This window comes from Streptomyces flavofungini (genome assembly GCF_014650815.1).
Classification (GTDB): domain Bacteria; phylum Actinomycetota; class Actinomycetes; order Streptomycetales; family Streptomycetaceae; genus Streptomyces; species Streptomyces flavofungini.
On sequence record NZ_BMVR01000007.1, the window covers coordinates 1 to 57,671 of the forward strand.

The following is a 57,671-nucleotide window of genomic DNA, read 5'->3' on the forward strand; positions in this document are numbered from 1 at the left end:
GGGCGGGTTATGGGGATGTGGTGCCGTGGTGGTTCCGGTTGGTGAATGAGCCGTTGGTGGATGAGTTGGTGGGGTTGTGCCGGTGGTGGGAGCCGGAGTTGGTGGTGTGGGAGCCGGGGACGTTCGCGGGTGGGGTGGCTGCGCGGGTGTGTGGGGCCGCGCATGGGCGGTTGACGTGGGGGGTGGATTTCTTCGGGCGGGTGCGGGAGCAGTTCGTGCGTCTGCTGAGTGAGGCGGGGGAGTCGGTGGGTGGGGCGGGGGATCCGCTGGGTGCGTGGCTGACGGTGATGGCGGGGCGGTACGGGGTCGCCTTCGACGAGGAGTTGACGACCGGTCAGTTCACGGTGGACCAGCTGCCCGAGGCGTTCCGCCTGGAGACCGGCATCGCCTGTCTGCCGATGCGGTACGGCGTCTACAACGGGGTGTCGGTGGTGCCGAGGTGGTTGTGGGAGGCGCCGGTGCGGCCTCGGGTGGGGTTCACGCTGGGGTTGAGTGCGGTGGAGCGTCTTGCCGGGTACTCGGTGTCGGTGGTGGAGATCCTCAAGGCCCTGGCCGGGCTCGAGGTGGAGGTGGTGGCCGCGCTGCCGGGTGCCGCCGGTATCCGTGAGCAGCTGGGTGCGGTGGGGGATCGGGTGCGGGTGGAGGAGTTCGTGCCGCTGGCGGCGCTTGCTCCTACGTGTGCGGTGATGGTTCATCACGGCGGGTTCGGGACCATCGGGACGACCTCGCTGCACGCCGTCCCCCAACTCGCCATCGCCGAGGAGATCGACGCCCCGATCCTGGCCAGGGGCCTGGCCGCGTACGGAGCCGGGGTGGACCTGCCCGTGGCGGAGGCGACGGGCGAACGCGTCGCGCACGAAGTCGGGCGGCTGCTCACGGAATCCTCCTTCGCCGATGGGGCACGGCGGCTGCGGGCCGACATGCGGGCCATGCCGAGCGCCGCCGACGTCGTCCCCGAACTCGTCCGGATCGCCGAACGGCACCGGGGCCGCTGAGCGCCGGACGCACGGGACGAGATCGGGGCCACGCGTGCGGACCGGCGGACGGGCGGCTGGAACGGGCGGAACGGGCGGAACGACGGGAGTGAGTGGGGGGTCCCTGGGCTCAGGGACCCCCCACCGCCGGCTCAGTCGGCCCGGCTGGCGGCCGCGGTGGACTGCCGCTGCGGCCCTCTCGCTCTCATCGCCTCGTCAGCGGGTCAGCAGTTCACGCTGCCCGTGCTGCCGAGCAGCTCGTCGTCGAGGGTCGACGTCTCCAGCTCCTGAAGCTCCAGAACGTTCATGCGGTGTCACCTCCTCCCAAACGCTCGCTGCGGGACCGGCGGCGGTCGGCCGCCGAAGTCGGTGGTGCGACGCGGTCGGCGGTCTCCGTGGACCGCCGCTGCGGTTCTCGCGCTCTCGTCGTGCCGTGACAGCGGGTCAGCAACCCACGCTGCCGGTGCTGCCGAGCAGCTCGTCGTCGAGGGTCGACGTCTCCAGCTCCTGAAGCTCCAGAACGTTCATGCGGTGTCACCTCCAACCGACTGTTCGCAGGGAAACCGGCGGCGGTCGGCCGCCGGGAGTCCGTGGTCCGCCGCCGGTGGCGGGTGCCCGGCGCGGTGCAGGAACGGCAGCGGGGGCGGCCCACCGTCCGTGACGTACGACAAGGCCGTGAGGACGCCCGCGGTGCCCGTCGCCAGGTCCATGGACAGGCGCAGGCCGCTGTGGCCGGGGAACGCGACATGGCCGTGGTGGGCGAGGGCGTGCCAGTGGAGGCTGCCCAAGTGCTCGGCCACCGGGTCGACGGCGGCCTGCTCGCCCTCGGGACCGGCGATGGCCTGCCCGCCCTCGGGACCGGCGGCGACCGGCAGGTGCCCGCGCAGCGTGTGCGCCGCCGCGAGGAGCCCGGCCCGCCCGTTGAAGAGCTGGCTCTCGACCGTGAGCGGCGAGCGCGCGGCGAGCGCCAGCGCGGGCAGCGCCTCGGTGACGCGCGCGTCGTCCGCGTGGTCGGCCAGCAGGTCGGCGACGAGGCCGATGCCGACCGAACCGGTCTCCAGGTACGGCAGGGAGCGGAAGCCGCCGTCGACGTGCAGGACGCCTTCCTTCCGCGCGACGCACAGGTCCAGGTCCCGGTGCACGGCGCGCACCGCGTGCCGCACGTACGCGTCCTCGCCCGTGGCCTCGTACATCCGCAGCAGGAACAGGCCGACCCCGGACCAGCCGTGCAGCAGCCCGCCGTGGGTGCCGGGCTCGCCGCGGGCGCGGTCGATGCCGTGCGGACGGCCGTCGTCCAGCGCACCGACGGCACGCGCGGCCAGCTCCCGGGCCTCCTTGAGCCAGGCGTGCCCCGGGTCGCCCCCGGCGAGGTGCAGCAGGTTCAGGCCGACGCCCGCGAGGCCGCCGTACAGGCTGACGTCGGTCATCTCCTCGACGCCGGGACGGACGCGGTCGATCAGCTCGTGGGCGGCGGCGTGGTGGCCGAGGTGGTCCAGGACGTGCGCGACGCCGTGCGCGCCGTCGTGGAAGCCGGGTCGGACGTGGTCGGCGCGGGCCGCGCGCAGGAGCCAGTCCTCGTACACGGGTTCGCGTTCGCCGCCCGCCACGGACAGGGCCCACAGGACGCCCGCGGCGCCGTGCGCGAAGCCGCCGGGGGCCTCGTTGAACTGGCGCGGGTCGCCGGGGAAGAGCCGGTCGTCGCGGTCGGGTGTCGCCGAGGTGTGGAGGGCGCGGGCCATGGAGGCGCGTACGGCTGCCCAGTCGACGGGGGCGGTGTCGAGGGGGACGTCGGGGAGGGCTGCGACCGGGGGCGGGACGGTGGAGCGCTTCGGCGGTCCTGGGGGGTCCGCCTGGCCGCCGGGGTGCTCAGCCTGCTGCGGCCGCTCACCGGCCTGCTGTGGCCGTGCCTCGGGCGCCTCCGCCAGTGCCGCCGCGACCGTCGTCGTGAAGTCCTCCGGCAGACCGAACCGCCGTGCCGCCACGGCCGCGAGCCGCGCCCCGTTCTCCGGGCAGATGCCGAGCGACGTCACGAGCGGCAGGAACAGCCACAGCCGCAGTACCGCCAGGGCGTGTTCGTCGACCGCGGGGCCGGTCTTGCGACGGGCGGCGAAGCCGGGGTAGCCGAGGGTGGGACGGGTGTCCTCGGAGGCCGGGAAGGCCATCTCGAAGTCGACGAGCCGCACCTTCGGCGCCGCGACGTCGGACGCCGCGGCCTCGTCCGGCGGCCCTTCCGTGCCCGGCGCCGCCGGCCGGCCGGTCGCCACTTCCGCGCCGGGACCGAACGCGTCCTCAGCCACCAGCACATTCCCAGGATGCAGATCCCCGAACACGATCCCCTCGGCGTGCACACGCCGGACGAGCGCCGCCACCTCGGCGTGCAGGGCCTCCGCCCGCCCGGCGTAGTCACGCAGGCCTTCGGGCGTGCACGCGCTCCAGTTGACGAGCGGGTGGTGCCGCACCATCCAGCGCTGCAGCGGGATGCCGTCCAGATGCTCCATCGCGAGCATGGAGTGGCCCCCGAAGTCGAAGAGCTCGTACGCCCTCGGCACGCCGGGGACGTCGGCGAGCCGGTCCAGGACGTGCTTCTCGTGGGCCAGGCGCGCGGTGGCGTCGAGGCCCGCGCCGTCGCGGCCGGTGTGCGGCCGGGCCTCCTTGAGGACCACGGGGCTGCCGTCGTCGCGGCGTACGGCGGCGTACACGCCACCGGCGTTGGAGAAGTGCAGGGCCTCCTTGACCCGGTAGCCGAAGTCGCCGCTCGGGGCGGTACGCCGCTCGATGTGCGGCCGGAGAACGTCGGGGACCGGCACGCCCTCGGGCAGCGTGAACGCGGGCCGCCTGCGGTCGGGCACGAGGCGTCCGTCGGCATCGGTGAGGGCGAGCACGAGTGCGCCGTCGTCCGTCCAGCACCAGCGTTCACGGAAGGCGCCGTACCGGAAGTGCACGGGGCCCTCGCCCCAGCGGCAGTCGGTGAGGATGTACGGCCCATCGCTGCCCGCGAGGCGTTCGTCCAACTCGCGTGCGCAGTGGGCGAACTCCGCCTCGTCGCGCGGGTAGACCGCGATGAACTTGCCGCCGGCCGGGCGCGGCGCGTACTTGGAGTTCATGGCGTTCAGCAGGGACCGGCTGCGCAGGTGCTTGAAGGGCACGCGGGCCCGCAGGCAGTGCTCGGCGACGATCTCCAGGACGCGCTCGGCGTTGTCGTACGTCGCGGAGACGTGGATCTTCCAGCCCTGGTCCGCGGCGCCCGGCAGCTCGGGCTGGTACATGTCCCAGACGCGGGCGGCCCGGTGCCGCCAGCCGTCGGGCAGCGGGGCGAACCGCGGTGGCACCAAGTGCTCCGCGGCGGCGGACCGCGCCGGGGTCTCGAAGAACACCGGGTCCACCAGGGTGTAGATCGACCAGTCCACGGACACGAGGCACCTCCAGCGGAATTCCTGGAACGGGTCGGCCGTGCGTTTGACGGCCGTCGCAGTGATCGCCTCGTGGAGGTTTCGATCAGTAGGGGGAGTTCGGAGAAACGGGTGCGGGGGAGGGGCTGGGGAGTGTTCTTAGCGGTTACTGGGCGAAGGGGGTCAATGCGGTGTCCTGGCCCCGCCGGAGATATTCCGTGAGCGTCCGCCGCGCGGCCGCCTTCGGTTCACTGCCCGTGTCGAACCAGGCGTCCTGGCCGGGCTTCTTCTCCCATTCCCCGCGGATGAACAGGGCTTCGTATTCATGGCGCAACATGGACCACATCGCCACGTCGTGATATTCGCCCTTGAAGAACTTGCGTTCCCTGAGGACTCCTTCGAGGACGAAGAACCGGGTGCGCATCACCATCTGCAGCATCGGCCCGTTGAACAGGCCCACCCAGAACTGGAGCCGGTGCGCGCCCAGGTCCTCGAAAAGGTGCTCCACGACGAGGCCGAAGCCCTCGGCGCCATAGCCCCGCGACCACAGGTCGCTGCTTCCGATGGCGCCGCTGATCTCGAACGTCGTGTCCCGTTCGCCGCCGACGCGATGGAACTTCACCATGCCCACGCGCTCGCCGTCCAGGGACCGCAGCGTGCAGAAGCGTGCGCCCGACGCGGCGTCGGCCCGCAGCACGTCCACCGTGACCCGCTCGGACACATCGCCGGTCAGGGCGGCGACGTCCCCGTCGGGGCTGAGCCATTTCGCGAATTGGCCGTAGTCCGCGGCGGTCGCATATCCGAGCTCGACGCGGCGTCCGACGCGAATGGCCCCGCTGGTCTTCGGCGTCTCGATGGTCATGAACTCCTGCTTTCCCGGTGAGTGCGGCCATGGTTGCCCCGGGCGGGACGAGCGTCAACCATTCCCGCTGATTCCGCTTCAATCACCGCCGGTACCAGCGCAGTTCATGTGCGGTAGTTCTGTATTCCGTCTCGCCGGCGGGACACACCGGTGCCACACTGCTGTCGATTCTCCGCCCGGAAGCGACGAGGGGGACGCACGTGCTCGCACATTCCCGCGACCTGTATCTGGACCTCATGAAGAAGGTCGTCACCAACACCATCTACCAGGACAACGCGCACGGCTGGGTGCGGAACAAGGATTTCGACGCCGGCCTTCCGAGCATCCAATACAGCGACGAACTCCGCGCCGGCGGCCGGGACATCCCACGCGTCGCGCACACGATGATCGGCGGCAAACGCCTCGACAATCTGCACGCGTGCGTCGAGCAGGTCCTCTCCGACGACATTCCCGGAGACCTCATCGAGACGGGGGTCTGGCGGGGCGGCGCCACGATCTTCATGCGCGCGGTGCTCAAGGCGTACGACATCAAGGACCGCACGGTGTGGGTCGCCGACTCCTTCGAGGGCATCCCCAAGGGCGACCCCGTGCGGTACCCGGGCGACGACCTCGCGCCGCTGTACCGCTTCAACGACGTCTTCGGCGTGTCCCGGACGATCGTGGAGGGCAACTTCCGCCGCTACGGACTCCTCGACGACCAGGTGCGGTTCCTGCCCGGCTACTTCCGTGACACCCTGCCCACCGCCCCCGTGGAGAGCCTGGCCGTGCTGCGCATGGACGGCGACCTGTTCGAGTCGACCATGGACGCGCTGGTGCACCTCTACCCCAAGCTGTCCGTCGGCGGCTATGTGATCGTCGACGACTACCGTGCGCTGCCCCCGTGCCGGGTCGCCGTTTACCAGTACCGAAAGGAGCACGGCATCACCGAGCCCATCGAGGAGATCGACGGGGTCGGCGTCTTCTGGCGGCGTACGCGGTGACGAGGGCTCGTCGGTGTACGCGCTGACATACGCACTGACAACGGGCGGTCGGGGTCAGGTCGCGTAGGCCCCCGCCGCGTACCGCTGCCGGCACAGGCCGCGCTGGATCTTGCCGCTGGTGGTGCGCGGCAGGGTCCCGCTGCGGACCACCACCGCGTCGTGGACCGCGAGCCCGTGCTGGCGGCTCACCGTCTGCCGGATGCGCTCGGTGAGGGCCTCGCGGTCGGGCGCGGGCAGGGCCGTCATCGCCGCGTCGGCCTCCATCAGGACGATGAGCCGCTCCGTCGGGTCGCCCTCGACGCCGATCGCCGTCGCCGCGACCGGCGCCACCGACTCGACGGTGGCCTCGATGTCCTCCGGGTAGTGGTTGCGGCCCCGGACGATGATGACATCGTCCATGCGGCCGACCACATAAAGGCCGCCGTCGTGCCGGAAGCCCCAGTCGCCGGTCCGCAGCCACCCGTCGGCGTACACCTGTGCCGTGCGCTCCGGCGCCCGCCAGTAGCCGTCGGTGCGGTTGGGGCCGCCCACCCAGATCTCGCCGACCCGGCCCGCGGTCTCCGCGCCCGTCACCGGGTCCGCGATCCGCAGCCGCACCCCGGGAACCGGCGTGCCGTTGCTCACCAGGTGCACCGAGTCCGGGCCGCCCGGCACCGGCCGCACCTCGCCCGCGGTGAGCGCGGCACGGTCGAAGTGGCCGCCGACCGCGCCGGAGCCGTTGGGCGTCATCGTCACGGACAGCGTCGCCTCCGCGAGGCCGTAGCACGGCACCGGCGACCGGTGGTCGAGGCCCGCGTCGGCGAAGGCCGCCACGAACGCCGCCACCGACCGCGCGTGCACGGGCTCCCCGCCGATGGCCAGCGCACGCAGGTGGCTGAGGTCGAGGGCCGCCACCTCCTCGGCGGTGACGCGCCGGACGCAGTGGGTGAGGCCGAAGTTGGGCGTGACCGTCCAGTCGGCGCGGTAGTCCGACAGGGCGCGCAGCCAGCGGTAGGGGCGGTGCAGGAACCCCATCGGGCTCAGGTGCACCATGTGCATTCCGGCGCTGAGGGGACTCGCGATCGCGCAGACGAGCCCCATGTCGTGGAAGAGCGGCACCCAGGACACGGCCGTCGTCGCGGGCATGAAGCGCGAACGCATCTGGTACGCCGCCACCGACAGGTTCGCGTGCGTGACCCGCACCCCCGCGGGCGCCCCGGTGGAGCCCGACGTGTACTGCAAGTACGCCACGTCGTCCGGCGCCGCGGGCGGGCGCCGCCACTTCGCCGCCCGGTGCGGCGGCACCTCGTCGACGTGCAGCACGGGCCCGTGCCGCCACCCCGTGCTGCTCAGCGCGTTGCGCACCGCCGGGCGCACCCGCGACGTCGTCAGGACGCAGCCCGGGGTGCTGTCCCGCAGCACCGAACGCAGCCGCGTCTGACTGCGGAACAGCTCCGGCGCGTACAGCGGCACCGCGATGACACCCGCGTACAGACAGCCGAGGAAGGCGACCACATAGTGCTCGTCGTGCGGGCACAGGATCGCCACGCGGGCCCCGGGCGGACACGCCGACTGGAGCTCGGCCGCGACGGCCCGGGCCCGCTCGTCCAGTTCCCGGTACGTCAGCGTGACGACCGTGTCCGCGCGCCGGGCCTCGCCCCGCACCCGGCGGTCGCCGAGCACGGTCACGGCGGGCGCGTCGCCGCGCTCGGCCGCGAGGCGGCGCACCGTGTCGGCCAGGTACTCCAGGGCGACCGGCTCGGGCCCGAGCGCCGACAGCGTGAAGCCGGTGGCCGGCCTGGGCGCGGTACGCGGTGCGTCGATGCTCATGGGCGCTCTCCCAGGGTGTCGCCGATGCGGGCGGCGGACGCTTCGAGCTCGCTGACCGGCAGCAGCATCTGCGTCGCGGCGAGTTCGCGGTACAGCGCGTCCTCGCTCAGCAGCTCCTCGTGGGTGCCGACGGCGCGGATGCGGCCGCCGTCCATCACGACGATCCGGTCGGCCGTGCTGACGGTGGACAGGCGGTGCGCGACCACCACGACCGTGGTCTGCGCCGTGATGCCGGTGATGACCTCCCGCAGGGCGTTCTCGTTGCGGGCGTCGAGCTGCGAGGTCACCTCGTCGAGCAGCAGCAGCCGTGGCCGGCGCAGCAGCGCGCGGGCCACGGCGACCCGCTGCCGCTCACCGCCGGACAGCTTGGTGCCGCGGTGGCCGACCTCGGTGTCGAGGCCGTGCGGGAGCCGGTCGACGAGCTCGCCGAGGCGGGCCTGGTCGACGACGCGGCGCAGCTCCTCCTCGGTGGCGTACGGCATGCCGATGCACAGGTTGTCGCGAATGGTCCCGGCGAGGACGGGGGCGTCCTGCTCGACGTAGCCGATGGCGGCGCGCAGTTCGCCCAGGTCCAGTTCGTGGATGTCCCGGCCGTCCATGCGCACGGTGCCGCTCTGTGGCTCGTAGAACCGCTCGATCAAGGAGAACACCGTGGACTTGCCCGCGCCGGAGGGGCCCACGAAGGCGGTCATCCCGGCGGCGGGGATGTCGAAGCTGATGCCGTGGTGCACCACGGGCCCGTCGCCGGGATAGCGGAAGACGACGTCCTGGAACGTCAGCGACGCGGGCGCCGCCGCCCGGTCCGACAGCACCGGGGCCGGGCGCACCGGGCTCTCCGGCTCGGTGCGCAGCCGCAGCAGCTCGCTGACGCGGGACATCGCGGCGGCCACCACGTTGAACCGGATCATCGCGGTGACCAGCGCGCCCAGCGGCGGCACGAGGTAGAAGAGGTAGAGCAGGAACGCGATCAGACTGCCCAGGCTCATCGCGCCGGACGCCACCCGGGCGCCGCCGACACCGAGGACGGCGAGGAACGCCACCTGGATCGTCACGGTGATGAAGGCGCCGACCAGCGAGTCGAGCCGGGCCACCTTCAGGCTGTGCCGCCAGGCCCGGCGCGCGCCGCGCTCGGCGATCTCGGCCTCGCTGTTCTCCGCGCCGGACGCCTTGATGGTGCGGAAGGTGCCGAGCGCCCGCTCCAGGGCGGTGCTCAGCTCGGCCACGCCCTCCTGGGCGCGGCGCGCGGCGCTCTCCAGCTGCGGCAGGCCGGTGGCGACGAGGATGCCGCCGAGCAGCACCACGGCCAGCGTGGTCAGCAGCAGCACCCAGTCCATCAGGCCCATCAGGACGAGGATCGCGACGAGCATCACCGAGCCGTTGACAGTCTCCACGATCGCGGTGGTGACGGCGCTGCGCATCAGTGTGGTGTCGGCGGTGGCCCGCGACATCAGGTCGCCCGGCGGGATCTTGTCCGTCTCGGACACCCGCAGCCACAGCACCCGGCGGATCACCTCGCGGCGCGTGCTGAGGACGACCGTCTCGGAGACCCGCATCAGGATGAACGTGCCGATCGCGCCGACCACCGCCGACACCAGCACGAGAGCCGTCAGCGCGATCAGCGCCGACATGACGGGGGAGCGCGACTCCAGGTTCTCCACCACGGACTTGGCGATCACGGGCTGGATCAGGCCCGAGAAGCCGCCGAGCAGCGACAGGCCGCCGCCGAGGAGGATGCGCCTGCGCTGCGGCCGCAGATAGCGGAGCATGTCCCGCCAGGCGTCGGCGCGCAGAATGGCCGGACGGCCGGACTCCGCCCGCTCCTCGGGCTGTCGGGTGTCCGGCGGGTCCTGCTGCCGCGCGGTGTCAGGTGCCGTACCCAGCATCTGCGCTCTCCTCCTCGCGTTCGATGAGCTCGGTGGCGAGGCGCGCGAGGACGTCGCGGGCCCCGCGCACCTCGGACGCCAGCGGCCGGTCGGCCGCCAACGCGGGGGAGACACGGGCCAGGTCGGCCCACACGCCGGGGGAGTCGCCGGGCTGCCCGGTGGGCGCGGTGAGCGCCGCGTACTGCGTCACCGCGACCGCGAGCGAGCCCACGACCAGCCACGCCTGTTCGACGGCGTCGCTCACGGCGTTCGCGCCGTTGAGGGCCATCGGCACGTGGTCCTGGTTGAGGCCGTTGCTGGGCAGCGCCGTCAGGCCCGCCGGGTAGACGAGCTGGCGGATGCGGGCGACGAACGAGGTCGCGCTGAGCTGCACCCCGGCGAGACCGCTGCCGCGGCCGGGCATCGGGGTGAGCATGGGCGGCCTGCCGCCGTTGGTCTCCGGCAGGCACAGCAGGGCGAGTTGGCGCTCGGCGAGGAACGCGATCTGCTGCAGGCACAGGCCGATCTGGTCGGAGGCGAGGCCCACCGGCATCGCGTGGAAGTTGCCCGCGTGCAGGAACTCGCCCTCGTAGAAGACCGGGTTGTCCGTACAGCCCACCGCCTCCCGGACCAGGATGTCCTCAAGAACGGACAGTTGGTCGACGACCGCGCCGATCACCTGCGGCGCGCAGCGCAGGCTGTACGGCTCCTGCAGCGGGCGTGCCGGATCGCGGCGGTGGTCCGGCGGCAGGTCCTCCCTGATCCACCGGGCGGCGACCAACTGCCCCGCCTGGCCGCGGGCATGACCCACTCCGGGGTGGTACGCCTGCGGGCTCGCGCCGAGCAGCGTCACCGCGCGCGCGGTGAGCGCCGCGACCGCGCGGGCCAGGCGCAGCACCTCCCGGTGGTTGAGCAGCGTGACGGCCAGGCTCACGCTGGTGCCGTTGACGAAGGACAGGGCCTGCCGGGCCCGCCACGTCACCGGGCGCGCGCCGAGCGCGGCCAGGGCCTCCGTGGACGGCCGCACCCGCCAGTTCCCCGCGCTGTCGCGCAGCCACGCCTCGCCCTCCCCGGCCAGGGCGAGCGCCGCGTGCGCGAGGGGCTGCAGGTCGCCGCTCGCGCTGACCGTGCCGTCGCGAGGGATCACCGGAGTGAAGCCCCGGTTCCACAACTCGGCCACCCGGTCCCAGAATTCGGGCGACACGGCCGAGTGGCCGAGCCGCATGCTGTTGAGCCGGATCCACACCACCAGACGGCAGACCTCCGGGGACAGCGGCCGCCCCTGGCCGCTGCCGAGGTGGGCGATGAGCCCGCTGCCCTGGTCGGTGTCCGACGCGGCGGCCGCGTACTCGACCAGCGGGCCGAACCCCTGCGTGACGCCGTACACCTGCTCCTGGTCGGCGAGGGCCCGGGCGAGCCGGTCGACACCGGCCCGCATGCGCTCCGCCTCCAGCGGGCTGCACGGGCGCACCCGGGCGTCGGGGCGGGCCTGGCGCACGATGTCCGCCAGGCGTTCCTTCGGCGACTCGACTACGTCTGTGATCATGTGGCGGCTCCTGCGTCAGCGGGTCGGGTGGGGCGGATCCGGCGCGGCAGGCCGGTCGGGGAGCGGTCGATGCGGTCGACGACGTGCACTTGGCGGGGCTGGACGGTGAGGTCGTGGCCCGCGATGAGCGCGCGCACGCGGGCCCGGTCGAGACGGCCGCCCGGCGGCGGCACGACGTACAACTCCAAGTGCTCGCCGCTGAGTTCGTCGGCGACGGGCAGGCAGGCGAGATCCGCGCAGTCGACGACGGCGCGCAGCGCGCGCTCCAGCGCGCCGAGGTCCACCCGGCGGCCGTTGATCTTCACGAGACCACCGCGCCGTCCAGTGAAACGGAACCGCCGTGTCCCGCAGGGCCGTACGAGGTCGTCGGTGCGCCAGGTGTCGAGGGGAGCGAGGCCGGGGCGGGCGGCGAGGCGGGGGCTGCGGACGGTCAGGGGGACGTCGGGGTCGGTGTCCGCGCGGTCGAGGGCGGGATGGGGGTGGGGGGCGCCGAGAGTGCCGGGGACGTGCCGCACGTCGGAGGCGTCGTGGATGCCGTGGATGCCGTGGGCGTCGTGGGCGTCCCGCGCGTCGGCGACGAACTCCACGTCGTCGAACAGGTCCCACGGCGGATCGTCCGGACCCCACTCCCGCCAGGCGATGCCGCCCGTCTCCGTGGACCCGAACACCTCCCGCACCGACACCCGCCCGGGGCCCGCGTCCCGGACGAAGTCCTGAGCGGTGGACGGCAGCATCGCGGTGCTGTGGAGCAGGGCGACGCGCTCGCGGGCCGCGATCCACGGGAGCTTGCGGCGCAGCGCCGAGAACGACCAGGGCACCGCGACCACCGCCCACCGGCCCGTGGGCGACGGCGGCATGGCACCGAAGAAGTGCGGGCGGTACCAGACGGGCAGCCCGAGTCTGGCCGGGACGAGCAGGGTCGCGAGCGCCCCGTACACGTGCCGGGGCGGCGCGAACGACAGGACGGCCTCGGGGCGTTCGGGCCGCAGCAGCGCGGCCAGCATGCCCGCCTCCTCCCAGAGCTGGTCGCGGGTGCGCCGCCAGCACTCGCTGGGGCCGGTCGTGCCGGACGTGTGGAAGTCCAGCGCCGGGGGCAGCGTCCGGCGGACCAGCTCCCCGGCGTCCTCGCCGAGCAGGTCCCAACGGACCAGCCAGGGGCGCTCGTTGACGCCGGGAGCGGCGGGGCCCGCGGCCAGGACTTCCTGCGGGGTCAGCTCGGGATGGCTCACCAGGTCACCTCGTGTCGTCACTGACTGTGTTCAACCCGTTCCCGTACCAGGTCCACGAGATCCTGCACCGTGGTGATCGTGGCCAGCTCCTCGTCGGGTATCTCATCGCCCGCCTGCCGCTGGAGCGTGAAAGCGATCTCCACCATGGAGAGGGAATCGATCCCGAGATCGTCCACCAAGGACTTACCGGGCTCCACCTCTTCGGTCGGAATTCCGGCTACTTCTTCCACCGCCTCGGCGACAAAACGAAGTGCGGCGCTCTGGTTCATGAGTGCGTCCATGGCTATCTCCTATTTCATCGAAGCGCGCACGGTCAATGCATGACTGTCCGGATCCCATTGAGAAATGCCGAGAAACGGTCTGTCGTGCCCGGTCAGAAGTGTCGCGGACGGAATATCGGCAGGTTGTTGTCCACTTGTGGTCCGGGGGCGTGCGCCGGTAAGTACGCGGATGTCCCGGGGGCTTGGCGGCGGCATCGGTACCCGTCCGCGCCGGTCCCGCCGCCGACCGTCCCGCCGGCGGGACGCCGTGCCGCGTCCCGGACCCGACCCTGCCCACCGCCCCGGAACCCGGCCCGCGACACCCGGTCGCGCACATCCGGAACGGCCAGCCGGCGCGCGGTCCCCGCCTCCCGGCCGACCACCCGCGTTGCGAAAAGCGCAGGCGCGCTCGGAGCCTCCGCATGACACGGCGACGCGCCGAAACCGCGGGGAATCAGACCGTGCCGGAAGGCGATCAACCGCATGTCCCGGTCCGGGTTCGCCGTCGGCCCATCCGGAACAACCGGCCATTCATTCCCCTGGACACCGCGCCGTGACCTGCCGCAGACTGCCGGAGTCTCGGGACGACTCGGGGCAGGTGAGAGTACAGCACGCTCACACGGAGGATGTCTTGCCAAGCAAGAGGCACGGGGGAATACCTCCCGGCGTGAGGCCGCTACCGCACTCGATTCCGACAGCGATTCCCAACCAGATTTCCAACCCGATTCCCAGAACTATTGCAGGAGGTCTTTCGAGAGACCATAATCCGCCGAACGTGCAGGAACGGAAATTCGGATCGCAGCTCCATGTGAACGCGTCCGTGGTGGCCCGGCGCACCTCGCTCGACCTGCCGGTCGACCTCCCGCTGGACCGCTGGCGGAGCCTCGGCGCGCACATCGCCGTCATCGCCGACTCGTCGAGCTGGTGGCTGGGGGACTGGCTCATCTACGGCCAGGCCCACTACCCCGACCGCTACAAGATCGCCCTCGCCGACACCTCCCTGAGCTACCAGACGCTGCGCAACTACGCCTGGGTCGCGGGCCGGTTCGGCGTGGCGCGGCGGCGCGGACGGCTCAGCTTCCAGCACCACGCCGAGGTGGCGGGCCTGGACGAGCGGGCCCAGGACCACTGGCTGGAACAGGCCGAACGGCACGGCTGGTCCCGCAACGAACTGCGCCGCCACATCAGGGAGAGCCTGCGCGCACCCGAACGCAGACCGGTGGGGGAGGCGGCACGGCCGGGTCCCGAGCTCGGGTCCGGGACCGCTTCCGGGTCCGGCGACACGCAGGCGGCCATCCGCTTCAAGATCACAACAGAGCGGCGCATCCGCTGGCAGAAGGCCGCGGCCAACCAGGGCCAGGCCCTCGCCGAGTGGATCGTCTCCGTACTCGACCGCTGCGCGCCCGCGACGGTGCGCCCCGCCACCGAGAGCTGTACCGCCGACCTCCCGCACCACCCGGTCCTCGCCGGGCGCGCGCTGGAGGAGTGCGGTGCCGCCCACGCGCGGTGCGGGCCGCTGGAGCCCGCGGCGCCGCAGCCGTAGCGCGACCAGCCGACCCCGAGCGAACCGAGGACCAGTGACCATGGGCATCAAGGTCTGGAACTACCTTGCGGAGTACGACGCCGAGCGCGCCGACATCCTCGACGCCGTCGACACCGTCTTCCGCTCCGGACAGCTGATCCTCGGTCAGCGCGTCGGGGCCTTCGAGCGGGCGTTCGCCGACTACCACGGCGTGCCGCACTGCGCCGGGGTCGACAACGGCACCAACGCCCTCGTACTGGGGCTGCGCGCGCTCGGGGTCGGCCGTGGCGACGAGGTGATCACCGTCGCCAACACGGCGGCGCCCACCGTGATCGCCATCGACGCCGTGGGCGCGAAACCCGTGTTCGTCGACGTGCACCCCGAGACGTACCTCATGGACGTGGACCGCATCCCGGACGTGATCACCGAACGCACCAGGTGCCTGCTGCCGGTGCACCTCTACGGCCAGTGTGTCGACCTGACGGCGCTGACCGGGCACGCGTCCGCGCACGGGCTCGCCGTCCTGGAGGACTGCGCCCAGGCCCACGGCGCGCGCCAACGCGGCCGGCTCGCGGGAACCACCGGGGACGCCGCCGCGTTCTCCTTCTACCCGACCAAGGTCCTCGGCGCGTACGGCGACGCCGGAGCCGTCATCACCTCGACGGCGGCCGTCGACGCCGCGCTGCGCAGACTGCGTTACTACGGCATGGAGGACCGTTACTACGTAGAGGCGACCCCCGGCCACAACAGCCGCCTCGACGAGGTGCACGCCGAGATCCTGCGCCGCAAGCTGACCCGCCTCGACGACTACCTGTCCGCCCGCCGCGCGATCGCCGCCCGGTACGCGGAAGGCCTCGCCGGCACCGGCCTCGTGCTGCCCGCCCTGGCCGACGGCAACGACCACGTGTACTACCTGTACGTCGTCCGCCACCCCCAGCGCGACCGGATCCTCGCCGAGCTGGCCGCGCGCGACATCACGCTCAACGTCAGCTACCGCTGGCCCGTGCACACGATGAAGGGCTTCGCCCACCTCGGCCACCGCCGGGGCGACCTGCCCGTCACCGAACGGGCCGCCGACGAGATCTTCTCGCTGCCCATGTACCCGACGCTGACCAAGTCCGAGCAGGACCTGGTCGTGGAGGCGCTGCGCGAGGTGCTCGCGGGTCTCTAGTGCCGCAGCGGGCTCGGACCAACGGCCATCCGTGGGAGGTGCCGTCATCGTCACATCACGTCAAGACGCTCCGGCCGCCGCGGCGGCGGACCCTGCGGTGGACCAGGAGGTGGCCCCGGAGTCCGCGACCGCCGCCCCGGACGCCGCGTTCGCCGCCTGGTGGGCCGAGCGCCGCAGCGCGGCCCGGCTGTCCGTCACCCCCGTCCCCTTCCGCGAACTGCCGCACTGGTCCTGCACGCGGGACGGCGACCTGGTCCACGACAGCGGCCGCTTCTTCACGGTCTCCGGCATGCGGGTGCGCGGTCCCGGAGACCCCGGGGACCCCGGAGGGCCGGGCACCTCCGGGCGCGACCAGCCGGTGATCGTGCAACCGGAGATCGGCGTCCTCGGCCTGCTCCTCAAGCACCTGGACGGCGAACCGCACGTGCTGCTCCAGGCCAAGGCCGAGCCGGGCAACATCGACGGCATCCAGCTCTCGCCCACCGTCCAGGCGACCCGCAGCAACTACACCCGCGTGCACCGGGGCGGCGCGACCCGTCACCTGGAACACTTCACGGGCCCCGGCCGCGGGCGAGTCCTCGTCGACTCCCTCCAGTCCGAACAGGGCGCGTGGTTCTGGCGCAAACACAACCGGAACATGGTCGTCGAGCCGGTCGGGGAGGTCGCCGAGCACCCCGACTTCCGCTGGATCGCGCTGCGGACGGTGCGGCGGCTGCTGGGCGTGGACCATCTGGTCAACATGGACACGCGGTCCGTACTGGGCTGTCTGCACCCCGAGCCCGCGCCCACCACGTCCACGCAGCCGGCGGCGGCCGCCGACCCGCCCCGCCTCCGCGCACTCACCAGCTGGCTCATCGACGCCAAACAGCACTGCCCCTGGTACGCCCGTCCGGTGCCGCTCGGGGACGTCGCAGGCTGGACGCGTACCGAGACGGAGATCGCCGACGACGCGGGGCGGTCGTTCCGCATCATCGCGGTCCGGGTGGAGGCGGGCACCCGCGAGGTACGGCAGTGGGCCCAGCCGCTGCTCGCGCCCCGCCGCCCCGGCCTCGCGGTGTTCCTGTGCCGCGGCACCGCCGGAGTGCGCCGGGTCCTGGTCCGGGCACGGACCGAGCCGGGCCTCGCCGACCTGGTCGAACTCGGCCCCACCGTCCAGTGGTCCGACGACACCGGGCCCGCCCTGCCGGAGGAGGCCGGTCCGTTCGACGGCGTGGCGCTGACCGCCGACCCGGCACGCGTACGGTTCGACGCGGAGCTGTCCGAGGAGGGCGGCCGCTTCTACCGGGCGGCGACGCGCTACCGGATCATCGAGGCAGACGACACCCTCGCCTCCTCGGATTCCCCACCACCCGCCGACTACCGTTGGTTGACGGTGCGTCAACTCCAGGCCCTGGCCGCGCGCGGCCACCATGTCAACGTCCAGGCGCGCAGCCTCCTGGCCTGCCTGGCGTCCCTGCCGTGAACCATCGCGCCTCACCCCCGTGGAACCTCGCGAACCCTGTGGAAGGGAAAGTTGCCGTGCGGACAAGCGAGTTGGGCGTACGCGGCGCGTACGCGTTCACTCCCACCGTCTTCCCCGACGAACGGGGCCTGTTCGTCGCCCCCTACCAGCGGCCCGCGTACACCCGTGCCGTCGGCGGCCCGCTGTTCCCGGTGGCGCAGACCGGGCACAGCCGGTCCCGGCGCGGGGTCGTCCGCGGCGTCCACTTCACCCGTACGCCGCCCGGCATGGCCACCTACGTCCACTGCGCCCGCGGCAGCGCGCTCGACCTGGTCGTCGACCTGCGCCTCGGCTCCCCGACGTTCGGCCGCTGGGACTGCCTGGTCCTGGACGCGGAGACGTTCCGTGCGGTGCACCTGCCGGTCGGCGTCGGTCACGCCTTCCAGGCCCTGGAGGACGACACGGTGATGGAGTACCTGCTGTCCGGCGGGTACGCGGCCGACGACGAGAAGGCGGTGTCGGTGGCCGACCCCGCCCTGGCGCTCCCCCTGCGCGAGGACCTGCCGCGCCTCCTGTCCCCTCGCGACCGGAGCGCGCCGACGCTGGCCGCGGCCGAACGGGCGGGTCTGCTGCCGGAGTACGAGACGTGTCTGCGCCTCGACGCCCGCCTGCGGGAGGCGGCGCTTGCGGGGGCGGGCGCGCGTGAGGGGGAGCGTCATGGGTGAGGCGGGGCCGGGGGGCGGGTCCGGAGTCACGGGCACCGGCACCTGCGGCGGGCTCGGCAGCTCCGGAGGACTCGGCACCTCCGGCGACACGGGCACCTCAGGCGGCACCGGCACCTCCGGGGGGCCCGCCCCCGACCCCCCGCCCGTCGGCGCCGCCCCGCCCCGCGTCGTCGTGCTCGGCGCCTCCGGCTTCCTCGGCTCCGCCGTCGCCGCGATGCTCGCCCGGCGGCACCTGCGCCTGCGTCTGGTGGCGCGCCGCCCCAGCGCGGTCCCGCCCGATGCGGTGGCCGACGTCGAGGTGCGGGCCGCCGATCTCACCGACACCGCGAGCCTGGCCGCCGCCGTCGGCGACGTCGACGCGATCGTGCACCTGGTGTGCCACCGGTCCGGCGCGCGAGCCTGGCGTACCGACGACGATCCGCTGGGGGAGTGGGTCAACGTCGGCATGGTGCACGCGCTCGTCGACCTCCTGCGCGCGGCTCCCGGAGCGCGGCGGCCTGCGTGTGTCTTCGCCGGGTCGGCCAGCCAGGTGGGCCTGACCGACCGGGACCGCGTCGACGGCACCGAGGAGGACCGTCCGGCCAGCGGCTACGACCGCCACAAGTCCCTCGCCGAACGGGCGCTCCTCGACGCCACCCGCGAGGGCGTACTGCACGCGGTGTCGCTGAGACTGCCGACCGTCTACGGCGAGAGCCGCACGCCGACCGCGGCCGACGGCGGCGTGGTGACCGCCATGGCCCGGCGCGCCCTGGCCGACGAGCCGCTGACGGTGTGGCGCGACGGCACCATCGGCCGGGACCTGCTGCACGTCGATGACGCGGCCCGCGCCCTCGTCACCGGACTCGACCGCGTCGGCGAACTCGCCGGGCGCCACTGGGTGGTGGGCACCGGCCGCATGACCACACTCGGCGACCTCTTCCGCACCGTTGCCCGCCTCACCGCCGACGCGACCGGCCGGCCCCCGGTCCCCGTCGTCACCGTCGAGCCCCCGGACCACGCGACCCCGGTCGACTTCCACAGCTTCACGGTCGACGCCGCCGCCTTCCACCGGGCCACCGGCTGGGAACCGAGGGTGCCGCTGCGGGCGGGGCTGGCGCGGACGGTGGGCGCGTTGGCGCGGGTCGGCGGGGTGGGCGTGCCGGACGCAGCGGGCGGGGCGGACCAGTCGGGAGGGGCGGGCGAGGTGGCCGCGAGCGGCAAGGCGGGCAGGCCGGATTGGACGATCGATTCCCCGAGGTGACGGGCTGGGTTCGCAGCGAACACTCAGCCCAGTTGCTCGGCCAGGCCGACGATGACGCCTTCCGGGCCGCGGACGTAGCAGAGCAGATAGCTGTCCTCGAACCGGGCGATCTCGCCGAGGAGTTCGGCGCCGTGCGGGCGCAGGCGGGCGAGGGTGTCCTTGAGGTCGTCGACGGCGAACATGACGCGGTGGGTGCCCAGGATGTTGTGCGGCCGGTTGCGCGGCCCGTCGCTGATCGCCGCGGGGCTGCGGTACTTCGCCAGTTCGAGGCGGCTGTGGCCGTCCGGGGTCCGGACCATCGCGATGTCGCAGCGGACGCCGTCGAGTCCGGTGCACTGGTCGGCGACGAGGCCCTCGACCTGCGTCCTGCCCTCCAGCTCCATCCCGAGTTCCACGAAGAACGCGACGGCGGCGTCCAGGTCCTCGACGACGATGCCGACGTTGTCCATCCGCTGAATCGCCATGCTGGTTTCTCCTTCATCCTCGTGCGGCCGGTGGTGGCCGCTGCTGCCCCTGGGACGGAGCCGGTCGCACGTTCTCGACATCCGCGGACGCGAAACTCCGAAAGAACTTCCGCCACCGTGACGCTTCCTCGGAACCGTCGTCCCCCACGCCGGGTCCCGCAGGACCTGGTCGAAGAGGGCCCGCAGCCACCGTAAGCGCAGGCGGGCGCAGACGCTCCCCTTGATCAACACGCGGACCGGGCACGGGTCCGGCCGTCACGAGGGGGAACTGCGGGCGTCACCGACCGCCAGGGTCGACGCCTGGTGCTCGACGAGATCACGGACGAGAACGGGCGTGCTGGCGCCGATGGGGCGCCCGCGGACGACCACGGCCGGTTCGTCGCCGCCCTCGGCGCCCCGTGCCTGCTGCCCTCCCTGCGCGGCGGGGCGTGGAACGCGCTCGCGATCCGAGCCGTGATCCGGCGCCTCGCCGCCTTCCCTTCCTGCCGGGAGATCCAGCTCTCGTACCACCCGGAGAACGCGCCCGCCGCGCGCCTCTGCGCCGAGCTCGGCTGCGCGCCCACCGGCGACTTCGAGGACGAGGAGGCCGTCGCCGCGCGGGGCGTCGCTTCGCCCATCGCGTGACCGGGCCGGTCACCACCAGCTGCCGGTGGTATCCGCCCAGGCGGACCCGGACGTCGTACGGAGTGGTGCGCGGCGCGCGCCCGGGCGCCGCCCCCTCAGTGCCCCATCCCCAGCCCCCCGTCCACCGGCACCACAGCCCCCGTGATGTACCCGGCGTCCGGCCCCGCGAGGAACGCGACCACCGTCGCCACCTCCGCCGGCGTGCCCACGCGGCCCAGTGGCACGGCCTCCGTCATGGCGGCGAGCCGGGCCTCGGGCAGGGACGCCGTCATGTCCGTGTCGATGAGACCGGCCGCGACGACGTTCACCGTGATGTTCCGCGGCGCCAGCTCGCGGGCGAGGGAGCGGCCGAAGCCGATGAGGCCCGCCTTGGAGGCGGCGTAGTTCGCCTGGCCCGCCGTGCCGAGCAGCGCGGAGACCGACGAGATGAGGACGACGCGGCCCCGGCGCGCGCTCATCATGGGGCGCACGGCGCGCTTGGCGACGCGGTAGGCGCCGCCGAGGTTGGTGTCGAGCACGGCGGCGAAGTCGTCCTCGGCCATCACCGCGAGCAGGCGGTCACGCGTGATGCCCGCGTTCGCGACGAGCACCTCCACCGCGCCCTGCTCCGCCTCGACCTCCTTGAACGCGCGGTCCACCTGCCCCGGGTCCGTCACGTCGCACCGCACCCCGAACAGCCCCGCGGGCGGCGGGCCCGACCGGAACGTGACGGCCACCCGGTCGCCGTCCCCGGCCAGCCGCCGGGCCACCGCGAGCCCGATCCCCCGGTTCCCGCCCGTCACCAGAACCGAACGCGTCATCGCTTCCTCCCCCGTCTCGCGCGGACTTGCCCTGACCGCCCCGCCGCGGCCTACGGCGAGCGGCGGAGCACCAACTGCTCGATCCCGTCCAGGAGTCGCTCCAGGCCGAACTCGAACGGAGTCCCGGAGTACGGCGTGCCGCCCGCCGCCAGCGCCCGGCGCAGCGCCGGGTACCGGTCGAAGTCGACCAGCCGCCCGAGGGCTTGGTCGCGCTCCCGCGTGTCCTCGGAGCCGGCCTCGGCGCCGGGGTCGTGGTCGTGGTCGGCCTCGGATCCTGTACCGGACGCGATGTCGGCGCGCCGGGGTTCGGGCCCCCGCAACCGCCCGAGCCCCCGCACATACGCGTCCACCGTCTCGATCGCCGACAGCTTCTCCGTCTCGCTGAGCCCCGTGCCGTCGAAGATCCGCAGCGCGGAGTCGAGCCAGCGCAGCATGTTCGGGCCCGGCACCTGCTCGGCCGCGCCCAGCTCCAGGACCCAGGGGTGGCGCCGGATCTCCCGCCAGTCGTCGTGCGCGAGGGCCGTCAGCTTGGCGCGCCAGTCGCCGGGCAGCTCGTGCGGCAGGGTCCGGCCGATCGCCACGGCGTCGAGCATCAGGGCCTCCAGCTCGGCCCGCCCCGGAACGTACGTGTACAGCGAGGCGACGCCGACGTCCAGCCGCGCGGCGACCCGGCGCAACGACATGGCGGCGGGACCCTCCCGCTCGGCCACCTCGATCGCGGCCTCGACGATCCGGTCCAGGGTCAGCCCGCGCGCCGGTCCGCGGGAGCCACGCGTGTCGCGGCCCCAGAGCAGCGCGAGCGCACGCTCCAGCGGCGTCGAGGCGGTCAGCGGATCCGTCACCGTGGGGCACCCTCCGGCTCGTACGCGTTCGCGAGCGGCGCACTCTTTGCGATCACCACGAAACTCAGTATACCGTTCGGAGTTAACCGAACAGTGCTCGGTGTTGGCCGGGGTTAGGGCGGATTCATGATCGGAGACATTCCCGCGGCACCCACGAAGAGCCCGCGGTCGCCCCGGCGGCGCGAGGAGCGGACGCTGCACGCCGCCGCGTTCACCAACGGCCCGAACGAGCTCTTCGACTTCATCCTGCCGCTCTGGGCGGGCGCGGCCCTCGGCCTGAGCGCCACCGAGGTCGGCATCCTGATGGCCGTCGAGATGGCCCTCTCCGTGATCGCCCGGCCGATCGCCGGTGTGCTCTGCGACCTCGTCGAGCGCCGCTACGTCGCCGCGACGGGCGCGGTCCTGTACGCGGCCTCCGCCGCCGGGTACGCCCTCGCGCAGAACGCGGCCTTCGCCTACGCCGCGGCAGCGGTCGGCGGAGTGGGTGGCGCCCTCCTGTGGGTCGCCGTGCGCGCCATCATCAGCGAACGCCTCGCGGAGGACTCCGCCGTCTTCCCGCGGCTCCTCGCCTCCCAGGAGACCGGCTCCTGGGTGGCCTTCATCGCGGGCATGGTGCTGATCGGCGAGATCGGCTTCGACGGGGTCTTCTGGGTGTGTGCGGGGGCCTGTCTGCTCGCCGCCGCGCTGTTGTTGTCCGCGCCCCGGAGGCGGGTCCCGGCGACCGTGCCGGATGGGGGAGCGGGCGGCGCTCGGGGCGTGACCGGGCCGGCCGGGGCCCAGGGCGCGGCCGGGCCGGAGGATGTTCAGGGTGCGGCCGGATCAAAGGGCGCGGCGGGCTCGGCCATCGCCGGGCTCGGTGCCGTCGGGCGCAGGCTGCGCCCCATGCTGCTCGCCGTGGTCGTCACCATGGCGGCCGAGGCCGCGATCTCGCTGCTGCTCCTGATGCACCTCCAGCGCGAGTTCGACCTGGAGGTCGTTCAGGTCGCGTACGTCTTCCTGCCCGGCGCGATCGCCATGAGCGTCGCCGCCGAGCGCCTCCACGGGTACGTGGTCCGGTTCGGCCGCACCCGCATCCTGATGTGCGCCTCGTTCGCCAGCGCCGCCTTCGCGGCCGGTCTCGCCTGGGCGCCCCACCCCGTCGTCATCGCCGCGCTGTGGATCCTCAGCGGGCTCGCCTGGGCCGCGGTCATCCCCATCCAGCAGGCCGTGATCGCCGAGGCGTCCGGCGAGCACACGGGCCGGGGGATGGGCGTGTACGAGTCCGCCAACCTGCTCGGCGCGCTGATCGGCGCTCTCACCGCGGGCATGCTGTACGACGGCGCCGACTGGACCGTCGCCTGCCTCAGCGCGGCCGCGCTGATCCTGGCCGGAGCGGTCGTCGTGCCCCGCGCGGTACGGAGCCTGGGCGTCGCCGACGTGCCACCGCCGCCGCCCGGACCCGAGCGTGAAGCCGAGCCCGAGCCCGACCTTCCATCGGCACCGGAGCCGAAGGCGCCGCCCCGGAAGAGCGCCCCCGCCACGTCGAGCACGCCCGCCGAGAAGAGCGCGCCCGCGAAGGAGGAGCCGCCGAAGAGCCGCGAGCAACTGGTGCGCGAACTCGCGCGGCACGCGGCCGTGTTCACCGTCGCGCAGGTGCTCCTGATGCTCCTGGGGCTCTCGTGGCTGCGCGATCTGGTCACCCAGGACACCGTGGACGTGCTGCTCCATGGCGCGGGTCAGGAATCCGGCTTCGCCCGGGTACCGGCGGACGGCGGCAAGATCTGGGTGTTCGTCCTGGTCGGGCACGCCCTGTGGACCGGCGCGAAATGCCTGGCCATGGCGGTCGGCCGGGGTGGACGCGACTGACTTCGGCGCCCCCGCGCCCCCGCTGCCGAGCGCCTGGCGGGGCTCCGGCACGCGTCGGCGGGAATTGGCCAACTCTTGTTTAATGCAGGGCAGTTGCATTATTCTCCGCCCGTCGGGTATGCCAAGGGCAAGAACGTGCCACCCCTGTCCCCGGTGGCGACAGCTCATCGCTCAGACCCCGCCGGTGGATCGCACAGACTCACCCCGGAGCCGCACTCACGGTGCACTCACGGTGCCACGAGGGGGAACGATGCTCGAGGACCACGCCGAGTTCGGCTTCAGTGCCGACCTGCGGCAGGAGCGGCTGGTCGTCGCGTTCTGGGGCGAACTGGACATCCTCGCGGACGAGGTTCTCGCCGCCCCGCTCACGCGACTGGCACGGGAGTCCTCCCGTGACCTCGTCCTTGACCTGCGGGCGGTGTCGTTCCTCGACTGCGGGGGGCTGACGCTGCTGTGCCGCGCTCGGGACGGGGCACAGCAGCGTCAGGCGGGGGTGACCCTGGTCGTCGACAAACCGTTCTTCCGGAAGATCCTCCGGCTGGCCGGATTGGCGGACACGTTCGAGATCACCGGGGATCTGGAGAGCGCGCTCATCGCGGGCGCGAAAGGTTCACCCGTCTGACGCCGCGCCCGATTCCCCCGGGGCGGCCCCGGCCGGGCCTGCGGCTCGATCCCGGCCTGCCCGGCGCTCGCCCGAGCCCGCCGCTCAGCCCTCGCCGCTCTCGCGCTGCTTGTCCTTCAGGCGCGCCGCTTCCTTGCGGACGTCGGCCTGCGTGGCGCGCTCGCGGCGCAGCCACTCCGGGTCCTCCGTCTTCAGGGCGTCGATCTGCTCCGTGGTGAGCGCCTCGGTGACGCCGCCGCGGGCGAGGCCCGAGATGGACACGCCGAGCTTGGCCGCGACCACCGGCCGCGGGTGCGGGCCCGTGCGGCGCAGGTCCTGCAGCCACTGGGGCGGGTCGGCCTGCAGTGCGTTGAGCTCGGCCCGCGAGATCACGCCCTCCTGGAACTCGGCGGGGGTGGCCTCGAGGTACACACCCAGCTTCTTCGCCGCGGTCGCGGGCTTCATCGTCTGGGTGGTCTGGTGCGACGTCATGGTCACCAGGGTATCGAGCGCCTGAGCGACCGCTGACCACGCCGGGTAGCCTGGCGGGGTGACAGGCTCGGAAGTAACCCCTTCGTTCCGGCTCGCCTATGTCCCGGGGGTGACACCCGCAAAGTGGGTGCGTGTCTGGAACGAGCGGCTGCCCGACGTCCCCTTGACCCTCGTACCCGTGGCTCCCGCCGACGCGGACGGCACGCTGCGGGACGGCGCCGCCGACGCCGGGCTCGTGCGTCTTCCGGTCGACCGGACGGTCCTCAGCGCCATCCCCCTCTACACGGAGACGAGCGTGGTCGTCGTCCCCAAGGACCACGTGGTGACGGCCGCCGAAGAGGTGACCGCCGAGGATCTGGCCGACGAGATCGTGCTGCACCCCGAGGACGACACCCTCGACTGGGAGGGCCTGCCCGGCCGCCCCGCCCTCGAGCGCCCCGCCACCACGGCCGACGCGATCGAACTGGTGGCGGCGGGCATCGGCGTCCTCGTCGTGCCGCAGTCGCTCGCGCGCCTGCACCACCGCAAGGACCTCACGTACCGGCCGGTCACCGACGCGCCCCAGTCGAGCGTCGTCCTGTCCTGGCCGGAGGACGCCACCACCGACCTGGTGGAGGAGTTCATCGGCATCATCCGCGGCCGGACCGTCAACAGCACCCGCGGCCGCCGCGCCCCGGAGGCGCAGGCGAAGGCCCAGAGCGCGGAGAAGGACGGCGCGCGCCGCAAGGGCGGGACCGGAAATGCCGGGGGCAAGAAGACGTCCGGCGCGTCGGCGGCGGGCAAGGGCTCGGCCCGCAAGGCGGCAGGGGGCAAGCCCGGCGGCGGCAAGGCCACCGCGGGCAAGAACGCGCGACGCGGCACGGGCGGCGCCCAGGGCGCCAAGCGAGGGAAGCCCCGCCGCCGCTCGTAGCCGTCCGCGGAAGGCTGTCGGGCGACGCGTCGGGCGGGGAGCCCGTCGGGTCCGCCCGCCGTGGCCGACCCAGGTCGTCCCACGCGCCACCACGCCCCCTTGCGGCCCGTTGTGGTGTCCATGACTATGGCCGCATGGCGGAGCAGACGGGTACCTCCCGGCGCAGTGTTCTCGCGGTGGCCGCGGCCGCCACCACGGCCGGAGCCGTAGGCCTTCAGGCGGGCCCCGCGGCGGCCCGCGACGGCGTCGGCCCGGGCGCCACCGCGCAGGAGCCGTCACGCGAACTGCGGGCACTCCTGCGGGAGATCGACCACCGGCGCATCGAGGCGACCGTGCGCCGGCTCGCCGCGTTCGGCACCCGGCACACGCTCTCCGCGCAGCACGACCCCGCACGCGGCATCGGCGCCGCCCGCGACTGGATCCTCGCCGAGATGCGCCGGTACGCCCGCGGGTCGGGCGGCCGGATGACCGTGGAGCTCCAGTCGTACGTCCAGGAGCCGGGCCCGCGCATCCCGGAGCCGACGCGGATCACCAACGTCGTGGCCACGCTGCGCGGTTCGGCGTCCCCGGACCGGCTGTACGTCGTGTCGGGGCACTACGACTCGCGGGCGAGCGACGTCATGGACTTCACCAGCGACGCGCCCGGCGCCGACGACGACGCCTCCGGGGTCGCGGTCGTCATGGAGCTGGCCCGGGTCATGGCCCGCCGACGGCTCGGCGCGACCGTCGTGTTCGCCGCCGTCGCCGGTGAGGAGCAGGGCCTGTTCGGCGCGGCGCACATGGCGGAGCAGTACAAGCTTCAGAAGGCCGACGTCCAGGGCATGTTCACCAACGACATCGTCGGCAGCCCCACCGCCGACGACGGCACCCGCGACCCCCGTACGATCCGCCTCTTCGCGGAGGGCGTGCCCTCGTCCGAGACGCCCGAGGAGGCCGCCGTGCGGCGCTCGGTGGGCGGTGAGAACGACTCGCCGTCGCGCCAACTCGCCCGCTTCGTCAGGGACGTCGCCGACAACGACGCGACCGGCATGAAGGTCCGCGTCGTCCACCGCCGCGACCGCTATCTGCGCGGCGGCGACCACATCCCCTTCCTCGAACGCGCCTACCCGGCGGCCCGGTTCACCGAGCCCGCCGAGAACTTCGCCCACCAGCACCAGGACGTCCGCGTGGAGGACGGCAAGCAGTACGGGGACCTGCCGGAGTTCTGCGACTTCCCGTACGTCGCGCGCGTGGCCCGCGTCAACGGAGCCGCCCTGTGGAGCCTCGCCCAGGCCCCGGGCACCCCGCGCGGCGCGAAGATCCTCACGGCCGCGCTGACCAATGACACCGAACTCGTGTGGGAGCGGGGCGCGGAGAAGGACCTGGCGGGGTACGAGGTCGTCTGGCGCGAGACGACCGCGTCCGACTGGACCCATGTGATCGACGTCGGTGACGTCACCCGTCACACCGTGGAACTGTCCAAGGACAACGTCTTCTTCGGCGTGCGCGCGGTCAGCCGCTCCGGCCTGCGCAGCCCCGTGGCGTTCCCCTCTCCGCAACGCTGAGCCACCGTCAGCAGGGCGAGCGCCGCGCGGGACGGCGTGCCCTCGTCGGCCGCGTACGTGACCAGGGCCTGGTCGGGCGCGTCGGGCAGCCGCAGCGTCTCGCGGCGCAGGGTCAGGTCACCGGCCACCGGGTGGCGCAGCCGTTCCACGCCGTACGCGTGCTCGCGCACGAGCTGCTCGGCCCAGAGCGCGCGGAACTCCTCGCTGCGTACGGAGAGTTCGCCGAGCAGGTCGCAGAGGCGGTCGTCGCACGGATGGCGGCCCAGGTCCATGCGCAGCGCGGCGACGGTGTCGCGCGCGGTCTCCTGCCAGGCCTCCGCGTCCGGATACAGCCCGCGCACGCCCGCGTCGAGGAAGTGCAGCCACGCCACGTTCCGGCGCTCGGCGGGCAGCGCGTCGAAGTCGGTGAACAGGGCGCGGGCCGGGCCGTTGGAGCCGAGGATGTCCAGGCGGCGGCCGACGACGTACGCGGGCACGCCGTCCAGCGCCCCGAGCAGCACCTTGACGCCCGCCCTGACCGGCTGCGGGGCGGGCGGTGTGGAGGCCGGGTGGCGCAGGGCGCGGGTGAGGTGGCCCAGGTGCGCGCGCTCGGCGTCGTCGAGCCGCAGGGCCCGGGCGACGGCGTCCAGGACGGCGTCGGAGACGTTGTGGGTCCGGCCCTGTTCGAGCCGTATGTAGTAGTCGACGCTGACCCCGGCCAGCTCCGCAAGCTCCTCGCGGCGCAGCCCCGGCACGCGCCGCCGCCCGCCGAACGGCCGCGCCCCGGCGTCCTCCGGGCGCAGCCGGGCGCGGCGGGAGCGGAGGAAGGCGGCGAGTTCGGTGCGGAAGTCCATGGGGTGATTGTCCGGCACGGGGTGGTTCCGCCGGAGGGAGGGGGCTGCCTGAGGCAAGGGGGGCTGCCGGGTCCGGGTCGGTGCCATCCGGTGCTGCCCGAGCAGCCCGAGCAGCCCGAGCTGCCCGAGCTGCCCGAGCTGCCCGAGCTGCCCGAGCTGCCGTGCTGGAGCCGCTGGAGCCGCTGGTGTCGGCAGTGCCGCGGGTGCCGTGGTGCCGCGCGTGCCGCCGCCAGGGTGGTTCTGCCGGACCCAGGGTCGAGCGGGGCCCTGGGTGGGCGCGTGGATCTCCCGCAGAGTCGTTCCCGCGGCCACCGAGGCCACTCGTACACCAGGAGACCACCATGACCCTCACCACCGCCCAGACGACGTCTCTCGCCCGCCCCCTCACCGGCCGGGTCGCCGTCGTGACCGGTGCCTCCAGTGGCATCGGTGAGGCCACCGCGCGGGTGCTCGCCGCCCAGGGCGCGCGGGTCGCCCTGCTCGCGCGGCGCGGCGAGCGCCTGGCCGGACACGTGGCACGGATCGAGGAGGCGGGCGGCAGCGCGCTCGCCCTGCCGACGGACGTGACCGACCCCGCGTCCCTGGCGGCGGCCGCCGCCGACGTCCGCTCCCGGTTCGGCCGCGTCGACCTCCTCGTCAACAACGCGGGGCTCGCCCTGCCCGACCAGCTCGACGGGTCCGCCGGCAACTGGCAGCGCATGATCGACGTGAACGTCACCGGGGCCTTCGCCGTCGTCGAGGCGTTCGTCCCCGACCTGCTCGCGGCCGCGGCCGAACGGGGCCACGCGGACCTGGTCAACATCTCCTCCGCCGCCGCCCAGAGCGTCCTGCCCGGCTTCGCCGGATACGCCGCGACCAAGGCCGCGTTCAGCCATCTCTCCCGCAACCTGCGCGCCCGGCTCAACCCCGCCGACGTACGCGTCACGAACATCGAACCGGGCACCGTCGACACCGAGCTGCGCGACCACATCGACGACCCCGCGATCAGTGCCGCCGTCCAGGAGGCCGTGGGGTCCATCGAGGGCATCCCCTCCGGGACCGACGTCGCCGAGTTGATCGCCTTCGCCGTCGGCCGCCCCCGCCATGTGAACCTGCCGCACCTCTCCGTGCTGCCCACACGCGAGGTCTGACCGCCGGACGGGGCCCCGTGCGGTCAGCGCTCGGAGTAGACGTCCTCGTCCGCGGGAGCCGTTCGCGGTGCGTCCGACCACGCCTTCGTGCGCCCCACGGACACGAACTGTTCCTCCAGGAGCAGTGCCAGGGCCGCCACGGTCATCAGGCCGCCCACCAGGAACGTGCCGCGTACGCCGAGGACCGGCAGGAGCAGGCCGCCGGCGAGGGCCCCGGCGGCCACTCCGGTGTTGTACGCGGCGCCGTTCGCCGCGATGGCGGTCTCCGTGCGGCCGGGTGCGAAGTGCATGACCTGGCTCTGGGTGGCCATGAAGACCGGACCGAGCGAGGCGCCGAGGAGCACCATCATGATCACGGCGACGGGCTTCGAGCCGCCGGCCGCGTACAGGCCGAGCAGCCCTACCGCCTGCGTGCACACCGGCAGGGTGAGCGTGGCGCGCGGGAAGCGGTCCAGGAGACGGCCGTAGACCGCCACCCCGATGATGCCGGTGACACCGAGGACGAGCAGCAGCGTGCTGACCGTGGACTCGGTGAACCCGCTCTCGTCCACGAGGAACTTGGAGATGTACGTGTAGCCCGCGAAGACACCCGTGACCGTCAGGCCGGTCACGGCGAGGACGACGGCGAAGCGGCGGGTGTCGGGGGCGACGCCGCGCACCGCGTGGCTCTCCTCCGGAGGCGTGGACGGCAGGGCCGTGGCGATGAGGACGAGCGGCGGGATGGCGAGCGCGCCCACCACCAGGAACGGCACCTGCCAACTGCTGTGCTGGCCGAGCCAGGTGCCGCCCGGCACACCGAGGACGAGCGCCGCCGAACCGCCCACGGACAGCGCGCCGATGACCCGGCCGCGTACGTGCGGCGGGAAGAGGCCGACCGCGACCGGCCCCATCACCGCCCAGAACAGCGCCTGCGCCACCGCCGTCACCAACCGGCAGGCCAGCAGCACCCAGTACGAGGAGACCACCGCCGCCACCACGCTCGCCACGAAGAGCCCGGCGAGCAGCAGGCACAGCACCAGGCGGCGCGGCACGGCCCGGGTGAGCTGGGCGATCGGCACCGAGACGACGGCGACGGTCAGGCCGTACCCGGACACCAGGAGTCCGACGGCCGCCAGCGAGACGTTCATGTCGTCCGACATCAGCTTCAGGACGCCGATGGGCAGGTTCTCGGTCGTGTTGAAGGCGAACGCACCCAGCATGAGAGCGGCCACCACGGCCACGCCGCGTCTGTTCCCGGCCCAGCCGGTGCCGGGCGGGGCAGCTGTTCGGTCCGTCGCCATCCATCCTCCACGTTCACAGTGCGTACACGAGAGTTCCGGAACTGCTGGTTCTTACTTCAACGGGCTGTAGGCAAAGGAGAGTTTGCGCGGTCGCCCTGATGATCGTGAAGGTAGCCGCAGGCCAGCGTAAACCCTGGTCGTCAAGGTGTGGCCGATATACGTCGAGTTGGCCGAGTCCAATACTCGTCGCTTTGCGTGATTACGGCTTCGGTAACAGAGCCGGTGGCCATTGCATTCAGTGACATTGGCACATGCCTCCGATTGGGTATGGACGTTCGATCAAGTGACGGGTAGGCTACCGTTCGTTGTCCTGGGCCCCCACCAATCCCCCCACCACTTCCCGGACTTCGAAACTGTTCCCCACCAATGAGTACGCGCGACCGATACATGGTGTCCGTGACGTCTGTGCGATGTGGCGTCGATTTAAGCAAGTGTCCTCTTGAGGAGGGTGAACGTTGCTTAATCGCGAGAGAACAGAACTACCACTGCTGGCTACGCAGTTGCGCACATGGATGGCTCAAGCTGAAGACCTTGCCAACCCTGTCTACTGTATTTGCGACTATCTCGACATCCGTGGGCGCATTGCCCCGGAACTGATGGTGCTGGCGCATGAGCAGGTCGAGCGCGAGGCCGAGGCATTGCGTCTCGGTATTGTCCCGGCAAAGGATTCCGAGGGCGGATACCGCCAATTCCTGCGGCCCGATCCCGCTCCGCTGGACTTCATCGACGTGAGCACCGGGGCCGACCCCGGGGCGGCGGCGAAGAAGTGGATGGAAACGGATGTCCAAGGGCCCGTCGACCCGCTGATGTTGTGCCGTGCGGCGCTTCTGAAAATCGCCGACGACCACTTCATCCTGTACCGGCGCGTGCATCACGCCGTCGTCGACGGATACAGCCTCGCGCTCATCTTCAATCGCACCGCTGCCGTGTACACGGCACTCGCGCGACGGCTCCCCGCCGACGAGGGAGCGTTCCCCGCCTTCGCGCGCCTCACGGACGCCGAGGCCGCCTACCGCGAGGGGAAGAGCCGCACGCGGGACCGCGCCCACTGGCTGGACAAGATGGCCGACCGCCCCGCACCGGTCAGCCTCTCCGGCCGCAGTGCCGGGCTCGCCGTCGGCCGCCGCCGCACCACCGAACTCACCCCGGACCGCGTCGCCCGCCTGGAAGGCGCGGCCGGCAGACTCGGCGTGACCTGGTCGGACCTGGCGGTGAGCACCGTCGCCGCGTACGTGGGCCTGGGCACCGGCGCCCGCGAGCTCCAGCTCGGCCTGCCCACCGGCGGCCGGCTGAGCCCACAGGTGCGCAACGTCCCCGGCATGACGATGAACATCCTGCCGCTGCGCCTCGACGTCGACACGGGCCTGCCGTTCGGCGAGTTCGCGCGCCGGGTGTCGAGGGAGGTGCGCCAGGTCCTCCTGCACTCCCGCTATCCCACCGCCGAGATCTCCCGGGAAGTCGCCGAACAAGGCGGCGGGGCACGGCTGTGGGGCCCCATGGTCAATGTGATGAAGTTCGACTACAAACTGGATTTCGCGGGAGCCGCCGCGACGATGCGCACGATGTCGATTCCGATCACGATCGACATGACCGTGTACTTCTTCCAGACCGCGGCCGACGGGACGACGGAAGTCATTCTCGACGCCCACCCCGAACTCTTCAGCCCGCGGGAAACGGACACGCACATGGCGGGACTCCTGTCCCTGCTCGACGCGATCGAGAAGGCCGACCCGAAGACCCCCGTGTGCGGCCTTTCCACCGCACCGGCGCCCGAGGCGGCCGGCTGACCGCCGCACCCTGAACCGAGCGGCGACCCAGCGGCACGCAAGCGCGGCACACAGCCCGTCGGGTGCCGCCGCGATGCCGCGCCGTACCACGCCCGATCGCACGGGCGGACATCTTTGGGCAGCGCACGTCCACCACGCCCCGATATCGAACTGGCCCCGTCCGGTTGGAGCACGACGGTCAGTCGCGCCGTCATGCCGTGAACCGCGCGCGGTGACGCAAAGCCACCGGGAAAGCTACAGGGAAATCGAGGGAACAACGATGGATCTGACAGCGGGTGACGCCGTCGACCCGGCCACGCGGAATCCCCAGGAGGCCACCGCACTCAGAGCGTCACTGAAACACCTGCGCACCGAGCCCCGGGGCTGGGTGTTCTCGCTCAAATTCGCCCTCTGCGTGGCACTCACCGTGCTCGGCATGGTGGTGGTGCTGCAGCCGGTCCTCTGGTGCCGGATCGCCGGAGTCGTCCTCATCGGCTGCATGCTCGCGCACGCCGCGGAACTCCAGCACGAGACGCTGCACAATCTCGCGTACCGCAGTCGCAAGGCGAACGCGGTCACCGGCATCATTCTCGGACTGCCGATGCTCATTTCCTTCGCCGCGTACAAGGCCGCGCACATGCGCCACCATCGCGATCTCGGCACGCCGGAGAACCGCGAGTTCTTCGACTACGGCGATCAGTACGGATCCAGGGAACGCTCGAAGTTCGGCACCTTCCTGGACTGGACCGTGCGTTTCACGATGGTCCATCACTACGCGCTGTTCGTGGCGAATCTCGGGCGGTCGCTGCGCGGCCGGGATTTCGAGGGTGAGAGCGTACGCGTATCGCGCCGGATACGACGGGACCACTTCCTCGCCCTCGGGGCTCTCCTCGCGCTCTTGGGCCTTTCCTGGGCGCTGGGTTCGGCGGTCGTTCTCTGGGTATGGCTGATCCCGCTGGTGCTCGTTGCGGGTCCCGTACACGCCTTCATCGAACTCCCCGAGCATTTCGGCTGCGAGGTCCTGAACCGCGACCCGTTCGCCAATACCAGGACGATCCGCTCCAATCGCATCCTGACGTGGTTCACGAACGGCAACAACTATCACGTCGAGCACCACCTGATGCCGAATCTTCCGCTGGAGCGACTGCCGGATCTGCACGGGGAAGTGAAGGACCGCATTCGCTATTTCAACCGCGGCTATGTCGAGTACTTCGGAAAGCTGCTCCGCAAGTGAGCCACCGGCTGAGCCATCCCGACGCGGGTGAGAGGAGAGTCAGGTGAACGTGACCTTCAAGCTGGCGCGCACCGAGGCCGAAGCGGCCGACGTGCTGCGGCTTCGTGACGCTGTCTACGTCGCGGACCAGGGCCGCCTCGCGGACGCGGCCGACACCGCCGCGACCTTCGACCGGTTCGACGCCCACGCCGAATACATCGTCGGATACGTCGACGGCGCGGCCGCGGGCACCGTGAAGGTGGTGCCCGACTCGGCGGCCGGACTGCCGTGCGACGACACCGTCGACATCACGGCGCTGCGCGCGGGCAACAGGCTCGTGGAATTCGGGCACTTGATGACGCTGCCGTCGATGCGCCACCGCGAGATCGGCATGGCGCTGATGCGCGAAGCCGTGATCCACAGCGCCCGGAAACACGACATGACGCACATCCTCGGGGACTTCTTCGTGGACGACTCCGAAGGGCTGCGGAGCTTCTACAAGGAAATCGGCTTCTTCGCCCTGCACGAGCCCTACGAGGACACCCGGTTCAAGGGCTCGCCCCTCAGCCTCGTCGCGGCCCTCGACGTCACCGAAGCGGTGAGCAGGGCGCGCACACCCGAAGGGAAGAAGAGTCGACTGCTCCAGTACTTCTTCGGCGACTACGACACCTATGCGCGCACGGAGGTGACGGATGCGGACACGGCGCCAGCGGCTGGCTGAGACCAAAGCGGCCCACAACCACCCGGCCTACGCGAAAATGGCGTTCGTCATGGGCTGCGGAGTCCAGGGAAAGGGCGCGGGCAGCCGGGTCCTGGACGACGACGAGGGCACGCCCTATCTCGCCCTCTTCGACCAGTACGGCAACCAGTCCTTCGGCTACTCCCACCCGCGCATCGTCGCCGCCGTCCGCGACCAGCTCGACACCGGCGTCCTGAACAGCACGAAGATCATGTTCGAGGAGGTGCAGATCCGGCTCTCCGAGCGCCTCGCGGAGGCCACCGGACAGCTGCTGCCCTACTCGTACCTGGCCAACGGCGGCGGCGAGACCATCGACAACGCCCTCAAGCTGGCCCGCGCCGCGACCGGCCGCCCCGGAGTCATCAGCGCCCGCGGCTGCTTCCACGGCAAGACCTTCGCCACGCTCAGCGCCTCCGACCGCCCCGAACACCGGGAGCTGCTCGGCCCGTTCATGCCGCACTTCCGGCAGGTCGGCTTCGGCGACCTGGACGAGCTGGCCGCGGCGCTCGACGACACCGTCGCCGCCGTGCTCCTCGAACCGGTCCAGGCGGAGGCCGGAGTGATCGTGCCGCCGCCCGGCTACCTCCAGGAGGTGCGCAGGCTGTGCACGGAGGCCGGGGCGCTGCTCGTTCTGGACGAGATGCAGACGGCGTTCGGCCGCTGCGGCACCTTCTTCGCGTACGAGCAGTTCGGCGTCACCCCGGACCTGGTGTGCGTGGGCAAGGCGTTCGGCGGGGGCCTGCTTCCGCTGTCGGCCGTGCTCGGCACCGAGCGGGTGTGGGAGGTCCTGCGGGTCCTGCCCTCGACCTTCGGGTCCAGCCTCGGCGGCAACCCGCTGTCGTGCCGGGTCGGCCTGGAGTCGATCGCCATCGCCTCCGACGAGGCGTTCCTGACCGGCGTCAAGGAGCGGGCCCGCACCATCGACGAGCGCCTGACGGCCGCCGCCGAGCGTCATTCCGGCATCGTCACCGAGCACCGCGGCCTCGGCATGATGCACGGCCTGGAGTTCATCGACGGCGCCACGGCGGGACTCGTCCTGGGGCGGCTGCTCGAAGAGGGCGTGACGTCCACGTACTCCCTGTACCACCCGAACGTGCTGCGCGTGCAGCCGCCGATGGTGATCTCCGAGGACGACCTGGACCACGGCCTCTCCGTGCTCGAAGGGATCCTGGCGGAGGCCGACGTCCACCGGAGCACCGCTGCGGCGGACGACGGCCCGCAGACGGTCGAGCTGTCCCCGGTGACCCGGACCGCACGCCTGCCGCACCCGCCCGAGCGCGTCCTGGACCTGCTGCGCACCCGCCCGCGCCTGCTCGACCCGTTCGCCGCCGACACCGGCCTGCGGGCGGGCGAGGGCCCGGTCGCGGAGTTCGCCGGGCGGCTCGGGGACGACGCCGTGGTCTGGGCCGACCGCAGCGAACTGCGCGCCGACGGCGTGCTGTTGAGCGCCGAGCCGGACTGGCTGTGGCGCACCCTCGAACGCCGGGTGACCGTCGGCGCCGACGACGGCGGCAGCCGTCTCGACGTCCACGTCACCTGGGACACCGACAGCGGAGCGTACGAGGACATGCTCGGCGGCCGGATCGGCTTCCTCGCGGGGACGCGGCTGGACGAGCTGATCAGCGCGCTCGCAGCGGAACTCGACGCACAGGCGCACGCACAAGGCGCGGCGCGACCCGGCACCCCAGGAAGGAAGTCGGCCGACACGTGAGCATGAACCTCGCGGGCCTCTTGGACCGCTCCACCCACCACACGACCGCCCGCGTCGTCGACATCGACGTCTCCGGCAAGCGGCGCGAGCTGACCCAGAGCGAGCTGACCGCGCTCGCCCGCACCCGGGCCGACCAGCTCACGGCGGCGGGCGTGCGCCCCGGCCACGTCATCGGCATCCGCGCGGGCAACAGCGTCGACTGGCTCGCCTGGGACCTGGCGGCCCTCGCCACCGGCGCGCGGCTCAAGGCGTTCGCCGACAACACCGAGATCGACGACCCGGGCGCGTTCATCGCCGAGCACCGCCTCGCCCTGCTGATCGCGGACGAGCCCGTGCCCGCCGACACGCCCGCCGTCGTCCGCCCGGGCGGCGCCCCCGCCCCGGGCGCCGTGGCCCCCGACGCCGTGGTGATCGACGTCGACGACCTGCACAGCCTGGTGTACTCCTCGGGCACGTCCGGACGGCTCAAGGGCGTGGAGATCAGCGCCAAGGGCACCGAGTACGTCATCAACCGCTTCATAGAGTCCTTCGGCATCACCGAGCGCGACCGGCACCTGATCTTCCTGCCGCTGGCCAACAACCAGCAGCGCCTGTCGGTCTACCTCTGCCTGTGGCTCGGCGCCGACCTCGTGCTCGCGCCCTACCAGCGCGTCTTCCAGGCCGTCCGCAAGGAGGGCCCGACCTTCCTGATCGGCCCCCCGGTCTTCTACGACACCGTCCTCCAGCTCTATGTGAAGTCCGGCGGCGACGCCTCGCTCGGCGACTTCCTGGGCGGCCGCATCCGCTTCATGATCACCGGCATGGCGCCGATCCGGCGCGAGACCCTGGACGGTTACTGGAGCCGGGACGTGCCGCTCCTGGAGGCCTACGGCCTGACCGAGACCGGCATGGTCGCCTGGAACACCCCGGACCGGCACCGCGTCGGCACCGTCGGCCAGTTGATGGACCCGGAGTCCGTGACGTTCCTCGACGACGGCGAGGTGATCATCACCCGGGACGCGCCGCTCGGCCGCGGCTACTTCGACACCGACGGCGACCCGGCCGCCGAGGGCATCTTCCGGCCCGACGGCTCCATCCTCACCGGCGACTACGGCCGCCTCGACGACGACGGGTTCCTCACCCTGATCGGGCGCAAGAAGGACGTCATCGCACTCGGCAGCGGCCGCAAGGTGCACCCCGCCGAGATCGAGGCGGCCTTCGCGGACGTCGACGGCGTCGCCGAGATCGTCGTCGTACCGACACCGCAGTCCAACCGGCTCGGCGCCCTCGTCACCCCGACCGACCCCGCCGACACCGCGCTGCGCGCGCACATCGAGAAGCGGATCGAGGAGGTCAACGCGGGCCTCGAAGCCCATGAGCGGGTGATGTCCGTGGTCTTCTCGGACACGCCGCTGCGGGCCGACCCCGCCTTCATGACGGCCAACATGAAGCTGAGCCGGGGGCGGGCGGCCGAACACTTCGCGGAGCGCCTCGCGGGCGGCGCCGGAGCGGGGTCCTGATGGGGACCTCCGACACCGCGGGGCGGTCGGCCGGAGGCGGACCCGGGCCGGGCCCCGGCGCCCCGCCCGGGCACCGGATCGTCGACGCGCAGGTCCAGCTCGGCAGCCAGCTCGCCATCCCGCGGGCGTTCCTGGAGTACCAGGCGGCGAACGCGCACCACCGCCTCACCGCGTACGGCCACAGCGTGCGGCCCCAGCGGATGCTGGACCGGGTGCTCTCCGTGCACCAGGACGACGACGCGGACCGGCTCGTCGCGGAGCTGGACGAGGCCGGGGTCGACGAGGCGTTCCTCGTGGTCCCCGACTACTCGCACGTGGCCCGGTGCGCCCTCACCCCGGCCGAGCTCGCCGGGCACCTGGACCAGGTGAACCGCCGTCATCCGGGGCGCTTCCGGGTCTTCTGGGGCGTCGACCCGCGCGGCGGCAAGGACGGCCTCGACCTGTTCGAGCGGTGCGTCACCGACTACGGCTTCGCCGGGCTCAAGCTGTACCCGCTGTGCGGCTACTCGCCGAGCGACCGCCGCCTGTACCCGTACTTCGAGCTGTGCGAGGAGCGCGGCCTGCCCGTCCTCAGCCACACCGGCCCCGGCTGGGGCCAGCTGGACTTCGAGTACGGCATGCCGCTGCTGCTCGACGAGGCCGCCCGGGACTTCCCCGGCGTGAACTTCATCCTGGGGCACGGCGGGGTCACGCACGTCGACGAGGCGACGTACCTGTGCGCCCACCGGCCCAATGTGCACCTGGACATCAGCCAGTTCCACTCCGTCCTCGCGGCGGACGGCTGGCAGGCCCACCTGAACCGGCTGTTCCGCCTCGGCATCAGCCACAAGATCCTCTTCGGCACCTGCTGGCCGTCGTACCGGCTCTCCGAGTCGCTGCCCGGACTGGTCGCCGCGTTCGCCAAGGGGCAGCCGGCGGTGGCCGGGATCAAGGAGGCCGACCGAAGAATGATCATGGGCGGGAACAGTCTCCGCCTGGTCGGGGCCGCACGGACCGAGACCCGGGGCCATGCCCCGGGCACCACCAACGACACCATCACGGAGCGGGGAGGCCGGGCATGAGCGCGGACGCGGCGGAGCTGGAGAAACTGCTTGTCGAGTGGGTGGAGCGGTGGATCGAGGGGGAGTCGGACATGGCCATCGGGGCCAGGACCAACCTCAGCCACACCGGCCTGCTCGACTCCATGGCCATCGTCGGCCTCATCTCGTACCTGGAGGAACAGGCGGACGCCGAGTTCGACTTCGCCACCTTCGACCCCATGAAGGGCGTCAGCATCCAGGGCCTGATCAAGCACTGCGTCGGATGACCGGGGTCTTCGACGGCCACTGCCACGTGGCGTCGAGCCGCTTCATCCCGCGCGCCTTCGTCGAGGACGTGGCGAGCAACGTCCAGTGCAGGCTCGGCTCGATGGGCGTCGCCCCGAAACCGGGGCGCGTCGCCGACGGCCTCGCCGCGCAGCACGAGGACCACCTGGCCGACGGGCTCGTCGCGGAGATGGACGCGGCCGGGATCGAGCGCTCCGTGCTGCTCGTGCCCGACTTCGGGCTGCGGATGGCGGGCACGGCGGAGCCGGAGGAGGCGGCCCGGCTGCACCACGAGATTCGGCTGCGCCACCCCGGCCGCTTCTGGGTCTACATCGGCGTGGACCCGAGGCGCGGGCCCGGGGGAGTGGCGGCCTTCGAGGGCATGGTCGACGCGTACGGCCTCGACGGCGTGAAGCTGTACCCGCCGTGCGGCTACTCGCCGTCGGACCCGGGCCTGTACCCGTACTACGAGATCTGCGCGGACCGGGCCCTGCCCGTGTTCGTGCACACCGGTCCCACCGCCCGCAGCCTCGACTACGGACCGGCGCACCCGATGCGGATCGACCGGGCGGCCCGGGACTTCCCGACCGTCCCGTTCGTCCTCGGCCACGGCGGCCTCACCCACGTCGACACCTGCGCGTACCTCGCGGCGTACCGGCCCAACGTGTACGTGGACACCGGCGGGTTCGCGAGCGGGCCGAGCCTGCCGCACTGGCCCGGGCACCTCAACCGGCTGTTCCGGCTCGGCGTCAACCACAAGATCATCTTCGGTACGGACTGGCCCCTCGGCCGTCTGAACGGCGGCCTGAAAGGCCTGATCAGCGAGGTCGTCGACGGCCCGACCGTGTTCGCCGGGGTGTCCAGGACGGACCGGGACCTGCTGCTGCGGGAGAACCTGCTGCGCGTGCTGCCGCCGGGCAGCCGCCCCGGGGGCTGAGGCGCCGACGGCAGCCGGGGCGGGCGCGGGGTGCCGGCCCCGGCGGCACCCGCGGGCGAGCGGGACATGTGCCCGGCGGCATCCGGAAGCGAGCGGGACACGCGGCCCGGCGGCACCCGCGGGCGTGCGGCGCGCGGCACACACACGGCACGAGCACGGTCACGAACGGCACAACGCAACGGCGTCGGCGAGCGACCAAGGGGCTTGGCAATGGCTATCACCGGATCGGACAGTGCATACACCGGCACGAACCGTGCCCTCACCGGATCGGACCGCGCCCGCACCGCTCCCCGGCGGCCCGGCCCACCCCCGGGCACCCCCGCCGACCCCACCCCGGGCCCGACCGCCGCCCTCACCGACCTGTTCGAGGCGCAGGTGATCCGGCACCCGGACCGCATCGCGCTGACCCTGGGCGGCGAGCACCTCGACTACGCCGCCCTCAACGCCCGCGCCAACCGGCTCGCGCACGCCCTGCTCGCCCGCGGTGCCGGACCGGAACGCCTCGTCGCGCTCGCCCTGCCGCGCTCGGTGGACGCCGTCGTCGCGATCCTCGCCGTCCTGAAGTCCGGCGCCGGCTATCTCCCCCTCGACCTGGACCACCCGCCGGAACGCGTCGACCGGACCCTGGCCGACGCCCGCCCCGTGCTGCTCCTCAGCCAGGACCCGATGGACGTCCGCGCGGAGATCCCCCGGCTGGTGCTCTCGGCCCGCGGCACCGCCGAGGAACTGGCCGTACGCCCCGACACCGACCCCACCGACTCCGACCGCCTCGCCCCCGTCACGCCCGCGACCACCGCGTACGTCATCTACACCTCCGGGTCCACGGGGCGTCCCAAAGGGGTGGTCGTCTCGCACGACAACGTCGTGCGCCTGTTCACCGAGACGGCCCACGCGTTCCGGTTCGACGAGCACGACGTGTGGAGCCTGTTCCACTCCTACGCCTTCGACGTGTCCGTGTGGGAGATCTGGGGCGCCCTGCTGCACGGCGGCCGCCTCGTGGTCGTGCCGTACGAGACGAGCCGGGCGCCCGAGCGCTTCCGCGCGCTGCTCGCCGCCGAGCGCGTCACCGTTCTCAGCCAGACGCCGTCCGCCTTCTACCCGCTCATGGAGGCCGACCGCGACGGCGCCGCCCACGGCGGTGAACTCGCCCTGCGCCTGGTGGTGTTCGCGGGCGAGGCCCTCGACTTCGGCAAGCTGGCGCCCTGGTACGCCCGCCACCGCGACGACGCCCCCGTGCTCGTGAACATGTACGGCATCACCGAGACCACCGTCCACACCACCCTCACCCGGCTCACCGCCGCCGACGCCGCCCCGACCGCCCCGAGCCGCGTCGGCGTCGGCATCCGCGACCTGTCCCTGTACGTCCTGGACGAGGCACTGCAGCCGTGCGCGCCGGGCGTGGCGGGGGAGCTGTACGTCGCCGGGCCCGGCGTCACCCGCGGCTATCTGGGCCGCCCCGGCCTGACCGCGGGGCGCTTCCTCGCCGACCCGTTCGGGCCGCCCGGCGGCCGCATGTACCGCAGCGGGGACGTGGTGCGGCGCGACGAGCGCGGCGTCCTCGAGTTCGTCGGCCGCGCCGACCAGCAGATCAAGATCCGCGGCTTCCGGATCGAACCCGGCGAGATCGAGGCCGCCCTCAGCGCGCACCCCGCAGCCCGCCAGGCCGCCGTCGTCGCCCGCGAGGACCGGCCGGGCGACCGGCGCCTGGTCGCCTACGTCGTACCGGAGTTCCGCCAGGAGCCCGACGCGGCGACGGCCGACGGCGCCGCCGCCCGCCAAGTGGGCGACTGGGAGAAGGTGTTCGACGCCCAGTACGCCGGAGCCGGATCCGGGAACGGGGTGCCGCGCGCCGCGTTCGGCGAGAACTTCGCGAGCTGGTTCGACAGCTACACCGACCGGCGGCCCATCGCCCCGGACCACATGCGCGAGTGGCGCGACACCACCGTCCGCCGCATCCGGGAACTGCGCCCCCGCCGCGTCCTGGAGATCGGCGTCGGCACCGGCCTGCTGCTCTCCCGGCTCGCCCCGGAGTGCGCGGAGTACGTCGGCACGGACGTCTCCGCGCGCGCCGTCGACGACCTGACCCGCGAGATCGCCGCCCGCCCTCGGCTGTCCGACCGGGTCCGGCTGCGGCACCAGGCCGCGCACGACACCACCGGGCTGCCGGCGGGCCACTTCGACGCCGTCGTCATCAACTCCGTGCTCCAGTACTTCCCCAGCGCGGGCTACCTCCTCGACGTCCTCGCCAAGGCCCTGGAGCGCACCGCGCCCGGCGGCGCCGTCTTCGTCGGCGACGTCCGCGACCTGCGGGCCCTGCGCTCCTTCGGCACCGCCGTCCAACTCCGCCGGGCCGCCCCCGACGCCGAGCGCGCCACCGTACGGCACGCGGTCGAGCGGGCCCTGGTGCGCGAGGAGGAACTGCTGCTCGCCCCCGACTTCTTCCACGCCTTCGCGGCCCGCGAGGACGCGGTCGGCGCGGTGGACATCCAGGTGCGCCGCGGCACCCGGCACAACGAGATGACCCGGTACCGCTACGACGTCGTCCTGCACAAGGCGCCCGTGGCGACGGCACCCGGCGGCGGGACCCGGCTCGGCTTCGGCGACGACGTGCCGGACACCGGCGCGCTCGGCGCGTACCTGGCGCGGCACACCCCCGAGCGGCTGCGCGTCCTCGGCGTCCCCAACCGCCGCACCGCCCAGGAGACCGCCGCCGCCCGCGCCTTCGACAACGGCGCCGCCGTCGCCGACGCGCACCGCCTCCTGGCCCGGGAGCCGCACGGCGTCGAGCCCGAGGAACTGCGTCTGCTCGGGGAGCGGCTCGGCTACCGCGTCGCGGTCACCCCGGCGGCATCGGCGGTCGACACGGTGGACGCGGTGTTCGTGCGGTGCGCGGAGGAAAGCGGCGGGGGCGCCGGGGACGCCGGGGACGGTCCGATCGTGGCGGCGTACGAGCCCGACGGCACCCCCGGTGACCCCCTCGCGTACGCCACCAGCCCCGTGGCCGCACGCCGTGGCGGCCAGCTCACCGCCGCGCTGCGCGAGCACCTGCGGGAGCGGCTGCCCGACTACATGATGCCGTCGGCGGTCGTGCTCCTCGAACGGCTGCCGCTGACCGTCAACGGCAAGCTGGACCGGGCGGCGTTGCCCGCGCCGGTCGTCGAGGCGCAGTCGGCGCGGGCCGCGCGCACCGAGCGCGAGGAGGTGCTGTGCGCCCTGTTCGCGGAGATCCTCGGCGTCGAGGGCATCGGCATCGACGACGACTTCTTCGCGCTCGGCGGCCATTCGCTGCTCGCCACCCGCCTGGCCGCCCGTGTACGGACCCGCCTCGGCGCGGAACTCACCATCCGCGCCCTCTTCGAGCACCCCACCGTCGCCGGACTCGCCGCGCACCTGGACGCGCTCGGCCCGCACGGCGCCGCCGACACACCCGGCACCCCGGACGCCCGGCCCGTCCTGCGCGCGGCCGAGCGGCCCGACCCGCTCCCGCTGTCCTTCGCCCAGCGCCGCCTGTGGTTCCTGCACCGCCTCGAAGGCATGAGCCGCGCCTACAACGTCCCCTGGACCCTGCGCCTCACCGGCGACCTGGACGTCCCCGCGCTGCGCGCCGCCGTCGCCGACCTCGTCGCCCGCCACGAGTCCCTGCGCACCGTCTTCCCCGAACACGACGGCGAGCCCCGCCAGCACATCCTGCCGCCGGAGCACGCCCGGCCGCCGCTGGTGGTGACCCGCACGACCGAGGCGGAGCTGCAGGGTGCCCTCACCACGGCGAGTGGTCACAGCTTCGACCTGGCCGCCGACATACCCGTACGCACCCAGCTCTTCCAGGTCGGCGCCACCGAGCACGTCCTGCTGCTCCTGGTGCACCACATCGCCTGCGACGGCTGGTCGTTCGCGCCGCTGACGGAGGATCTGATGGCGGCGTACGAGACGCGCCGGGCGGAGGCGGCGGGGAGCCACCGCGTACCGCACGACGGCTGGGCGTCCGCTGCCGAAGCCCTCGCGCCCGCTCCCGCCGTCCAGTACGCCGACTACGGCCTCTGGCAGCGCGAACTCCTCGGCGACCCCGACGACCCGGCCAGCCCCCTGGCCCACCAACTCGCCTACTGGCGGCGCCAACTCGCCGACCTGCCCGAGCAGGTGGACCTGCCCTTCGCCCGCCCGCGCCCCGCCGAACCGAGCTACGGCGGCGAGACGCTCTCCGTGGCCTGGGACGCCGAGCTGCACCGGCGGCTCTCCGCGCTCGCCCAGGAGACCGGGACCAGCCTGTTCATGGTGTTGCAGGCCGGGCTCGCGGCGCTGCTCACCCGGCTCGGCGCCGGATCCGACATCCCCGTCGGCTCACCGATCGCGGGCCGCACCGACCAGGGCCTAGACCGCTCCGTCGGCTTCTTCGTCAACACCCTCGTCATCCGCAACGACACCTCCGGCAACCCCGCCTTCCGCGACCTGCTCGACCGGGTCCGGGACGTGTCCCTGAGCGCGTACGAGCACCAGGACGTGCCCTTCGAGTACCTGGTCGACGACCTCAACCCGCCCCGCGCCATCGGCAGGCACCCGCTCTTCCAGGTCTCCCTCGTCGTGCAGAACGCCCCCGCGCCGCGCCTCGACGTGCCCGGCCTGGAGATCGCCACCGACCTCCTGCACCCGGGTTCGGCCCGCTTCGACCTCCTGCTCAACATCGAGGAACGCTTCACCGACGACGGCAGGCCCGCGGGCCTGACCGGGTTCTTCGAGTACAACACTGACCTGTTCGACCCCGACAGCGTGGACGCCGTGGCGACCCGACTCGCCCGGCTCCTCAACGCGGCGGCCGACGAACCACACGTACCCATCGGCCACCTCGACGTGCTGACCGCCAAGGAACGGCGGCTGCTCCTGGAGGAGTGGAACGACACCGAGCGCCCCGTTCCGCCGCTCACCGTGCCGGACCTCTTCGAGCGGCAGGTGACGCGCACCCCGGACGCCCCGGCCGTCGTCTGCGGCGAACTGCGCCTGACGTACGCTGAGTTGAACGTGCGGGCGAACCGGCTCGCGCACCGGCTCATCGCCGAGGGCACCGGCCCCGAGCACGTCGTGGCCCTGGCCCTGCCCCGCTCCGCCGACCTGATCGTCGCCCTCGTCGCCGTCCTGAAGACCGGCGCCGCCTATCTGCCGGTCGACCCGCGCCACCCCGCCGACCGCATCGCGTTCATGCTGGGGGACGCCGCGCCCGCCTGCTTGGTCACGTCGCACGACGCCGGCTGCGACCTTCCCGAGGGCGTGCCGCGCGTGTACCTGGACGCGGACCTCGACGCTCCCGCCACCGACCCGCGCGACAGCGACCGGCTCAGCCCCCTGACCCCGGCCAACGGCGCGTACGTCCTCTACACCTCCGGTTCCACCGGCCGTCCCAAGGGTGTCCTCGTCCCGCACGCCAACGTCGTGGACCTCGTGCTCTGGGGCCAGGAGGCCCTGGGCAGCGCGCACCTCGCCCACGCCCTGGCCGCCACCCCGCTGACCTTCGACGTCTCCGTCTTCGAGATCTTCGGACCGCTGCTCTCCGGCGGTGTCATCGAGGTCGTCGCCGACGTCCTGACCCTCGGCGAGCACGCGGGCGGGCGGTGGCGGGGCACCCTCATCTGTGCCGTGCCCTCGGCCCTCGAAGAGCTGGTGCGCCACCACGACGTGGACCTCGGCGCGGACGTCGTCGCCCTCGGCGGCGAGGCGCTGCCCGCGCACACCCTGGCGGAGATCCGGGCCGCCGTGCCGGGCGCGCGCATCGTCAACGTCTACGGCCCGACCGAGGCCACCGTCTACACCACCGCGTGGTTCTCGGACGCAGACCCCCCAGGCCCCTCAGACGCCATGGGCCCCTCAGACCTCGCCGACCCCGCCGCCGCGGAGCCGGAGGCGCCGCCCATCGGCCGCCCCGTCCGCAACACCCGCACCTACGTCCTCGACGAGCACTTCCAGCTCGTCCCGACGGGCGTGACGGGGGAGTTGTACGTCGCCGGGGCCGGGCTCGCCCGCGGCTATCTGCACCGGCCCGGACTCACCGCCGAACGGTTCGTGCCCGACCCCTTCGGCGCGCCGGGGGAGCGGATGTACCGCACCGGCGACCTGGCCCGGCGGCGCGCCGACGGGAACCTGGAGTACCTGGGGCGCGCCGACCACCAGGTCAAGATCCGGGGCTTCCGGATCGAGCCGGGCGAGGTGGAGTCCGCCCTGGTGGCCCACCCGGGCATCGCGCAGGCCGCGGTCGTCGTGCGCGAGGACCGGCCCGGCGACCGGCGCCTCGTCGCGTACTGCGTACCGGTCGCGGGCGGGCAACACGCCCTGGACGGCGTCGAGGTGCGGGACCAACTGGCGCGGACGCTGCCCGCGTACATGGTGCCGTCCGTCGTCGTCGCGTTGGAGCGGTTGCCGCTGAGCCCCAACGGCAAGCTCGAACGGCGTGCCCTGCCCGTCCCGGACGAGGCGGCCGGGCGGCCGATGGGCCGGGGGCCGCGCACCGCGACCGAGTCGGCGCTGTGCGCGCTGTTCGCCGACGCCCTCGGCGTACCGGACGTCGGACTCGACGACAGCTTCTTCGACCTCGGCGGGCACTCCCTGCTCGCCGTGAAGCTCGTGTCCCGCATCCGCGCCGCGCTGGACACGCCGCTCGGGATCCGCGCGGTCTTCGAGGCACCCACCGTCGCCGCGCTCGCCCTTCGGGTGCGCGAGCGGGGCCAGGGCCGGGCACAGCACCAGGGAGCGGACCGGGCACACGACCACGGACAAGAAGGGAAGTGAGTGAGAGCATGCTGAATCCCTCTGCGGACACCGGTGGGCCGGGTCCGGACGCGGTGGCGCTCTACCGGACCATGCGACTGATCCGCCGCTTTGAGGAGCGCTGCATCGAGCTGGTGAAGGCGGGCGAGATCGTCGGCGGCATCCACCCCTCCATCGGGCAGGAGGCCGTGGCCGCCGGGGTGTGCGCGGTGCTGCGCCCCGACGACATCATCACCAGCACCCACCGGGGCCACGGCCACGTCCTGGCCAAGGGCGCCGACCTGAACCGGATGACGGCCGAACTGATGGGCCGTACGACCGGGTTGAACAAGGGCCGCGGCGGCTCGATGCACGCCGCCGACGTCGGCCTCGGCATCCTCGGCGCGAACGGCATCGTCGGCGCCGGTGCCCCGATCGCGACCGGCGCGGCGTGGGCGGCGGCGCGCGCGGGCGCCGACCGGGTCGCCGTGAGCTTCTTCGGCGACGGCGCGGTCAGCCAGGGCGTCGTCCTGGAGTCCCTCAACCTGGCGTCGCTGTGGCGGCTCCCGGTGCTCTTCGTGTGCGAGAACAACGGGTACTCCTCGACGGCCACGGTGGCGGACATGGTCGCGGGCACGATCGTGGGGCGCGCCGCCGCCTTCGGCATCCCCGCCGCGACGGTCGACGGCATGGACGCCGAGGCCGTGGCCGCCGCCACCCGGGAGCACACCGAGCGGGCCAGGACGGGCGGCGGACCGGCGTTCCTGGAGTGCCGCACCTACCGTTTCGACGCCCACCACACCTGGGAGCACCGGTCGTTCGTGCGCTACCGCACCCCGGAAGAGGTGGACGAGGGGCGCCGCCGCGACCCGGTGCGGATCCAGGGCGACCGGATCCCCGAGGGCGAGCGGGCCCGCGTCGACGACGAGGTGGAGGCCGCCCTCGAAGCGGCCGTGCGGTTCGCGCTCGACAGCCCGAAACCCGACCCGGCCGACGCCCTCGACTTCCTGTACGCGACCGGCCTGCGGCCCCGGGCGGGGGTGACCACCCGTGCCTAAGCTCGGCTATCTCACCGCGCTCACCCGGGCCCTCGGCGACGAACTGGAGCGGGACCCGGACGTCTGCGTGTTCGGCGAGGACATCCGCGTGGGCGTCGCCAACGTCACCAAGGGGCTCGTGCAGCGCTTCGGCCCGGAGCGAATCGTCGACACCCCGCTGTCGGAGCAGGCGTTCACCAGCTTCGCCACCGGCGCCGCCCTGTCCGGGCACCGCCCCGTCATCGAGTTCCAGATCCCCTCGCTGATGTTCCTGGTCTTCGAGCAGATCGCCAACCAGGCGCACAAGTTCTCGCTCATGACGGGCGGCCAGGCGAAGGTGCCGGTCACCTATCTGGTGCCCGGGTCCGGCTCCCGGACCGGCTGGGCGGGGCAGCACTCCGACCAGCCGTACAGCCTCTTCGCGCACGTCGGCCTGAAGACCGTGGTGCCGTCGAGCCCGGCGGACGCCTACGGGCTGCTGGTGTCGGCCATCCGTGACGACGACCCGGTGGTGGTGCTCACCCCGGCGGCGTCGTCGCTGAGTTTCGAGAGCGTCGACCTCGCCCAGCTCGCCCCGCTGCCGCTCGGTGTCGGCCGGGTGGCGCGCGCGGGCACGGACGTCACGGTGGTGGCGGTCGGGCACTTCGTGGGTCAGGCCCTGGAGGTGGCCGAGGAGGTGGCCGACGAGGTGTCGGTGGAGGTCTTCGACCCGCGCACGGTGTACCCGTTCGACTGGCAGGGCCTGGCCGCGTCGGTGAACCGCACCGGGCGGCTCGTCGTGATCGACGACTCCAACCGCTTCTGCGGCCTGGGCGCCGAGATCGTCGCCGCGGCCGCCGAGGAGATGCGCCTGGTCGCGCCGCCGCGCCGGATCACGCGGCCCGACGGTGCCGTGCTGCCGTTCGCCCTGGAGCTCGACCGCGCGGCTCAGCCGCACCGCGACCAGTTGGTGACGGCGATCCAGCAGGTGTGCAAGGAAGGGGAGTCCCGGTAGCCGCGGCGGTCCCCGGAGGTCGGCCGGGAGGGCGTGGCACGGCTTGACGCGGCGGAGTCTCCGGTCAGGTGGCCAGGTCCAGCCAGTCCCCGACGGCCAGCACGCGGGCGCGCCGTCCGGCGTGCGTGCGGAACTCCTTCTCCGGGTCGGGGACCTCGACGTAGCCCGCGATCTTGTCCGGCTGCTCCGTCGCGTAGTGCATCGGCACGGCGTGGCGGGCGTCGAGGATCTCCGCGGCCGCGGCGGCCTGCCGCGGGTCGAGGGCGGCGGGCAGCGGGCTCGGCGGCTGCAGGTGCGGCGCGTCCACCACCGCGCCGTTGGCGGGCAGGAACACCGCGTCGAACGGGCTGAACCGGCGCGCGACGAGCCACCAGTAGCCGTGGAACATCGTGTCGCCGCCGTGGAAGACCCGCTGTCCGTCGGCCTCCACCACCCAGTTGAGCTGCGGGTCGCCGAGACCGTCGACGGCGGGGACCGCGGTGACGTGGAACGGCCCGACGTCGTGGGCGGACCAGGCGTCCACGACCTCGGCGGCCAGCCGGTGCCGGGCCAGGTCGCGCTCGGCCGGCAGCGTTGTCACGTTGTCCACGTCGTCGCCGTGACCGGGCGCCGGTCGCAGCACCGGCGCCCCCGGCGGCAGCGCGTCGGCGAGCGCGGAGGCGTCGGTGTGGTCCCGGTGCAGGTGGGTGACCAGCGCGGCGGTGACCTGCCCGCTCGGCAGCACCAGGCCCTCGCCGGGCTTCCATCCCGTGAACAGCGGCGAGAGGTCCCGCACGTAGTCGATCACCAGCCGTTCGCCGCCCGCTTCGATCTCAAGGCCGGCCCAGCCCAGTCGTCGTACCCGCATCCCGCACTCCTTCGTCGGTGGTTGCCGGGGACGTTAGCGTACGGGCGTTCGCTAAATCAATAGCGAACGCCCGTACGCTATCCTCGTCGCATGTCACCACGACGCTCAGCGGCCGAAGCGCAGGCCACCCGGGGCCGGATCCTCGGCCGTGCCGCCGAGATCGCCTCCGAGGAAGGCTTGGACGGGATCACCATCGGGCGGCTCGCCGAGGAGCTGGAGATGAGTAAGTCCGGGGTGCACAAGCACTTCGGCACCAAGGAGACGCTGCAGATCTCCACGCTGGACAAGGCGTTCGTGGACTTCTGGCACCGGGTGGTCGAACCCGCCCTCGCCGAGCCGCCGGGGCTGCGGCGGCTGCGCGCGGTGTGCGCCAACTCCGTGGGCTACCTGGAGGCGCCGCTGCTGCCCGGCGGCTGCCTGATGACGGCGGCGCTGTCCGAGTACGACGGCCGCCCCGGCCGGGTCCGGGACGCGGTGGCCGAGGTGTGGTCGCGCTGGCGGGAACAGCTGCGGGCGGACCTGGGCGCGGCGGTGGAGAACGGCGAGCTGCCCGCCGGGTTCGACGTCGACCAGGCGCTGTTCGAGATCGTCGCCGCCGGTCTCGCGCTGAACGCGGCCATGCAGCTCCAGCACGACCGGGCGGCCGTCGGCCGGGCCCGCCGCGCCATCGACCGGGCCCTGGACCAGTCCTGACCGCACGCCGGACCGGGCGCCGGCCGAGCGAAATCGCTGAGTGCTCCGGGGACTTCGAAGGCCGCTAGCGGTCCGTGGCCGACGCCCGGCCCCCCGGTGCCCCGGCCCGCAGGCCGTCCATGACGAGGTCGAGGAGGCGACCGGCGCGCGGCTGCCACTCCTGGTGCGGGTCGATCTGCCACAGCCCGGCGATGGCCAGCAGGAAGTCGTCGGCGGTCACGTCCGGGCGGATGGTGCCCGCCTCCTCGTTGGCGTCGAGCAGGAGCGTGATGGCCGACGTCAGCGGGCCGTGCGCCACGCTGATCAGCGTGCCGTGGCTGGTGGTCGCCACCCGCATCGCGTCGGCGAGGCCCACCTTGGTCATCGCGTACCGGGCGAGGTGGTCCATCCACTCGCGCAGCGCGCACTCCGGCGCCCGCGTCTCCAGGAGCTGGCAGGCGGCGTCGGCCACTTGCCGTACCTCGTTCCGGTAGACCTCCAGGACGAGGGCTTCGCGGCTCGGGAAATGGCGGTAGAACGTGCCCTGTCCGACGCCGGCCTTCTTGGCGATCGCGCTCAGCGGGGCGTCGCCGGACCGCGTCAGCTCCTCGAGCGCGACGGCCAGGATGCGCTCGCGGTTGCGCTGCGCGTCCGAGCGCAGGGGTGTCTCGCGCTTCTCCCGCACGCGTCGTCCTCCAGTCGGTCGGGGTGCGTGTCTCCTCGCCGGGCGAGGGGCGGTCTTTCCGGGCGGCCTTGCCGAGCGGTCGTGCCCAAAGAACGCCCTTGCTAAGCGGACAGGTGTCCGCTAAATTTTCAGAGGTAACGGACAGTTGTCCGTTTGAGTCCACTCCACCATAGCGTCAGGTGTGGCCGGATGCAGACCCCCGGTGACACCTGTCGACCGACAGCGCTCGGGGCCCGCACCAGGACGCCCGTCGTGATCCCCGAGGAGACGCCGCCGCAGGCGGTGTCGGCCCCGCCCTTCCGCCTGGCCACCTCCCCGCACGCACGTCATTTTCCGGACACCGCTCACCTCGCGTCACCTCCCGAAGATCCCCTTCCCGCGCCGCCCCAGCACCACGGCGCCCGTCGCGCACCGCACCAGCAACCCGCGAAAGAAGGCCGACCATGGCTCCACCGACGTCCGGCGCCACCACGACGTCCAGCGGCATCACGCTGAACGTCAACGGCGAGAAGCACACGCTGCCCGTCGACCACCGCACCACCCTGCTCGACGCGCTGCGCGAGCGCCTTGACCTGACCGGCACGAAGAAGGGCTGCGACCAGGGCCAGTGCGGTGCCTGCACGGTCCTCGTCGACGGCCGCCGCAGCCTGTCCTGTCTGCAACTCGCGGTCGCCGCCGACGGCCGTGAGATCACCACCATCGAGGGCGTCGCCGACGGCGACCGGCTGCACCCGGTCCAGCAGGCCTTCCTCGACCTCGACGGCTACCAGTGCGGCTACTGCACCCCGGGCCAGATCTGCTCCGCCATCGCCATGATCGAGGAGCACGCTGCGGGCTGGCCGAGCGCCGCGACCGCCGACGTCCGGCCCGAGGCGACCCCGCCCCTCGACCCGGACGAGATCCGCGAACGCATGAGCGGCAACCTGTGCCGCTGCGGCGCGTACGTGAACATCGTGCGGGCGGTCGCCCGCGCCGCCGACGAGGTGCGCGCCGACGACACGGCGGCCGCCAAGGAGGCAGCGGCATGAGGGAGTTCGGATACCAGCGTGCCGAGGACGTCGCCGGAGCGGTCGCCCTGCTCGGCGCCGACCCCGAGGCCCGCTACCTCGGCGGCGGCACCAACCTCGTCGACCTGATGAAGACCGGCGTCGAACGGCCCGCGCTCCTCGTCGACGTACGGGAACTGCCCCTCGACGGCATCGAGGTGACGGCCGACGGCGGCCTGCGCGTCGGCGCGACCGTCACCAACAGCGACCTCGCCGCCCACCCCGAGGTTCGCCGCCGCTACCCCGCGCTCACCCAGGCCGTCCTCGCGGCCGCCTCCGGGCAGCTGCGCAACATGGCCACCGTCGGCGGGAACCTGCTCCAGCGCACCCGCTGCGGCTACTTCACCGACCCGGCCAGGCCCTGCAACAAGCGCGTGCCCGGCAGCGGTTGCGCCGCCCGCGACGGCGAGCACCACAACCACGCCATCCTCGGCGCCTCCGACCACTGCGTCGCCACCCACCCCTCCGACATGGCGGTGGCACTCGCGGCGTTCGACGCCGTCATCGCGTACGAGACCGTCGACGGGCCCGGCGAGACGCCCCTCGCCGACTTCTATCTGCCCGTCGGCGACACCCCGCACCGCGAGACCGCGCTGCCGCCCGGCGCCCTGATCACCGGCCTCACCCTGCCGCCCGCCCCCGTCGCCGCCCACTCGCGCTACCGCAAGGTGCGCGAGCGCGCCTCGTACGCCTTCGCCATCGGCTCGATCGCCGCCGCGCTCGACGTCCGGGACGGTGTCGTACGCGAGGTGCGACTCGCCTACGGAGCGGTCGCGTCGCGGCCGTGGCGCGCGCGGGCAGCCGAGCGGGCCCTGACCGGCGGACCGGCCACGGCCACCGCCTTCGCCGCCGCCGCGGACGCCGAACTGGCCGCCGCCGAGCCCCTGTCCGACAACGGCTACAAGGTGCCGCTGCTGCGCAACCTCACCGTGGCCCTGCTGAGCGAGCTGACCGAAGCCACCGAGGGGGCCGCACGATGACCACCGCCACCGGAACGACCCGGGGCACCGGCGCCGTCGGCGCCGCGCGCACCCGCCTGGAGGGCCTCGCCAAGGTCACCGGGGAGGCGCGCTATTCGGGCGAGGTTCCCTACGCCGAACTCGCCCACGGCTGGATCGTCCTGTCCACCGTCGCCCGCGGCCGCGTCCGCGCCATCGACGACGGCCCCGTCCTGAAGATGCCCGGCGTGCTGGCCGTCCTGCACCACGGCAACGCGCCTCGGCTCAAGGAAGGCTTCGTCGGCTCCTTCGGGCCCGACCCGGTCGCCGAGATCCTGCAGCGCGACCGGGTGCCGCACATCGGCTGGCCGGTGGCGTTCGTCGTCGCCGAGACCTCCGAACAGGCCAGGGAGGCCGCCGAGGCCCTGGTCGTCGAGTACGACACCGAGCCGCACGACGTCGACTTCCACGCCGACCACCCCGCGCGCTACACCCCGGAAGCCAGCCCCATGGGCCCCGCGGTCACGGCGAAGGGCGACCTGGACACCGAACTCGCCGCCTCCGCCGTGCTCGTGGACGAGCGCTACAGCACCCCCGAACAGCACCACAACGCCATGGAGCCGCACGCGGCGATGGCGCGCTGGGACAACGGGCGCCTGGAGATCGTCGACTCCAGCCAGGGCACGTTCGCCACGGCCAACGACATCGCCGCGCTGTTCCAGCTCGACCCCGCGTCGGTACGGGTGCGCTCCGAGCACATCGGCGGCGGCTTCGGCTCCAAGGCCCTGGCCCGCGCCCACAACGTGCTCGCCGTGATGGCGACCACCGTCATCGGCCGCCCCGTCCGCGTCGTCCTGACCCGCCGCCAGATGTTCTCCCTCATCGGCTACCGCAGCCCCACCACCCAGCGGGTCAGGCTCGGCGCCGAGGCCGACGGGCGGCTGCGCGCCTTCGACCACGACGGGGTCTCGCTCACCTCGACCCTGACGGAGTTCGTCGAGGCGAGCACCGGGTTCGGCCGTGCGCTGTACGACGCCGACGCGCACCACACCGCCAACCACGTCGTGCCGCTCGACGTGCCCACGCCGACGTTCATGCGCGCGCCGGGAGAGGCGCCCGGGTCGTTCGCGCTGGAGTCCGCCCTGGACGAGCTCGCCGAGAAGTGCGGCCTGGACCCGATCGAGCTGCGCGCCCGCAACGAACCCACCGTCGGGCCTGTCACCGGGCTGCCCTTCGAGGACAACGACCTGATCGCCTGCTTCCGCGAGGGCGCCCGCCGCTTCGGCTGGGCCGACCGCGACGCGCGCCCCGGCGTGCGGCGCGAGGGCCGGTGGCTCATCGGCACGGGCACGGCCGCGGCCACCTTCCCGGCCGGTGCCGCGCCCTCGACCGCCGCGGTCACCGCCGAGGCCGACGACACCTTCACCGTGCGGATCAACGCGGCCGACGTCGGGACCGGCGCCCGCACCGCGCTCGCCCAGGTGGCCGCCGACGCCCTCGACGTGCCCACCGAGCGGGTCCGGGTCCGGATCGGCGACAGCGACCTCGGCCAGGCCTGGCTGTCCGGCGGCTCCATGGGGACGCGCTCGTGGTCCTGGGCCGTCATGGCCGCCATCACCGAGCTGCGCGAACGCCTCGCGCTCGGCGCGGACATCCCGCCGGAGGGCATCACCGTCCGCTCGGACACCACCGAGGCCATCGGCGCCCAGTCCGAGCGCGAACGGCACTCCTACGGCGCCCAGTTCGCCGAGGTCGCCGTCGACGTCAGCACCGGTGAGGTGCGGGTGCGCCGCATGCTCGGCATCTTCGCCGCCGGACGCATCGTCAACCCCCTCACCGCGCGCAGCCAGTTGACCGGCGGCATGATCTGGGGCCTGTCCATGGCCCTGCACGAGGAGGCCATCAGGGACCGGGCGTCGGGCGCCCTCGCTAACGGCGACCTCGCGGGCTACCACTTCGCCGCCAACGCCGACGTCCCCGCCGTCGAGGCGGACTGGATCGGCGAACCCGCCCCGGACGACCCCGTCGGCATCAAGGGCATCGGCGAGATCGGCATCGTCGGCGCGGCCGCGGCGATCGCCAACGCGGTCTGGCACGCCACCGGCGTACGCCACCGCCACCTGCCGATCCGCCCGGACCGGGTGCTCGGCGCGGGCGCCGGGCCCGAACCGGCCGCAGGTGCCGTGCCCGAACTGCGCGCGGGCGGCGCCGCAGAAGGGGACACCCGTGCTTGACATCGCCGACGAGCTGCGCCGGTGGGCCGCGGAGGGGCGTGAGTTCGCCGTGGCCACCGTCGTGGCCGTCGGCGGCAGCGCGCCGCGCCCGCCCGGCGCGGCCCTCGCCGTCGACCGCGAGGGCACCGTCATCGGCTCGGTGTCCGGCGGCTGCGTGGAAGGCGCCGTGTACGACCTGTGCGCCCAGGCCCTCGACGACGGCCAGACGGTGCTCGAAAGCTTCGGGTACAGCGACGACGACGCCTTCGCCGTGGGCCTGACCTGCGGCGGCGTCATCGACATCCTCATCACCCCGGTCGGCGTCGACGCCCCGGACCGCCCGGTGTACACGGCCGCCCTCGACGAGGCCGCCGCCGGGCGGACCGCGGCGCTCGTCCGGGTCGCCCGGGGCCCGGACGGCCTCCTGGGCGGGGTGCTGTGGGTACGGCCCGACGGTACGTACGACGGTGGGCTCGGCGGGGACCCGGTCCTGGACCGCACGGCCGCCGCTGAGGCGCGGGCGCTGCTCGACGCGGGGCGCACCGGGACCGTCGAGATGTCCGAGGACGGTGCGCACTGCCCCGGCGGGCTCACCCTGCTCGTCGAGTCCAGCGTGCCGCCGCCCCGCATGATCGTCTTCGGAGCGGTGGACTTCGCGTCGGCGTTGGTGCGGGCGGGCAAGTTCCTCGGGTATCACGTGACGTTGTGCGACGCCCGGCCCGTCTTCGCCACGCCCGGCCGGTTCCCCGAGGCCGACGAGATCGTCGTCGACTGGCCGCACCGGTACCTGGAGCGCACCGAGACCGACGCGCGCACCGTGCTGTGCGTGCTCACGCACGACGCCAAGTTCGACGTGCCGGTCCTGGTGCGGGCCCTGCGGATGCCGGTCGCCTTCGTCGGCGCCATGGGGTCGCGGCGCACCCACGAGGACCGCAACGCGCGGCTGCGGGACGCCGGGGTCGCCGAGAGCGAGTTGGCGCGGCTGCACTCGCCGATCGGGCTCGACCTCGGGGCGCGGACGCCGGAGGAGACGGCGCTGTCCATCGCGGCGGAGATCGTCGCCGCGCGGCGGGGCGGGACGGGGGTGCCCCTGCGCGGGGCGCATACGCCGATCCACCATGACGCGGTGGCGGCGTAGCGCCGGGCGGGCCCGGGCCGGATGCCTGGCCCGCCCGCTGGCGGTGCGGGCGGGACGGGTCGGCCGAGGTCCACGTCAGTGCTGCTGCGGCCCGCGCAACGTCACCGTGAAGCTCCGCCCGTACGCGTGGCGCGTGCTGACGTCGATGCGGGTGCCGCCGGGGACGGCCCGCACCCGGACCCCCTCGTCCGCCTGCACCTCGCGCAGGCGCCGCCCCCGAAGCACCACGCTGACCGTGTCCCGCCCCATGGTCGGGTCGGACACGGCGACGCTGGTGAGGTCGGACCCCGGCGGGCGGCGCACGAGGACGGACGAGGGGCCCTCGACGCGCAGGGCCCCGGCGTCGTGGCGGCCGGAGGCAAAGGTGTTGAGGGCCGTGAGGCCGAGCCCGCGATGGGACACGGCCTGCGTGCGGGGGGAGTTGGCGAGGACCCGCAGAGGCCCCTTCGCGTACGACCGCAGCCGCGACACCTCCGCGTTCGGCACCAACGCGTAGGCCAGCCGAATCGACCGCGCCCCGGCCGCCTGCTCGACCGACACCCCGAAGACCTGACGGGTCACCGCCGTGTCCGGATTCGCCGTGCGCACGACGCGGCGGCTGCGCGTGACCCGGTCCAGGCCGACCCGCACGGGCGGCGCGTCGAGGAAGAGGTAGCCGACGGCGGTGCCCTGCGTGGCGTTGGCGTACCGCAGCCAGCGCAGCGCCGCGGTGCCCGGGCCGGTCCAGGGCCGCCCGTCGTCGCGCACACCCGTGACGGACACCGCGTCGTCCGGCGCCGCGATCCGCGCGTCGACGGCCGTCGTCACCGCGCGCCCGGCCGGGTCCCCGACGCCCGCCGCGAGGACGACGATCTCGTCGTCGAGCAGGAACCACGACTTGGTGGCGGCCGCGCCCTGGTGGACGACGAAGTCTTCGGGCAGCAACTCCCGGTCCTGGTAGGCGACATCGCTGGACTGCACCATTCCGGCCGCGCCGTACGCCCCGAGCACCGCGCCGCCGGAGTGGGCGTGGGTGCCGCGCGGGAAGTAGACGTACTTGTTCTGGGACTCCGAGGAGGAGGTGAAGTTCAACGGGTGCCCGGGGTTGTCGTAGTACGGCTTGCCGTACAACTCCGGTACGGTGCGCCGTTGTTCGGCCGGGGCGGTGACGCCCGCGAGCGCGTACGGCGACACCGTGGTGAAGTAGTCCACGCCGTACGCCCGGGTCTGGTCCTGCCCCGACAGATAGAGGTAGTGCGCGCCCTCGCCCTGGAACCAGGGCATGAGGTTCTCCCCGTTCATGTACTCGTACTTGCTGATCCGCGCCGAGCTGCGCGACAGGGCGAACGCGTAGCCGGGTCTGCGGTGGACCGTCTTGTCCATCGCGTTGAAGGCGACGCTGCGCGCGGCGGGGTTGAGGTCGGCCGCCGGGACGGAGGCGTCGGCGAGGATGTCGGCGTACCGCACGACGCTGATGGGCGAGACGAAGCGGGCCGGGTCGAGGGTGGCGCGGGACGTCTCGCGGAGGTGCTTCACGTAGCTCTTCAGGGCGGTGGCGGCGGCGCCCTCGGCGAGCGACGAGAGGTCGACGGCGGCCTCGACGACGACGGCGACGTCCGTGTAGCCGGAGTCGGTGCGCGACACCGCGCGGCCCTTGACGATCTCCATCATCCAGCCCTCGAAGATCAGCGGCGCGAACCCGTTCCGCACCCACCCGTGCACCACGGGCACCAGCTCCTCGCCGTGCGCGAAGCCCGTGCCGTCCAGGATCTTCAGCGTCTGCACGACCCGGGTGAGGAGCCCCTTGCCGTAGGAGCCGGTGTACGCCACGGAGGCGTGCTGGATGAAG

At 73.1% G+C, this 57,671-nt stretch carries 44 protein-coding genes and 1 pseudogene (1 of these 45 running past the window's edge); 29 read left to right on the forward strand and 16 right to left on the reverse strand.

Annotation, left to right across the window (positions count from 1 at the left end):
* The coding region (locus IE274_RS19320) for a nucleotide disphospho-sugar-binding domain-containing protein (RefSeq protein WP_229909654.1) at window positions 1-995 on the forward strand (995 nt) is incomplete at its 5' end.
* 503 nt (window positions 996-1,498) lie between these two features.
* Here the strand turns inward: IE274_RS19320 and IE274_RS19325 are convergent.
* Window positions 1,499-4,381 carry a class III lanthionine synthetase LanKC N-terminal domain-containing protein gene (locus IE274_RS19325; protein WP_190117084.1) on the reverse strand — a complete coding sequence of 961 codons (2,883 nt, stop codon included), beginning with the start codon at window positions 4,379-4,381 and terminating at the stop codon, window positions 1,499-1,501.
* A 148-nt stretch (window positions 4,382-4,529) separates the two neighbouring features.
* Window positions 4,530-5,225: a GNAT family N-acetyltransferase gene (locus tag IE274_RS19330; protein ID WP_190117085.1), complete on the reverse strand. Its 696-nt coding sequence runs from the start codon at window positions 5,223-5,225 to the stop codon at window positions 4,530-4,532.
* 200 nt (window positions 5,226-5,425) lie between these two features.
* Between IE274_RS19330 and IE274_RS19335 the strand changes: the two genes are divergently transcribed.
* On the forward strand, window positions 5,426-6,205 hold the full coding sequence (locus tag IE274_RS19335; protein WP_229909655.1) for a TylF/MycF family methyltransferase: 780 nt from the start codon (window positions 5,426-5,428) through the stop codon (window positions 6,203-6,205).
* Window positions 6,206-6,259: 54 nt separating this feature from the next.
* On the opposite strand, the gene IE274_RS19340 is transcribed toward IE274_RS19335, so the two are convergent.
* Genes IE274_RS19340 through IE274_RS19360 form a run of 5 tightly spaced genes read right to left on the reverse strand, consistent with a single transcriptional unit; the run spans window position 6,260 to window position 12,932 of the window.
* Window positions 6,260-8,014 carry a fatty acyl-AMP ligase gene (locus tag IE274_RS19340; protein WP_190117086.1) on the reverse strand — a complete coding sequence of 585 codons (1,755 nt, stop codon included), beginning with the start codon at window positions 8,012-8,014 and terminating at the stop codon, window positions 6,260-6,262.
* Window positions 8,011-9,897 (reverse strand): ABC transporter ATP-binding protein, encoded by a 1,887-nt coding sequence (locus tag IE274_RS19345; RefSeq protein WP_190117087.1) that lies wholly within the window; start codon window positions 9,895-9,897, stop codon window positions 8,011-8,013. Before IE274_RS19345 ends, IE274_RS19340 begins: the two co-directional genes overlap by 4 nt.
* The gene (locus tag IE274_RS19350; protein WP_190117088.1) at window positions 9,878-11,422 is read right to left on the reverse strand and encodes an aromatic amino acid ammonia-lyase; all 1,545 of its coding nucleotides are present in this window, start codon (window positions 11,420-11,422) and stop codon (window positions 9,878-9,880) included. The genes IE274_RS19345 and IE274_RS19350 overlap by 20 nt, the downstream gene beginning before the upstream one ends.
* On the reverse strand, window positions 11,419-12,651 hold the full coding sequence (locus IE274_RS19355; RefSeq protein WP_190117089.1) for a class I adenylate-forming enzyme family protein: 1,233 nt from the start codon (window positions 12,649-12,651) through the stop codon (window positions 11,419-11,421). Before IE274_RS19355 ends, IE274_RS19350 begins: the two co-directional genes overlap by 4 nt.
* Window positions 12,652-12,668: 17 nt before the next feature.
* On the reverse strand, window positions 12,669-12,932 hold the full coding sequence (locus IE274_RS19360; RefSeq protein WP_198898037.1) for an acyl carrier protein: 264 nt from the start codon (window positions 12,930-12,932) through the stop codon (window positions 12,669-12,671).
* Window positions 12,933-13,686: 754 nt separating this feature from the next.
* Here IE274_RS19360 and IE274_RS39525 point away from each other — a divergent pair.
* The 5 genes from IE274_RS39525 (at window position 13,687) to IE274_RS19385 (ending at window position 19,010) form a co-directional block, all read left to right on the forward strand.
* Window positions 13,687-14,454 (forward strand): LmbU family transcriptional regulator, encoded by a 768-nt coding sequence (locus tag IE274_RS39525; RefSeq protein WP_229909656.1) that lies wholly within the window; start codon window positions 13,687-13,689, stop codon window positions 14,452-14,454.
* 40 nt (window positions 14,455-14,494) lie between these two features.
* The gene (locus IE274_RS19370; protein ID WP_190117091.1) at window positions 14,495-15,604 is read left to right on the forward strand and encodes a DegT/DnrJ/EryC1/StrS family aminotransferase; all 1,110 of its coding nucleotides are present in this window, start codon (window positions 14,495-14,497) and stop codon (window positions 15,602-15,604) included.
* 97 nt (window positions 15,605-15,701) lie between these two features.
* The gene (locus IE274_RS19375) at window positions 15,702-17,066 is read left to right on the forward strand and encodes an NDP-hexose 2,3-dehydratase family protein (protein WP_190117092.1); all 1,365 of its coding nucleotides are present in this window, start codon (window positions 15,702-15,704) and stop codon (window positions 17,064-17,066) included.
* A 56-nt stretch (window positions 17,067-17,122) separates the two neighbouring features.
* Window positions 17,123-17,770: a dTDP-4-dehydrorhamnose 3,5-epimerase family protein gene (locus IE274_RS19380; protein WP_190117093.1), complete on the forward strand. Its 648-nt coding sequence runs from the start codon at window positions 17,123-17,125 to the stop codon at window positions 17,768-17,770.
* Window positions 17,763-19,010, forward strand: a complete 1,248-nt coding sequence (locus IE274_RS19385) for an NAD-dependent epimerase/dehydratase family protein (RefSeq protein ID WP_190117094.1) — start codon at window positions 17,763-17,765, stop codon at window positions 19,008-19,010. Before IE274_RS19380 ends, IE274_RS19385 begins: the two co-directional genes overlap by 8 nt.
* Window positions 19,011-19,033: 23 nt before the next feature.
* On the opposite strand, the gene IE274_RS19390 is transcribed toward IE274_RS19385, so the two are convergent.
* The gene (locus tag IE274_RS19390) at window positions 19,034-19,474 is read right to left on the reverse strand and encodes a VOC family protein (protein ID WP_190117095.1); all 441 of its coding nucleotides are present in this window, start codon (window positions 19,472-19,474) and stop codon (window positions 19,034-19,036) included.
* Window positions 19,475-19,777: 303 nt separating this feature from the next.
* Between IE274_RS19390 and IE274_RS19395 the strand changes: the two genes are divergently transcribed.
* Entirely contained in the window at window positions 19,778-20,098 is a 321-nt protein-coding gene (locus IE274_RS19395; protein WP_229909657.1) for a GNAT family N-acetyltransferase, read from the forward strand.
* 95 nt (window positions 20,099-20,193) lie between these two features.
* Here the strand turns inward: IE274_RS19395 and fabG are convergent, their stop codons facing one another.
* Both fabG and IE274_RS19405 read right to left on the reverse strand, forming a co-directional pair.
* Entirely contained in the window at window positions 20,194-20,898 is a 705-nt protein-coding gene (gene fabG, locus IE274_RS19400) for a 3-oxoacyl-ACP reductase FabG (protein ID WP_190117096.1), read from the reverse strand.
* Between the two features lie 50 nt (window positions 20,899-20,948).
* A complete protein-coding gene (locus IE274_RS19405) occupies window positions 20,949-21,740 on the reverse strand; it encodes a TetR/AcrR family transcriptional regulator (protein ID WP_229909658.1) in 792 nt (263 codons plus the stop codon).
* Window positions 21,741-21,866: 126 nt separating this feature from the next.
* On the opposite strand from IE274_RS19405, the gene IE274_RS19410 reads away from it, so the two are divergent.
* Both IE274_RS19410 and IE274_RS19415 read left to right on the forward strand, forming a co-directional pair.
* Complete coding sequence (locus IE274_RS19410) at window positions 21,867-23,585, forward strand: MFS transporter (protein WP_190117097.1); 1,719 nt, start codon at window positions 21,867-21,869, stop codon at window positions 23,583-23,585.
* A gap of 250 nt (window positions 23,586-23,835) precedes the next feature.
* On the forward strand, window positions 23,836-24,207 hold the full coding sequence (locus tag IE274_RS19415) for an STAS domain-containing protein (RefSeq protein WP_190117098.1): 372 nt from the start codon (window positions 23,836-23,838) through the stop codon (window positions 24,205-24,207).
* Window positions 24,208-24,291: 84 nt separating this feature from the next.
* Here IE274_RS19415 and IE274_RS19420 read toward each other — a convergent pair whose 3' ends face one another.
* A complete protein-coding gene (locus IE274_RS19420; protein WP_190117099.1) occupies window positions 24,292-24,678 on the reverse strand; it encodes a DUF5997 family protein in 387 nt (128 codons plus the stop codon).
* Between the two features lie 58 nt (window positions 24,679-24,736).
* Here IE274_RS19420 and IE274_RS19425 point away from each other — a divergent pair, with 58 nt between their 5' ends.
* Together IE274_RS19425 and IE274_RS19430 are read left to right on the forward strand one after the other, a co-directional pair.
* The gene (locus IE274_RS19425; protein ID WP_190117100.1) at window positions 24,737-25,588 is read left to right on the forward strand and encodes a LysR family transcriptional regulator substrate-binding protein; all 852 of its coding nucleotides are present in this window, start codon (window positions 24,737-24,739) and stop codon (window positions 25,586-25,588) included.
* Between the two features lie 134 nt (window positions 25,589-25,722).
* Window positions 25,723-27,132 (forward strand): M20/M25/M40 family metallo-hydrolase, encoded by a 1,410-nt coding sequence (locus IE274_RS19430; protein WP_190117101.1) that lies wholly within the window; start codon window positions 25,723-25,725, stop codon window positions 27,130-27,132.
* Here IE274_RS19430 and IE274_RS19435 read toward each other — a convergent pair.
* Window positions 27,030-27,965 carry a helix-turn-helix transcriptional regulator gene (locus IE274_RS19435; RefSeq protein WP_190117102.1) on the reverse strand — a complete coding sequence of 312 codons (936 nt, stop codon included), beginning with the start codon at window positions 27,963-27,965 and terminating at the stop codon, window positions 27,030-27,032. The two genes, IE274_RS19430 and IE274_RS19435, sit on opposite strands and share 103 nt — an antisense overlap.
* A 341-nt stretch (window positions 27,966-28,306) precedes the next feature.
* Between IE274_RS19435 and IE274_RS19440 the strand changes: the two genes are divergently transcribed.
* Complete coding sequence (locus IE274_RS19440; protein WP_190117103.1) at window positions 28,307-29,095, forward strand: SDR family oxidoreductase; 789 nt, start codon at window positions 28,307-28,309, stop codon at window positions 29,093-29,095.
* Between the two features lie 23 nt (window positions 29,096-29,118).
* Here the strand turns inward: IE274_RS19440 and IE274_RS19445 are convergent, their stop codons facing one another.
* Entirely contained in the window at window positions 29,119-30,375 is a 1,257-nt protein-coding gene (locus tag IE274_RS19445; protein WP_372447287.1) for an MFS transporter, read from the reverse strand.
* Window positions 30,376-30,830: 455 nt separating this feature from the next.
* Here IE274_RS19445 and IE274_RS19450 point away from each other — a divergent pair, with 455 nt between their 5' ends.
* The 11 genes and pseudogenes from IE274_RS19450 (at window position 30,831) to IE274_RS19500 (ending at window position 48,304) form a co-directional block, all read left to right on the forward strand.
* Window positions 30,831-32,162 carry a condensation domain-containing protein gene (locus IE274_RS19450; RefSeq protein WP_268255579.1) on the forward strand — a complete coding sequence of 444 codons (1,332 nt, stop codon included), beginning with the start codon at window positions 30,831-30,833 and terminating at the stop codon, window positions 32,160-32,162.
* A gap of 259 nt (window positions 32,163-32,421) precedes the next feature.
* Window positions 32,422-33,375, forward strand: coding sequence for a fatty acid desaturase family protein (locus IE274_RS19455; protein WP_190117105.1), 954 nt, complete (start codon window positions 32,422-32,424; stop codon window positions 33,373-33,375).
* Window positions 33,376-33,418: 43 nt separating this feature from the next.
* On the forward strand, window positions 33,419-34,075 hold the full coding sequence (locus IE274_RS19460) for a GNAT family N-acetyltransferase (protein WP_190117106.1): 657 nt from the start codon (window positions 33,419-33,421) through the stop codon (window positions 34,073-34,075).
* Window positions 34,047-35,804, forward strand: a complete 1,758-nt coding sequence (locus IE274_RS19465; RefSeq protein ID WP_190117107.1) for an aspartate aminotransferase family protein — start codon at window positions 34,047-34,049, stop codon at window positions 35,802-35,804. Before IE274_RS19460 ends, IE274_RS19465 begins: the two co-directional genes overlap by 29 nt.
* Before the next feature lie 2 nt (window positions 35,805-35,806).
* A complete protein-coding gene (locus tag IE274_RS19470) occupies window positions 35,807-37,303 on the forward strand; it encodes an AMP-binding protein (protein ID WP_229909700.1) in 1,497 nt (498 codons plus the stop codon).
* A complete protein-coding gene (locus IE274_RS19475) occupies window positions 37,303-38,364 on the forward strand; it encodes an amidohydrolase family protein (RefSeq protein WP_190117109.1) in 1,062 nt (353 codons plus the stop codon). Before IE274_RS19470 ends, IE274_RS19475 begins: the two co-directional genes overlap by 1 nt.
* Window positions 38,361-38,609, forward strand: coding sequence for a hypothetical protein (locus IE274_RS19480; protein WP_190117110.1), 249 nt, complete (start codon window positions 38,361-38,363; stop codon window positions 38,607-38,609). The genes IE274_RS19475 and IE274_RS19480 overlap by 4 nt, the downstream gene beginning before the upstream one ends.
* Window positions 38,606-39,544, forward strand: coding sequence for an amidohydrolase family protein (locus IE274_RS19485; RefSeq protein ID WP_190117111.1), 939 nt, complete (start codon window positions 38,606-38,608; stop codon window positions 39,542-39,544). Before IE274_RS19480 ends, IE274_RS19485 begins: the two co-directional genes overlap by 4 nt.
* A gap of 339 nt (window positions 39,545-39,883) precedes the next feature.
* Window positions 39,884-46,315, forward strand: a pseudogene (locus tag IE274_RS19490) (amino acid adenylation domain-containing protein); the annotation flags it as partial.
* An 8-nt stretch (window positions 46,316-46,323) separates the two neighbouring features.
* Window positions 46,324-47,331, forward strand: a complete 1,008-nt coding sequence (locus IE274_RS19495) for a thiamine pyrophosphate-dependent dehydrogenase E1 component subunit alpha (protein ID WP_190117113.1) — start codon at window positions 46,324-46,326, stop codon at window positions 47,329-47,331.
* The gene (locus tag IE274_RS19500) at window positions 47,324-48,304 is read left to right on the forward strand and encodes an alpha-ketoacid dehydrogenase subunit beta (RefSeq protein ID WP_190117114.1); all 981 of its coding nucleotides are present in this window, start codon (window positions 47,324-47,326) and stop codon (window positions 48,302-48,304) included. The genes IE274_RS19495 and IE274_RS19500 overlap by 8 nt, the downstream gene beginning before the upstream one ends.
* Window positions 48,305-48,368: 64 nt before the next feature.
* On the opposite strand, the gene IE274_RS19505 is transcribed toward IE274_RS19500, so the two are convergent.
* Window positions 48,369-49,151: an MBL fold metallo-hydrolase gene (locus IE274_RS19505; RefSeq protein WP_190117115.1), complete on the reverse strand. Its 783-nt coding sequence runs from the start codon at window positions 49,149-49,151 to the stop codon at window positions 48,369-48,371.
* A 90-nt stretch (window positions 49,152-49,241) separates the two neighbouring features.
* On the opposite strand from IE274_RS19505, the gene IE274_RS19510 reads away from it, so the two are divergent.
* Entirely contained in the window at window positions 49,242-49,844 is a 603-nt protein-coding gene (locus IE274_RS19510; RefSeq protein ID WP_190117116.1) for a TetR/AcrR family transcriptional regulator, read from the forward strand.
* Between the two features lie 64 nt (window positions 49,845-49,908).
* Here IE274_RS19510 and IE274_RS19515 read toward each other — a convergent pair whose 3' ends face one another.
* Window positions 49,909-50,508, reverse strand: coding sequence for a TetR/AcrR family transcriptional regulator (locus IE274_RS19515; RefSeq protein WP_190117117.1), 600 nt, complete (start codon window positions 50,506-50,508; stop codon window positions 49,909-49,911).
* Window positions 50,509-50,951: 443 nt separating this feature from the next.
* On the opposite strand from IE274_RS19515, the gene IE274_RS19520 reads away from it, so the two are divergent.
* Genes IE274_RS19520 through IE274_RS19535 form a run of 4 tightly spaced genes read left to right on the forward strand, consistent with a single transcriptional unit; the run spans window position 50,952 to window position 55,843 of the window.
* Window positions 50,952-51,536 carry a (2Fe-2S)-binding protein gene (locus IE274_RS19520; RefSeq protein ID WP_190117118.1) on the forward strand — a complete coding sequence of 195 codons (585 nt, stop codon included), beginning with the start codon at window positions 50,952-50,954 and terminating at the stop codon, window positions 51,534-51,536.
* A complete protein-coding gene (locus IE274_RS19525) occupies window positions 51,533-52,534 on the forward strand; it encodes an FAD binding domain-containing protein (RefSeq protein WP_190117119.1) in 1,002 nt (333 codons plus the stop codon). Before IE274_RS19520 ends, IE274_RS19525 begins: the two co-directional genes overlap by 4 nt.
* Entirely contained in the window at window positions 52,531-54,726 is a 2,196-nt protein-coding gene (locus IE274_RS19530; protein ID WP_190117120.1) for a xanthine dehydrogenase family protein molybdopterin-binding subunit, read from the forward strand. The genes IE274_RS19525 and IE274_RS19530 overlap by 4 nt, the downstream gene beginning before the upstream one ends.
* Complete coding sequence (locus IE274_RS19535) at window positions 54,719-55,843, forward strand: XdhC family protein (RefSeq protein WP_190117121.1); 1,125 nt, start codon at window positions 54,719-54,721, stop codon at window positions 55,841-55,843. The genes IE274_RS19530 and IE274_RS19535 overlap by 8 nt, the downstream gene beginning before the upstream one ends.
* A gap of 75 nt (window positions 55,844-55,918) precedes the next feature.
* Here IE274_RS19535 and IE274_RS19540 read toward each other — a convergent pair whose 3' ends face one another.
* Window positions 55,919-57,671, reverse strand: the 3' portion of a protein-coding gene (locus IE274_RS19540) for a polysaccharide lyase family 8 super-sandwich domain-containing protein (RefSeq protein WP_190117122.1). The gene runs 791 nt beyond the window's last position; only the last 1,753 of its 2,544 coding nucleotides appear in the window; its start codon lies off the right edge, out of view; its stop codon occupies window positions 55,919-55,921.

What these genes read in the sequence shown, in the direction of transcription:
- IE274_RS19340 (WP_190117086.1), bottom strand. Translation starts at nt 8,014, where the DNA reads ATGAGCATCGACGCACCGCGTACCGCGCCCAGGCCGGCCACCGGCTTC.
- IE274_RS19360 (WP_198898037.1), bottom strand. Translation starts at nt 12,932, where the DNA reads ATGGACGCACTCATGAACCAGAGCGCCGCACTTCGTTTTGTCGCCGAG.
- IE274_RS19455 (WP_190117105.1), top strand. Translation starts at nt 32,422, where the DNA reads ATGGATCTGACAGCGGGTGACGCCGTCGACCCGGCCACGCGGAATCCC.
- IE274_RS19330 (WP_190117085.1), bottom strand. Translation starts at nt 5,225, where the DNA reads ATGACCATCGAGACGCCGAAGACCAGCGGGGCCATTCGCGTCGGACGC.
- IE274_RS19495 (WP_190117113.1), top strand. Translation starts at nt 46,324, where the DNA reads ATGCTGAATCCCTCTGCGGACACCGGTGGGCCGGGTCCGGACGCGGTG.
- IE274_RS19435 (WP_190117102.1), bottom strand. Translation starts at nt 27,965, where the DNA reads ATGGACTTCCGCACCGAACTCGCCGCCTTCCTCCGCTCCCGCCGCGCC.
- IE274_RS19510 (WP_190117116.1), top strand. Translation starts at nt 49,242, where the DNA reads ATGTCACCACGACGCTCAGCGGCCGAAGCGCAGGCCACCCGGGGCCGG.
- IE274_RS19440 (WP_190117103.1), top strand. Translation starts at nt 28,307, where the DNA reads ATGACCCTCACCACCGCCCAGACGACGTCTCTCGCCCGCCCCCTCACC.
- IE274_RS19470 (WP_229909700.1), top strand. Translation starts at nt 35,807, where the DNA reads ATGAACCTCGCGGGCCTCTTGGACCGCTCCACCCACCACACGACCGCC.
- IE274_RS19480 (WP_190117110.1), top strand. Translation starts at nt 38,361, where the DNA reads ATGAGCGCGGACGCGGCGGAGCTGGAGAAACTGCTTGTCGAGTGGGTG.
- IE274_RS19350 (WP_190117088.1), bottom strand. Translation starts at nt 11,422, where the DNA reads ATGATCACAGACGTAGTCGAGTCGCCGAAGGAACGCCTGGCGGACATC.
- IE274_RS19420 (WP_190117099.1), bottom strand. Translation starts at nt 24,678, where the DNA reads ATGACGTCGCACCAGACCACCCAGACGATGAAGCCCGCGACCGCGGCG.
- IE274_RS19465 (WP_190117107.1), top strand. Translation starts at nt 34,047, where the DNA reads ATGCGGACACGGCGCCAGCGGCTGGCTGAGACCAAAGCGGCCCACAAC.
- IE274_RS19475 (WP_190117109.1), top strand. Translation starts at nt 37,303, where the DNA reads ATGGGGACCTCCGACACCGCGGGGCGGTCGGCCGGAGGCGGACCCGGG.
- IE274_RS19415 (WP_190117098.1), top strand. Translation starts at nt 23,836, where the DNA reads ATGCTCGAGGACCACGCCGAGTTCGGCTTCAGTGCCGACCTGCGGCAG.
- fabG (WP_190117096.1), bottom strand. Translation starts at nt 20,898, where the DNA reads ATGACGCGTTCGGTTCTGGTGACGGGCGGGAACCGGGGGATCGGGCTC.
- IE274_RS19430 (WP_190117101.1), top strand. Translation starts at nt 25,723, where the DNA reads ATGGCGGAGCAGACGGGTACCTCCCGGCGCAGTGTTCTCGCGGTGGCC.
- IE274_RS19530 (WP_190117120.1), top strand. Translation starts at nt 52,531, where the DNA reads ATGACCACCGCCACCGGAACGACCCGGGGCACCGGCGCCGTCGGCGCC.
- IE274_RS19385 (WP_190117094.1), top strand. Translation starts at nt 17,763, where the DNA reads ATGGGTGAGGCGGGGCCGGGGGGCGGGTCCGGAGTCACGGGCACCGGC.
- IE274_RS19505 (WP_190117115.1), bottom strand. Translation starts at nt 49,151, where the DNA reads ATGCGGGTACGACGACTGGGCTGGGCCGGCCTTGAGATCGAAGCGGGC.
- IE274_RS19410 (WP_190117097.1), top strand. Translation starts at nt 21,867, where the DNA reads ATGATCGGAGACATTCCCGCGGCACCCACGAAGAGCCCGCGGTCGCCC.
- IE274_RS19370 (WP_190117091.1), top strand. Translation starts at nt 14,495, where the DNA reads ATGGGCATCAAGGTCTGGAACTACCTTGCGGAGTACGACGCCGAGCGC.
- IE274_RS19520 (WP_190117118.1), top strand. Translation starts at nt 50,952, where the DNA reads ATGGCTCCACCGACGTCCGGCGCCACCACGACGTCCAGCGGCATCACG.
- IE274_RS19345 (WP_190117087.1), bottom strand. Translation starts at nt 9,897, where the DNA reads ATGCTGGGTACGGCACCTGACACCGCGCGGCAGCAGGACCCGCCGGAC.
- IE274_RS19525 (WP_190117119.1), top strand. Translation starts at nt 51,533, where the DNA reads ATGAGGGAGTTCGGATACCAGCGTGCCGAGGACGTCGCCGGAGCGGTC.
- IE274_RS19485 (WP_190117111.1), top strand. Translation starts at nt 38,606, where the DNA reads ATGACCGGGGTCTTCGACGGCCACTGCCACGTGGCGTCGAGCCGCTTC.
- IE274_RS19390 (WP_190117095.1), bottom strand. Translation starts at nt 19,474, where the DNA reads ATGGCGATTCAGCGGATGGACAACGTCGGCATCGTCGTCGAGGACCTG.
- IE274_RS19445 (WP_372447287.1), bottom strand. Translation starts at nt 30,375, where the DNA reads ATGGCGACGGACCGAACAGCTGCCCCGCCCGGCACCGGCTGGGCCGGG.